Consider the following 55242-nt stretch of genomic DNA (forward strand, 5'->3'; position numbering starts at 1 on the left):
GGCGACGCGGCCGGCGCGGCAACCGGGCGGGCGGGGGCGGTCCCGGCCGCACCGCGGCGCGCCTGGGCGGTCGCCGCCGGGGCAGCGGCGACCGGGGCATTCATCTGACCGATCTGGGCGAGTAACGCCGCCCGCAGCCCGGCATCGCTCTCGGCCATCGTGCCCTGCGCGGGAGCGGCGGCGGGGACGCCGGCGGCGGGGGTGGCAGGCGTCGCGGCAGGGGTGGTGCCGGCTGGCCGGGTGGCCGGCTTGAGCGCCGCCTCCGCCTGCTCGCGCGTCATCAGGCCAAGGCTGACCGCGCGCTCCGCCAGGCGGCGGCGCTCGGCCTCCTGCGCGGTGGCGCGCGGGGCGGCGGGGTGCAGGTCGATCCACAGCATGCCGCCGCCGGTCGCGGGGCGCGCCTCCGCGGTCATCGCGGTGCGCAGCAGCAGGACGGTTTCGCCACCCTCCCGCCGCGCCTCCAGGCCGGCAAGCTCGGTCAGCGGACGGACGGTGCCGAGGTCGAGCGCATAGCCGCCCTGCAGGCGCAGCTCCCAGCCATCCGCGATTTTTCGCATATTATAGAGCGGCAAGGAAGGCAGGTGGAGCACGACGCGGCCATGGCCGACATGCTGGCCGGTGCGGACCAGGACGGCGGGCGCCGCGGCACGGTCCGGGGCAGGCTGGGCCTGGACGGCCGAACCCGGGGCGGGGGCCGGCGCCGGCTGGGCGCGCAGCGGTGCGGCGAGGAGGGCGAGCGGGACGGAGGCGAGGAGGGCGGCGCGGCGCATGGGCATCACTCCCCGGCCTCCCCGCCATCGGCTTTCGCCCGGCCGGCGTCGCGCAGCTGGGTCTCCAGCTCGTCGTAGCTGAGCTGCAGATGGCTCGGGACGACCTGCCGACCGACCTCGACGCAGAGCTGCGGGGCGAGGTTGTCGAGGTAGCTGGTGATGACGGCGCGGGTGACGTCGAGGATGCGGCGCTCTTCCTCCTGGATCGCCTTCATGCGGGCGGCGATCGGCCCGACCAGGCCATAGGAAAGGAAGACGCCGAGGAAGGTGCCGACCAGCGCCGAGCCGATCATGCCGCCCAGCACCGCCGGGCTCTCGCCGATCGCGCCCATGGCCTTGATGACGCCAAGCACCGCGGCGACGATGCCGAGCGCGGGCAGCGCATCCGCCATGTTGGACAGCGCCTTCACCGGCTTCAGGTTCTCGTTGAAGCGCTTCTCGATGGTGCCTTCCATCATCTCGCCGACGCGGTGCGGGTCCTTGTTGTTCAGCGTCACGCAGCGCAGCGTGTCGCAGACCAGGTCGCGCAGCGGCGCATCCCGCAGGACCTTCGGGTAGCGGCTGAAGATCGGCGATTCCTGCGGTTTCTCGATATGCCGCTCCAGCTTCGCCGGGCCTTCCTTCTGGTGCGTGCGCATCAGCAGGAAGGTGAGGCACAGCAGGTCGGCATAGTCGGCGCGCTTCCAGCGCGGGCCGGCGAAGACGGCCCCAAGGCCCTTCATCACCTTGGCCATGCATTTCGCATCATTGGCGATCAGCATGGTCATCAGGCCGGAGCCGCCGATGACGATCATCTCGGCGCCGAGGGCGTGCAGGATGACGCCCATATGCCCGCCGGCCAATATGTAGCCGCCGAACACGGCAACGAAGACTCCGGCTAATCCGGCAATCTGGAGCATCGCGGGGACGATCCTGTGTGGCTGCTTGAAGAGAAACCGGTCTTGGCAAGCGAAATCCGCAACCGACAGTTCCTCATAGCATTTCGCACATTCGCCTGCTAGTTTCATTTTCGCACAACGCGAGGGTGTCCGCTTGCCGCTCCCCATCCCCCTTGGCGAGGCCGCCGGCGCCGCACGGACGGAGCAGCTCGGCCGCTACACCGCCAGCACCCAGGTGATCAGCGCGCTGCGCAGCGCCTCGGCCGCCACCGGCATCGGCTTCCAGACCCTGGCCGCCAAGGCCGCGGTGGAAAGCGGCTTCCGCGCGGACGCCCAGGCCCGCACCTCCTCCGCCCGCGGCCTGTTCCAGTTCATCGACCAGACCTGGCTCAGCATGGTGCAGCGCAAGGGCGCCGAGCACGGCCTGGGCGAGGAGGCAGCGGCGATCATCCGCGGCGCCGGCGGCCGGCTTACCGTCGCCGACCCGGCGCAGCGCAGCCGGATCCTCGCCCTGCGCGACGACCCGGAGATCTCCGCCCGCATGGCCGGCGAGTACCTGCGCGACGTCTCCGACAGCCTGACGCCGACCCTGGGCCGGCGGCCGGATGCAGCGGAGCTCTATCTCGGGCATTTCCTCGGCCCCGGCGGGGCGCGCCAGGCGCTGCAGGCCCTGGCGGCCGACCCGAACCAGCCGGCCAGCGGCGTCCTGCCCGATGCCGCCGCCGCCAATCCCACCCTGTTCCGTGCCGCCGATGGCAGTCCGCTCTCGCTCGCCGGCTTCATGCAGGGCATCCGCAGCCGGCTGGACCGCGCCTATGCCGAGATCGGCGCCACGCCGCCGCAGGGGCCGCTGGCCTTCCAGCCCGGCACGCCGGAGGCCGCGCAGGGCCTCAGCATCGCGCTCGGCGCCGCGACCAGCACGCCGGCGCGGGTGGCGCATGGGGCGGAACAGGCCATGACCGCCACCCTGGCGAAGGTCTTCAACCGGCTCGGCCGCGGCCTCGGGCAGCGCCAGGCGTTGCGCGGCCCGCCGCAGACCCTGCCGCCCGAGGTCCTGGCCGCGCTGCGGACCGATACGCGCACCAACCGGGCCTGAAGCCCGGCGGCGCACGCCGCCGTCGCTTTGGAGACACCGCCGGTCTTCAGCCCGGCAGGTGCACGGTGGCATTCTGCCGCTCTCGATGCCCATCGGAGCGGCTGTTGTTCACCTTGAGCCATGGCTTTGTGCTGCTGCACCCCGACCGCGGCATCTATGTCGGGCGGAGTGCCGACCGGACCTATTGGTCCAAGCTCGGCGCCGCCGGGCGCAATGTCGTCGCCGCCTTCCCGTCGCGGGCGGAGGCGATGGTCCATCTGGATGCCTGGCTGGGTTGCCGGCTCAGCCCGGACGAGCTGTCGCAATTCAGCTGCCACCACGTGATGGTCGACGTGCCCGGCGGCTGGGCGAGCTGCTGGGCGCTGCGCGTCGCCGGTCTCGAGGAGCATATCGGCGAGCTGGCGCATCCCTGCTGGGACAACCCCATGGGCCAGTGCTAGGGCGGGTCGCGGCGCGGATGCGGCGGGGGTGGAGCCCGCTCGACCAGGCCGGGTCCGCATCGGCGCGGCGGCCAGTCCCGAACGCGGATCGCCCAGCATCGGACGGGGCGCCGGCCTGACCCTGCCCAGCCCGCGGCGGCCCGGCACGGCGGGGCCCGCCGGCGGACCTGGGAGCCGCTTCGCCAGATCGTTATTTTTCGCATAAGTGCCGCGGAATTGTGCTACCCAGGGTTGGCCCGGACCCGAGGTTCACCCCATGCCCCGTTCGCCCTCCCGCAGCCGCGGCTTCGCGCTCGGCGCCGCCACGGCGCTGCTGATCAAGGGGCCGCTGCTCGCCGCTGCCTTGGCCTGGACCTCCGGTGCCATGCACGGGCTGGACAGCACCCGCGACTGGGTCGAGCACGCCCAGGCGGTGATCGCCGAGGCGGACGGCGTGCTCTCCGCTTTGTCGGATGCCGAGCGAAGCCAGCGCGACTTCCAGCTCAGCCAGGATCCGCGCAGCCTGGCGCCCTACCGCGCTGCCATCCAGCAGGTCGGCGCCTCGATCAATGCGCTGGAACGGCTGACCGCGGAGGGGAACCCGTCGGCCGCATTGCTCGAACGGTCCTGGGTCGGGACCGACAAGCGTCTGGCCGACCTTGCCAGCAAGGTGCAGCAGCAGGCCGACACCGCGATGGGCCCGCAAGCGGAGGAGGCCGGGCGCGGCCTTGGCCCAATGCAGGACGTCCGCAGCGCCGTGCTCGCGCTGCGGGCCGGCGAGTTGCGGTCCTTGCGGGAGCGGCTGCAGGAAACCGGCCAGGAGGCGCGCCGGGCCCTGGCGGCCCTGTCCCTTGCCACCGGCATCGCCGTCGGGCTCCTGCTGCTCGGGGCTGTCGCCTATCGCCGGCGGGCCCGGGCCAGCATCGACCTCAGCCGAATCCGGCTTGCCCTGGCCGAGCCGGGCGCCTGGGGCCGGTCCTGAGAGGCTGCCCGCATCCGACAGCCTGCCCGACGATGCGGACCCGATGATGCGACCCCAGTGATGCGAAATCCGTTCCGGCGCATTCTCCATCCGTGGTAGAGAGCCGCGCATGATCCTAGAGCGTCACGGCAATGGCGAGGCCAGCCTGGTCCAGGATGGCCGCGAAGTCCTGCGCATCTCCGCCCCGGCGGCGGAGGACCCCGTCTATGATGCCCTGCTCGACGGCATCGAGGCCACGCTGTGCGGCGAGGGGCCGCCGCGGCTGGTGGTGACCTACCGCGAAGGCCTCTTCGCCGGCGCGGTCTGCGAAGTGCCGCTCAGCCTCGTCCTCGTCGAGGAGGACCCGCATGACGACCCGCCGCGGCAGATCCGGCGCCAGCGCCTGGAGGCCGAGCCGGCACGGCTGCCGCCGCTTCTGGCCGGCTTGGCGGACGGCACCGATGCAGGCGGGACGATGCGGCGATGATCGGCGTTCGCGAGGCGCGGCTTGACCTCGATGCCCGGCTCGGCTCGGCCGATCCGGCGCTCGGCGCCCTGTTGCGCGGGGAGGTGCCGCATCCCCTGCCGGCGCACCCGCTGTTCCGGCACCCCGCCGCCATGCTGTTGCTCACGGGCGAAAGCCTCGACCACGCGACCGGCGGATCCCGCCTGGTGGCCGAGCCGGATGGCGGCCTGCGCCTGATCGTTTCCGCCAGCCTGCCGGCCGACGCGGAATTCCTCGCCGCTGCGCTCGACTGGCTGGGTGGCCAGGTGGAGGCGATGCCGGGCGACCTGCTGGGCTTCGTGGTGCCGCCCGGATCGGCCCGGCACGACATGCGCCTGCTGGCCTGGCATGCCGGCAGGCTGCAGCCGCTGCCCCCGATTCCCTCCCCGGGCTTCGCTCCGGCCGGGCCTGGCTGCAGCCTCGCCAGCTTCCTGGCCGCCACCGGCCTGCCGCCGCCAGAGGCGGCGGAGGAGGATCTGCTGCCGGAGATCCGCCGGGTCGCCGCCGCGCTCGCCGCCCGGCGCGCCCTGCCGGTGGCGCAGGCGCGGCTGGACGGACCGCTCATGCATGGCCAGGCGAGCTTCCTGCTCTGGCTGCAGGCGGTCGCCGCGGCCCGGCTCGGCTTCACCACGCTGGTGCCGGCGCTGCTGGTGGCGTGAGGCCGGCTTCCGGCAGCGGGCGCGGCGACTGCGGCGCCGTCGCAAACCATGCCGGGCCAGCCCCACAACCAGGACGCGCAAATCCCGGTGGTTTCCTCTTGCGAAAAATCTCGCTTGTCCGTATTCAATCCGGGTACCCGAATGGTGCCTGCTCTCCGCGGCAATGCGAGGAACGGTGATAACCGGAGCTGCCCGATGACCTACATGGCCGCCCGCCCGCATGCCTGCCCGCCGCTCCGCCTGCGGGCCAGCCCGCACCTGCTGGTGACCCTCGAGATCGGCGATGCGACGCCGGCGGCCTTCGAAGCCGCCCTTGCGGCGCAGGTCGCGGCAACGCCCAGCCTGTTCTGGAAGACGCCGCTGGTACTCGACCTCACCGGCCTGCCGGCCGATGCGGCGGAGGGCATTCCCGACCTTCTCGCCATGCTCGGCCGCTTCGGCCTTGTGCCGGCGGCTGCCCAGGCGCGCCGCGGCCCGGTGCTGGAGGCGGCCGAGGCCGCCGGGATCGCCCCCCTGCTCGGCCATGCCGCACCGGCCGACCCGGCCGAGCGGCGCAGCACCATGGTGGTGCGCCAGCCCGTCCGGTCCGGCCAGCGCCTGCATGCCGATGGCACCGACCTCGTCGTGCTCGGCGCCGTCTCGGCCGGGGCCGAGATCTCGGCAGACGGCTGCATCCATGTCTATGGCGCGCTGCGCGGCGCCGCCTTCGCTGGCGCCGGGGGCGATAGCGACGCCCGCATTTATGCGAAAAACCTTAATCCGAGCCGGGTGTCGATCGCCGGCCTCTGGCTCGGTGCCGAGGAGATCCCGGAGGCCTGGCGGGGCCAGCCCGCCGAGGTCCGGATCGCCGACGGGCTGCTGCGCTTCGAGCCGCTGCCCTGACCTGACACCGCCCACCAGACCGCATCCGCATCAGGGAGAACCCCGCATGCCCGCGACCGTCATCACCATCACGTCCGGCAAGGGCGGGGTCGGCAAGACCACGACCACGGCCGCCTTCGGCGCCGCGCTCGCGCTGCGCGGCCACCGCGTCTGCGCCGTCGACTTCGATGTCGGCCTGCGCAACCTCGACCTCGTTCTCGGCCTGGAGAAGCGGGTGGTCTACGACTTCCTGCATGTCGCGGAGGGCAAGGCCAAGCTCGGCCAGGCGCTGATCAAGCACAAGCAGATCGACAACCTCTACGTCCTCGCCACCTCCCAGACCGCCGAGAAGAATGCCCTGACCAATGAGGGCGTGGGGCGGGTGATGGAGCAGCTGCGCGCCGAGTTCGACTACGTCATCTGCGACAGCCCGGCGGGCATCGAGCACGGCGCCATGGCCGCGCTGTACCATGCCGACCACGCCATCGTCGTCTGCAACCCCGAGGTCAGCTCGATCCGCGACGCCGACCGCATCCTGGGCTTCGTCGGCTCCAAGTCGAAGCGCAGCGAGGACGGCCGCGACCCGGTGCGCGAGCACCTGCTGGTCACCCGCTACGACGAGGACCGGGTGAAGTGCGGCGAGATGCTGCCGGTCAACGAGATCAAGGAGATCCTCTCGGCCGAGCTGATCGGCATCGTGCCGGAAAGCCGCAGCGTGCTGCGCTCCTCCAACTCCGGCGTGCCGGCCAGCATCGACCCGCAGACCGATGCCGGCGCCGCCTATCGCGACGCGGTGGCGCATTTCCTCGGCGAGACCAAGGACCCGATCCGGCTGCCCGGCCAGGCCGTTGGCAACCATCCCCAGCGCGGCTTCCTGATGCGGCTGTTCCGCCGCGGCTGACACCGGAGGACCGAGCATGACCCTTTTCCAGAGATGGCAGGCCCGGCGCGGCTCCGCCCATCTCGCCGCCAGCCGCCTGCGGGAGCAGGTGCAGGCGGACCGCGCCGCAGTCCTCGGCGACAACATCGCCGAACGGCTGCAGGAGGCCTGCCTGCGGGAGATCCGCAAGCTCGCCCGGGGCGGCCAGGTGCGCGTGCGGGTCGGCATGTCGCCGCGGCTGGAGCTGCGGGAGATCGACATCGACCTCGGCGTCCGCCGTCGCCAGCCGGATGCCGCCCAGGCGCGGCGCACCTGGTCATGAGCGCGGCCGACCGGGCCATGCTCTGGCTGCTGCCGCCGCTCGGCCTGCTCGGGCTCGCCGCCTGCGCGGCGCTGGCCCTGGCGCCGGAACCATTCGAGGCCTGGCAGCAGGGCGCGCTGGCCGGCCTGGGCATCCTCGCCTTGCCGGCGATGGGCGCGCTGCGCGCCCGCCTTGCCGGGCCGCGGCGCGGCCAGGCGAGCCGCGTCGTCATCCGGATCAACCGGCGCCGCTGAGGCGACGGCCCCGGCCGCGCACCCGGATTGAGGCACCCGGCCGCTGTCTGACCCGGCCGGGCCTGCCTACACAAGGCCGCGAGGCGCGTCCCCGCCTGACGCCCGAACACTGCAGAGCGAGCCTGGACTTTCCGATGCGAACCCCTGCGCCGGGCGCCATGCGCCCTGCCATCCGCGGCCGGAACCCGGCCGCATTCAGCCTCTCGCTGGCCGTATTGGGCGGGATGGCGCGCCTTGGCCTCGGCCAGCCCGGCTGGGCGTCCGCGATCACCGGCCATGTGCCGATGATGGCCGCCGGGACCGAGGCTGCCCCACGCCGGCCTTGGCGGGCTGTGGACCAGGGCGCCGCCGCTGGCGACAGCCGCGGTGGATGCGAAGGCCTTTCCGCCGCGGCGACGCCGCCCACCGCCCACTGCAGCGTGGCGCTGCGCATCGCTCGCCATGGCGGCCGGGGCGGCGTGGACAGGCTGCCGCGTGTCCCCCGCATTCCGGCGACGGCGCAGGCCACCGCCCATCCCCACGCGGCCTGACCCGCCGCGGCGCCGACACCGAGGCGACCACCGAGCGAGGGGCAAGCGATGCGCGTGGCGCCTGCGACACGAGCCCTTCGGTGGCTGGCCCGGCTGCCGACCGGCATGCCGGACATGCTGGTCGCCCTGGGCTGCGTCGTGCTGCTCTGGGGCGGCACCGCCGTCTATCTCTCCCGCCAGACGGCGGCTGCCATTGCCGCCGCGTTGGATCACACCGAACGCTTCTCCGCTGCCTTCGCCGAAAGCGTGGCGCGGCGGGTGGACCTGATCGACAGCGCGCTGCTGCTGCTGCGGGATGCCCATCTGCTCGGCCGCGACGATGTCGACCTGGCGCTGTTCACCCGCGGCCTCACCACCGGCGGGCCGCTGTTCCAATTCGCCTATATCGGTGCCGACGGCATCCTTATCGCCACCAATCTGCGCCGTACCGACCTTCGCCTGGACCTGTCGGACCGGGCGCATTTCCGCGTCCATGCCGACAATCCCGGCCAGGACGAGCTGTTCGTCAGCCTGCCGCTGATCGGCCGCGCCTCCGGGAAGGCCTCCATTCAGTTCAGCCGCCGCGTCGTCGGGCCGGAAGGCGGCTTCCGCGGCGTGGTGGTCGCCTCGATCAGCCCGGCCTTCCTCACCTCCCTGCATGGCGAGATGGGCGACGGCAAGGGATTGCTGGTGCTGCTGGGCGCGGATGGTGGGCTGCGGGCCCGGTCCCCCGCCGCCGGGCAGGATGCGGCGGTGGCGGCCATGACCGCCGCGGTCGAGGCGACGCCCGCCGGCGACTTCACCCGCGGCGACGGCCAGGACCTGGCGCTGCTCGGCAGCTGGCGGCAGGTCAGCCGCCGGCCGCTGGCCGTCGCGGTGGCGCTGACGGGGGAGGAGGTGCTCGGCGGCCTGCAATCCGGCCGGCGGCAGGTGATCGGCGCGGCGGGGGCGGTGAGCCTCGCTTTGCTGCTCGCCGGCGCGGCGCTGACGGTCCGGCGGCATCGCCTGGCGCGGTCGCGGCGCGACCTCGCCGCCTCGCGCGAGGCGCTGGCGGATGCGGTCGAGGGGGTGAGCCAGGGCATCCTGATGACCGATGGCGATGGCCGGGTGCAGGTCGCCAACCGCCGTGCCGCCGAACTGCTGGGCCTGCCGGAGGCAGCGGTGCGTGACCGGCCGACGCTGCGGGCCCTGTCGCAGATGCAGTTCGCGGCGGGCGAGTTCGGCCCCGCCTTCCCCACCCTGGAAGCCTTCGAGGCCTTCTCCCGCACGGAATGGCAGGATCTCGGCCGCGACCACGCCTATGAGCGGAAGCGGCCCGATGGAACGGTGCTGGAGGTGCGGACGCATGCGCTGCCCAGCGGCGGCGCGGTGCGCACCTATACCGACGTGACCGAGCGGCATCTGGTGGAGGAACAGGCGCGCCACTTCGCGCTGCACGACCCGCTGACCGGGCTGCCGAACCGCGCATTGATGGGGGAAAGGCTGGCCCTGGCGGTGACGCGTGGCGTCTGCGCCGTGCTGTTCCTCGACCTCGACCGCTTCAAGCTGGTGAACGACCTGCACGGCCATGAGGCTGGCGACCGCCTGCTGGTCGAGGTGGCGATACGGCTGCGCGCGGTGCTTCGGGCGGGCGATACGCTCGCCCGGCTCGGTGGCGACGAATTCGCCATCCTCCTGCCGCAGGGGGGCCTGCCCATGGCCGCCACCGTCGCACGCCGCGCCATCGAACTCCTGCAGGATCCCTTCGAGCTCGACGGCCGGCGCTTCAGCATCGGGGTCAGCATCGGCATCGCGCTGCACCCGCGGCACGGCACGACGCCGGCCGCGCTGCTCTGCGCCGCCGACACGGCGATGTACGCCGCCAAGCGGTCGGGCCGGAACACCTTCATGGTGTATGACGAACACATGGAGCGCGACGCGGCGGAGCAGCGCGGCCTGGAGCGCGACCTGCTGGAGGCCCTGGCGAACCGGCAGTTCCACCTGGTGTACCAGCCGGTCTGCGACACCGGCAGCGGCGAGGTGATGAGCTTCGAGGCCTTGATCCGCTGGCATCACCCGGTGCGCGGCGCCGTGCCGCCGTCCCACTTCATCCCGGTGGCGGAGCAGGCCGGGATGATCCTGCCGATCGGCGCCTGGGTGCTGGAGACCGCCTGCGTCGAGGCCGCATCCTGGCCGCGTCCGGTGCGGGTCGCGGTCAACATGTCGCCGCCGCAATTTCTGCAGCTCGACCTTTGCGACCAGGTGCGGCGCGCACTCGACCGCGCCGGCCTGCCGCCGGGCCGCCTGGACATCGAGGTGACGGAAGGGCTGATGCTGGGCGACGAGGAGGTGGTGCTGAACAACATGGTCGGGCTGCGGGCGATGGGCGTTCGCATCTCACTGGACGATTTCGGCACCGGGCATTCCAGCCTGAGCTACCTGCGCCGCTTCCCGTTCGACCGGATCAAGATCGACCGGTCCTTCGTGCAGAACCTTGGCGGCGACGTCGAGGCGCGGGCGATCGTCCACTCCGTGCTCAGCCTCGGCCGCAGCCTGAAGCTCGATATCGTTGCCGAGGGCGTGGAGACGGACCTGCAGCTGCGGGAGCTGCGGATCCTCCGCTGCCGCCTCGTGCAGGGGTATCTGCTGGGCCGCCCGATGCCCCTGGCCGCGGCGCAGTCGCTGCTGCAGGCCACTTCGGAGCCTGCCGGGGCAGCACGCTCCGTCGGGTCGCCCACGGCCGCCTGACCGGCACCGCAGGGCGCTCCTGCTCGCCATGGCCGGACCGCAAGCGACAACACTCAATGAATGTTGACTTGTAACAGGCGTTGTAGCCGTTGCAAAAGATTCATGCTTACGACTTGATTATAATAATGGAATGATTCGACCCGACGGGAATTCTCGCATCATGCTGCCGGTCGATCTGCGTGACCTTCAGGATTACATCCAGCGGGCGGTGGTTTCGGTGGCGCGGGCTCTGGCCGGGGATATGGCCGGCGGGCAGCAACGGCACCTGCTGGACGCCATGCAGGCGCTCGACCACGTGGATGCGGCGATCGACAACGCCTTCGAGATCAGGCCGGACCTGACGCATGGTGGGGTGGTCGTCGCGCTGCCGTCGCCCACCGCGGGCAAGGCCGGCCTCAAGCGCTGAGGCGAGGGCGGCAGCCATCCCGCGCGCATCCGCGTCGCGGATGGAGGCACGCGTCGCCCCACCGGCGTCGTCCCTGCCGCTATCTTCTCCTGACTTCCGCCGGACCGGCCGATCGCGGCTGTCCGGGCCAGCAGTCAGGACGTGGTGGGTACGATGCGTGTGCCATGGGCGAAGGCCGGCTTCACCGTGATCTATTCCGATCGGCAGCGACCGACGGGGTATGAGTACTGTCTGCGCCGGACCTTCGGCGGCTTCTCCCGGGCGGCGGGCTTCGCGCTCTCCCTGTCCGAGGACCTGCACCATCCGCTGGTCATGGTGATCCGGGAGGGCGGGGAGCCGGCACGGGTTCTCGACCTGGCCGCGATCCGCGATCTGGCGGCGCCGGACCAGGCCGTGCCGCGGGCCCTGGCGCACGCCTGAGCGGAGCGCCGCGGTCGTCTCCACCGCGGGGTTGCAACGAAACGGCCTGGCGGGCGCCCGATGCCGCGCCGCCCTGCCGCGTGGCCGTGGCCGCAGGCGCCGCTCCTCGGCGTGGCATGATCGTCTTGGGCGGCAAGGCCAAGCGAGCGCTGCGGGACGCGACCGGCTGTCCTTGACCTGCGTCGCGCGCGGATCGTGCGGCGGATAGGCGGCCTGATCCGCGCCCTGCCCAGGCTGCTTCAGGCCCTGGCCGCCTCTGTTGCGTGGCTCATGGCTGGTTGGTCCTGGCGCGCTGTGTTTTTCGGATGGCGTCTGCGATGGGCTGTTCGAGCCTGAGGGTGCCGCGGTCGGCGAGTGCTTTGCCGAGGGCCTCGTCCATGAAGTTGTCGAAGTCGCGTGCGCCGCTGCCGAGGCTGCCTTCGCGGCGTGGCGGGCGTGCGGCGCGGATCATCTCGGCGGCGAAGGCGGCCTCGAACTGGCGTGCGGCGCGGCGGGCGGGGTCGGCGGCGGTGGCGGCGCGGGCTGGCGTGGTCGGGTCCATGATGAGGCACCGATTTCTGGGATCGTTGCTGGAAGGTGTGTTCGGCTTCGGCTAGAAGTTTCATACCACGCTTTTTCGCAAAGGTGGCGCCCCACCCGGCCTCCAGAAGGACAGCTCCCCTCCTCCAGAAGGAGCCGCCCGGCCGCGCCAAGCGCGGCCCTGGAGAGGTCCCCTGCCATGGGCCCCGTGACAGAGCCGCCCGCCAAGGGGCGCAAGCGCCAGCAGCTGCGCCGCCGCACCCTGCCGCCCGAACGGCGCGAGGAGTTCAACCGCCGCGCCCTCGCCGGAGAGGAGATCCGCCGCCTCGCCCGGCTGTTCAACCTCGAACTCTGCTACGCCCGCCGCCACCTCGCCCGCCTGCTCGCCCGCACCGAGCGCGAGACAGCGCAGAGCCCGGCCCTGCCCACCCGCGAGGCCGCCGTGCCCGAAGGCATGACCCCGCTCGAATACGCCCATGCCCTGCTCGGCCGCCGCGTCCGCATCCTGCGCAACGGCTACTACGAGCTCGACGGCTTCCCCGCAGGCCCGCGCGAAGTCGCACGCGCCGCCAACACCCTCCTGCGCAGCCGCGGACACGACGAAATCCCCTACCCAGGCCTCGTCCCGCCAAGACCCTGACAAACACCACAACCAAACCCTCACAAGGAGGCGGCGCCTGGCTGTCGCCGATCTGGTCAGCGGAACAGCAGGAGGGCGAGGCCGCCAAACACCAGCCAGAGGATCAGGGAGAGCAGCCCGATGACGAGTGCCGCCGCGGGCCAGCCAAGCGGCCCCTCTGCACGGGCGCCCACCAGAGGAGATGCGATGGTCGCGCCTCCTGGCTGCTCATCGCGGTGACGCCCGGCCATCGGTCTCTCCAACCCCGCCTGGAACCTGCCCAGGCACCATGATCCAACGATGGAAATTCCACGGCCTGCTTACTCCTGAGTTGATGGCGTCAGGCAGCGACAACAGTGTTCATGCTCCATCCAGTGTAATCCCGCACGGAGCTTGGCTTGGTTCCTGGTTCGAGTAATGGCGCTTGTCTTGCCATCCGATCTGGCCTTGGCGCCGGCGTCGCCGCGAAGCTGGGCTGGTGCGGCCGCCATGACGCGCAACCGGCCAACGCTGCAGCAGCAGGTTGCGCCACTTGCCCCGAACCTCGGGCTTTTCTGCAGGAAGCGTGGTTCAGGCGGCGAGGAGCACGCGGCGCCGGAGGAGATCGAAGCTGCTACGGCCGAAAGTCTGGCGTTTCAGCATCTTCAGCTTGCCTACCTGTCCTTCGGTTTGTCCGCTGCTCCATGGGATGGTGAGCGCGGCTTTCACCGCGGCGCCGTCCTGCTGCAGTCCAGCCGCGAAGGTGGTGACGGCGGCCACACCGCTCTTCCTGGCATCCGTAAGCCAGCGCTCGAGGGTGGTGATTGGCGCGCCACACCGGGTCGTGGTGCTGACGCTACAGGCACGCAGGAGGTCGGCGAGCCGGCGGACCAATCCTGCGACACTGGCCGCTTCGGCATCCTGCTCCAACCGGGCGACGGCCGCGCCCTCCTCTTCGGTGAGCCGTTCGCGCGGCCGCGTCAGGTACCAGGCGAGTTGTTTTGGCGAGGGGAGCACCGGCGCCTTGTTATGCTCAGGAGAGGGAGCAGGCGACGGCGCTCCTCCTCCGCCGTGTGGCGTATGTTTCGACCGTTCCGTGCGCCGTGGGCCCAGCCAGCGGTGAACCTGTTTGGCTGTCCCGCGGAAGCCGCGCTGCCGCAGTTCGCGCCACAATGCCATCGCGTTCTCGCAGCCAGCCGCGAGCCGCGCCTCCAGGTAGTCGATGTGGGCGTCCAGGATACTGGGACCGGGAGACCGGACGGCACGCTCCGGAAAGCTCTCGGCATCGGCGAACTTCCGCACCGTCCCGCGGGCCAGTCCCATGCGGCGGCTGATGGTCAGCAGCGGCTCGCCGGCGGCGATGCGGCGCCGGACCTCGTCGTAGAGCGCCTTCCAGCGCGCCCGGCTCTCGGTGCTGACTGCCAGTTCACCGGGGCTACGGGGGAAAGCACCTGTCCGCCGCGTCGCGCCGTCCGGCCGCCCCAGGATGGGCGGCAGGCGGCGAAGCCGGCCATGCACCGCGGCGAGCCAGCGCTCGGCCATCTGCCGCAGGTTCAGCAGCAGGTGCCAGCGGTCGGCCACCTGCACGGCCCGCGGCGCCCCGAGCCGGATGCCGCGCGCGTACTCGGTCGAGCGGTCACGGGCGACGGCCCGGATCCCACGATGACGCCGGAGCCAGTCGGCCAGCGTAGAGGCGCTCCGGTCAGGTAGCAGGTCGACCACGCGATGCCGCTCGAGGTCGACCAGGATCGTTCCGTAGGTCTGGCCCTTGCGCCGGGCCCAGTCATCGACGCCGAGCACACGCGGGGCCGGGCGGCGCGGCAGGGGCAAGCGGCGGACCAGGCGCAGCACCGTATCGGCGCTCGTCGGCATCCCGATCTGCTGCAGCATGCGGGCACCCGCATTGCCACCCATGGCAACGCCAACCCGCCCCTGCGCCGTCGCCAGCCGGTCCGTGCGCTGCGCCCGCGGCGCGACCAGGCCGGGCAGACGCTCCACGAAGGTGTGCCGTGAGCATGCCGGATTGCGGCAGTACAGCCGTCGCACTGCCAGTTCGATGCGAACCTGGCCGCCAAGGCAGGGAAGATCTGCCGGACGTCGAACCGTGCGGCTGTGGACAGCATGGCTAGGCTCGCCACAATCCGGGCAGCGGCCGCTCCGCCGCCGAGCCTCAGCGGCGATCCGGATGTTGCTCGCGTCCGGGCGTGTGATCTCCCGGATCCGGCAGCCTGGCAGGAGATGAAGGTCCGTCATCCCAGATCTTACCGCCCTGCCGACGGCGCCGCAGCTACCCGCAGCCTTTCGGACAGCATCAACCACGCTTCCTGCGGAAGAGCCGAACCTCGGGACATCGATGTGCGGATGAGCCCGTTCGAATGTCGCGCCATGCCGAGGTTGCCAAGACCATGGACTGCGCGCTGACCCGCTCGGACGCCGTCAGTCGCCTCCGCCCCGACGACCGCACCTGCCCGGCGAAGCACGCGACGGAACGCGCCCTGCGCGATGCCGGCGAAGACGGCAAGACTTGGCTGGTCGCAAGCAGCGGCGATGGCGGGGAAGGTGCATCGGCGATGAATGCGCTTGATCATCACCAGCAAGCTCAACGGTGCCGGTCTGCGCGCCTGGCTTCACGATTGGCTGGCCAGGATGGCTGGCAACGGCGCCGCGGTCCTGCCCGGCGGATCCACACCGCATTCGCGGACCATGCCTGCAAGATCGAGGACATCGTGCAGGATGCCCCGCGCGTGGCGGCACGGATGCGCCTTTCAGGACGCAATAAGGGAATGCTGGTCGGTGTCGCCGCGCGGGGGGCCGGATCGCCCGGTCCGGCGCCGCGTTCTGCAAGAGCGACGGCAGCAGAGGCAAGACTCTTCGGGTTCTTCGGGATATGGCTTCCGTGAAGCAGCAACTGAGCCTGAGCAATCCCGGCGATGCGCCTGGCCGTTCAGCCTGACGCCGTCCGATGCGTGCGGCCTTCGCCGAACCCAAGCAGCCTGCCATTCCCGGATGCGGCGGCAGCCATGCACGCGCTCACATCCTTCGGGTTGGTCGGGCGCCAGTCAGGCCGCCTGGCGCGCGGCGACGAAGCGGCTGAATTCCTCGGGCGGCATCGGGCGGCCGAACAGGTAGCCCTGCACCTCGCCGCAACCCTCGCGCATCAGCATCCTCGCCTGCTCGGCGCTCTCGACGCCTTCGGCATTGGCTCGCACGCCGAGGCTGCGGCTGATGCCGACGACGGCACGGACGATCGCGTCGGAATTCGGATCCTGGCCGAGGCTGCTGATGAAGCTGCGGTCGATCTTGATCTTGTCGAAGACGAATTTCTGCAGGTAGCCCAGGCTGGAATAGCCGGTGCCGAAGTCGTCCATCGCGATCTTCACGCCAAGCCCGCGGAGACGTTCGAGCACCGCCAGCGTCTCGCCATTGTCCTGCAGCAGGACGCCTTCGGTGATCTCGAGCTCGAGACGCTGCGGCGCCAGGCCGGAATCGGCCAGCGCTGCCGCCACCGTCTCGAACAGGCCAGGGAAGCGGAACTGCACGGCGGAGACGTTGACCGCCACCGTCAGCCCGTCCGGCCAGGTGGACGCTTCCCGGCAGGCTTCCCGCAGCGTCCAGGCGCCGATGCCAGCGACCAGTCCGGTCTCCTCGGCCAACGGGATGAACTGACCCGGCGGGACGTTGCCATGGCCCGGTCGATCCCAGCGCAGCAGAGCTTCGGCGCCGATGACCCGGCTGGACGGGAGGTCAACCTGCGGTTGGTAGTGCAGCCGGAACTGACCTTCGCTCAGGGCAATGCGCAGATCGGTTTCGAGGGCGCGGCGCTCCGTGAGGCGGCGGTTCATCTCGGGCGAGAAGAAGCAGAGATCGCCGCGCCGGCGCCCTTTTGCCTGGAACAGGGCGAGGTCGGCATCCTTCAGCAGTTGCAGCGGGTCGATGGCCTGGCCGGGCTGCGACAGGGCGATCCCGACGCTGACGCCGATGGTCACCCGCTGGCCGTCGATGGCGAACGGCGCCGCGATCGCCGCGATGATGCGCCGCGCCAGCGCTTCCGCATCCTGCGGCCGCGACGCCCGAGGCTGGATGACGGCAAACTCGTTGCCGCCCAGCCGCGCCAGCGTGTCGCTCTCCCGCAGGCAGCCGGAGAGCCGCTGCGTGGCCTCGCACAGCAGGCGGTCGCCACCGGCATGGCCGAGCGCGTCGTTGACCTCCTTGAAGCGGTCGAGATCGAGGCAGAGTACGGCGAGGGGTTGTCCGGCGCGACGGGACTGTGCGACGGCCTGCCGCAGCCGGTCGGCAAAGAGCGTGCGGTTGGGCAGACCCGTCAGCAGGTCATGCGCCGAAAGATAGGCAGCGCGGTCGAGGGCATGGCGTAGCAGCCGGACCGGCAGGATCCGCAGCACGGCGAAGATAGCCGCGCCGAGCAGCCCGGCGCCCAGCGCCACGGCAGCGGCGATGCCGAGTTCAGGCCGGATCGAGCGGGCCGCCTCGACCTCCCCGAGCCGGGCGGCCGGCCCGCGGATGGGCACGCGCCGCACCAGCACCGGCCAGGCCAGCGCTTCGGCGCCACTGGTTTCCATCACCAGCCGCCCGTTCGGGTCGAAGACGCGCCAGCGTTCCACACGGGAGTCCGGCGCCGGCAGCGGCATCGTATCGGCTTGGGGCAGCCGCGCTGCCTGCCGCGCCAACTCGGCCAGTTCGGCCGCCTGCAGCAGGGCGCTGGTCTCGAGGCTGCCCCCCACCCGACCCTGAGCCGTGATCAGATAGGCGGCGGGCAGGAGGACAGCGACAGCCAGCGCGGCTAGGCCGGCCAGGAGGCTGACCAGCCGGGCCGTGTCGGTCCCCTGCGGCCGGGCCGGACGGCCGCGGGGAGCGCCGGCTCGTGCCCGGGTGTCCGGTACAGTCGAGCTTAGGGCGGAGAAGGACAAGGCGGCACCTCGGACGGCGGAGGCCCGCCACTCGCAGTTGAATATGCGAAAAACACCTTTTTCGCATCAACTAAATGCCAGCAGCCTGGAATTTCGGCGTGGCACGACCCTGCGCAGCACGCTGCGTGACCCTATGCAGCTGCCGGGAAGCGAGGAGGGCGGGCGAGGGATCCCATGGCCACGCCATCCGCTTCAACCTGTCGTCTTGTGGCCGCATCCCGCTTTGTCAGGGCACTGACCTGCGGCGGTTGCAGCGATGGCATCACCCCTTCGCAGCGACCACCAGCGCCTGTCCCGGGGGCGAGACTTGCCGTGCGATCGCGGGGCCAATCAGCCGCATGGCCGGAGACTGCCTCGCGGCCCCTGGCGGGGCCGCGTTCCGCCGTGGCGCATGGGAACCCGTGACGGTTCATGGACCGGCAAGCGAAACGCCGCCAGGGTCCCAGCCGAAACGATCCCCGGCAGCGAGGTGACCCATGCCAGCCCCGATCCCCATCACCGAGGCCGAGCGGCTGTCCGAGTTGCGATCCTACGCCATCCTCGACACCACGGCGGAAGCCATGTTCGACCGGGTGGTCGAGTTGGCGGCCGCGCTGACGGACTGTCCCGTGGCGCTGATCTCCCTGGTGGATGCGAAGCGCCAGTGGTTCCTGGCACGGCATGGGCTCGACCTGGCCGAGACGCCGCGCGACCACGCCTTCTGCGCCCATGCCATCCTGAACCCGACCGAACCCCTGCTGGTCGAGGATGCTGCGAAGGACGATCGCTTCGGGGCCAATCCCCTCGTCTGCGGCGAACCTGGCATCCGCTTCTATGCCGGCATGCCGGTGGTCAGCCCGGAAGGCCGGGCGCTCGGGACCCTATGTGTCATCGACCGGAAGCCGCGCGGCCTGGATGACCGCCAGCGAGAGTCGCTCGTGAATCTTGCCCTCCTCGCCGGCACCTTGCTCGATCTGCGGCGCACCGCCCGACGTGGCCGGGTGCGGGTGGCCTGACCGCGGCGGCTCGGATGCGGCGCGGCGCGGCATGAACGCCGCGGAGCCTGGAGCCGCCCTCCCGGCGCCCCCTGCCCCGCCGGTGGCCCATCGTCATGCTGCCGTCAGGCAATCCAACCCATGGCAATCGACCCTGTCTGCGGGCGTTCTGCCGGCGCCTTCCTGCACCAGGCTGCTCGAGGCGACATCCTCGTCGGACCCTTGGCACGCCGCCTCTGCGCACGGCCCCGGTCCCAGGTCATCCCGTAAGGCCCTTCGAACTAAACCGACAGCGGCAGAGCGTCCCGCGGGACGATGCAGCGACGGCTGCTGACGCTTTCGAGGATCAGGCCACGCGTGCGCTCGCGCTCCGCCTCATCCGCCGGCAGGGCGCCGCCCAACTCGGCAATCCAAACCCCGATGAGCGCAGCGCGGTCCAGGCATTCCTGGAAGGCCGTCTCGCTGGTGATGCGGGATGCGGCGAAGTCGTAGGGGTCGCGGGCATGCGCCCGAAGGCGCCGCAGCAAGGTCGCCATCTCCTGCTCTGCCGCATCGATCGTCGGAGGCAGGTGGTAGGGGCGCCGCGGCGGGCAGCAGGCTGCGACATGGGCCTCCAGCGCGGCCTGCCAGCGTCGCCGCCGCACGAGGGTGATGACCAAGGCGAGGAGGAAGAGCGCGGCAGCGGCGGCGAAGGCGGCCTCCAACCACTGCGGGTCGACCAGGGCGATTTCGGCGAAACTCCGCTCCAGCACCGTGTCACGCCCTCCCGCAAAGGTTGAAGCTATCGACAGGCTTCGCAGCCGCGCTTCCTGGGGCGAGTAGGGCGGCGACCTATTGCCACCCCCTTATCGGCCAGGCGCCGTTACGGCAGGCCCACCAAAGGGCGAAAATTGGAAAGGCAATGTTAGTCTTTCAGTAGATGGAATTTCGCAGACCAAGCCATCTAACCGCCTTGCTCGACCTCGGAGAGACACAGCCTTGAAGACAGCCCTCGGCGCCCTGCTGCTCGGCCTCGCCACCTTCGCCGTGGAGCCAGCGCAAGCGCACCAGCAGGGGGTTGCCTCCTGGTATGGCAGCCGGCTGGAGGGCCGACGCATGGCCAATGGCGAGCGGTTCCGACGCCGAGCGCCGTTCTGCGCCCACCGCTCCCTGCCATTCGGTACCCGCATCCAGGTCCGCAACCTCGACACGCGGAAGGTCGCAACCTGCCGCGTCACCGATCGTGGACCCTACCGGGCCGGCCGCATCGTGGATGTCAGCGAGGCGATCGCCCGCCGCATCGGCCTGTTCACCATCGGGATCGCGCCGGCCCGCGTCGTGGTGCTGGCGCGCCGCTGAGGCCTGCGCCGGCCCGCCTGGAGATCGAGGCACCGCGCCGCCGCAACCGGCGGCGCAACTCCCCTAGAAGCCGTCCCGTGGCCGCGGCGCGGCCATCGCTGGCCTCCGGCCTCTCCAGGGGACGCTCCTCGTGTCGCTGCCGCCCGATCCGCGCTGGCTCCCGGCATCCGCCGGACGCCATGCGCACCCGCCGCGCCGTCCGGGCAGGGCCCGGGCATGAGCGCGGCGAGCCTGTTGCCTGCTGACGGGTGGTCGGCCCGGCTGCGCCGCTGGCGCGGCCTTGGCATCGTGGTCCGACTCTATGCCGTATGCCTGCTTTCGCTGGCGGCGTCGGCCGGGCTGGCGATGGCGACGCATCACTTCGCTCAGCGGACCCGTGACGCCACGCTGCTGCTCTACGAGGATGGGCTGGTCGGCGCCAGGATCGCCGCCCGCCTGCAGTTGCTGCTGGAGCAGCATCGGGGGTTGGTGGAGGCGGCGCCGGCCGATCTCGACCACGGCCGGCTCTCCGTCATCCGAGGCCGACTTGAGGCGCTCGACGCCGAGCTGGTGCGGGCGGCGGCGGAGGTCGCCCTGGCTGGCCGGGGCGACGCCCCGCTGGCCTTGTGGGAGCTGCGGGTGCGGCTGCTGCAGGACCTGCCGGCACTCGCCGAGGCTGGGCGGCAGGTGTTCCGCAGCGCCGAGGCCTTCCGCAAGGACGCCGCGCTGGCCGCCCTGCAGGGCGAGTATGCTGCCGCCTTCGTCCGGGTCGGCGGCGATGTGCATGGCTGGCGCGACGACCGGCTACGGGCGATGGATGCGCAGGTCGCGGCGCTGCATGCCAGCGCCGACGGCCTGACGCGCCGAACGTCCTGGGCGGCGTTCGCATCGCTGGTCATGGCGCTGGTCGGCATCGCCGTCACGCATTCCGTCGTCGCCCGGCTTGCCCGCATCACCCGGGCGATGCGGCGGCTGGCGGCGCATGAGGAAGGCGTCGAGGTTCCGGCCACCCATGATGGCGACGAGATCGGCGCGATGGCCCGCGCGCTCGAGGTCTTTAAGGCGGATGCGGCGGAGATGCGCTGGCGCGGCCTGGCGCTGGAGCGGACGAACCGGCATTTCGCCGCCGCCCTGGGCAACATCGCCCAGGGCCTGGCGATGTTCGATGCGGAAGAACGGCTGGTCGTGCTGAACGACCGCTTCCGCGCCCTGCTGCAAGCCGGACCAGGGGACCTGGAGGCAGGCGCCAGCCTGGACGAGGTGGCCACCGCCGCGGCGGCGGCCGGCAGCTTCCCCGGCCGGGATCCCGCCACCCTGCGCCGCCTGCTGCGCACGCCGCCGGCCCCGGCGCGGTCGCTGCGGCAGGTCGAGGAGGTGCGACCCGGACATTTCCTCGCCATCCGGCATGAACCGATGGCGGGCGGCGGTTGGGTCACCACGCTGGAAGACATCACCGAGATCAGGCTGGCCGAGGCGAGGATCGCGCATCTCGCGCATCATGATGCGCTGACCGGCCTGCCGAACCGCGTCCTGCTGCGCGAGCAGATGGAAGCCGCGATCGCCCGCGCCCGTCGGGGTGAAGGCTTCACCGTCTTCTGCCTCGACCTCGACCGCTTCAAGGAGGTGAACGACACGCTCGGCCATCCCGTGGGCGACGCCCTGCTGCAGGCAGTGGCGGCGCGGCTGATCGCCGAGCTGCGGGAGACCGATACGCTCGCCCGCCTCGGTGGCGACGAGTTCGCCATCATCCAGTCTGGCGTGACGCAGCCGCGCGATGCGACGGACCTCGCCCGCCGGCTCGTGGCCGTCCTGGCGGAACCCTTCGAGGTGGCCGGCCATCAGGTGGTGATAGGCACCAGCGTCGGCATCGCCGTCGCGCCGGTGGACGGGCTGGACGCCGACATACTGCTGAAAAGCGCCGACATGGCGCTGTACCGGGCAAAGGCCGAAGGGCGTGGGCGCTGGCGCTTCTTCGAGCCGGAGATGGACACCCGCATGCAGCTTCGCCGCGCGCTCGAGCTCGACCTGCGCCGGGCCCTGGCGGCGGAGGAATTCGAGCTCTTCTATCAGCCGATCGTCGAGACCGAGTCGCGTCGCGTGCTGGGGCTGGAGGCGCTGCTGCGCTGGCGGCATCCGGAGCGCGGCCTGCTTTCGCCCGACCGCTTCATCCCATTGGCGGAGGAAACCGGCCTGTCGGTTCCGATCGGCGAATGGGTGCTGACGCAGGCCTGTGCGGCCGCGGCCGCCTGGCCGGGTGCGCCACGGCTTGCCGTCAATCTCTCGCCCGGGCAGTTCGCCAATCGCGGCTTGTGCGAGGCGGTGTCCGCGGCGCTGCGGGCCGCCGGACTTCCCCCCGGGCGGCTGGAGTTGGAGATCACCGAGGCGGCGGTGGTGCAGGATGCCGAGGCGACGCTCGACACGCTGCACCGGCTCAAGGCGCTTGGCGTGCGCATCGCCATGGACGATTTCGGGACGGGCTATTCCTCGCTGGGCTATCTCAAGCGCTTCCCCTTCGACAAGGTGAAGATCGACCGCAGCTTCACCCGCGACCTCGACCAGTCGCAGCAGAGCGATGCCATCGTCGGCGCCGTCACCTCGCTCTGCCTCGGCCTCGACATGGCGACCACGGCCGAAGGCGTGGAGACCGAGGCGCAGCTTCGTGTGCTGCACCGGAAGGGCTGCGCCGAGGCGCAGGGATTCCTGTTCAGCCATCCCTGCCCGGCCGGCGAGGTCCCGGCGCTGCTGCGCCGGCTGGACACCGCGCTGCTGGAACAGGCCGTGCTGTCCTGACCGCGGCCGGCCGCCGCCGGCACCGCGTATGCTGTCGGGGGTCGCTGCTTACGATGGGCGACACGCCTGGGTCCGCCAGACGGACAAGCGGCGCGACGGTAGGCGCCGCGAAGGGCAGGCCGGAGCCAGGACGCCGCCCGCCCCGGCACACCCTGCGGTCGCCTGGCTGGGAACGCTCGGGAAGCAGGACGCCTGACCGCCGCATCGCATGCGGTCCATGGCCGGGCGGCCCTCGTCACCCCGGGGCGTTTGGGGCCCGGTACGAAGCCCCGGGTGGATGCCTTCGCTTGGCAGGCCGGGGGATGGGGCGGTGGTGTGTTCAGCGAAATGCGCGATCCATCGCGGCGCGCTAACCCACGTCGCCCGGAACCGCCGGCAGCGCGGTCTTCAGGGCGCCTCCGGCGGTGACGGCGTCGCGCATCGCCTCATTGGTCAACGGCTTCCACAAGAAGCGTGGCAAAGTCGTCCGGATCCTCGCCTGCGCTGCCTTCACCCTGCGCGTCGTGCAGCGCCTGCCGCCAGCGCAGCGTTTCCGCCACCTGGGCCGGACGGACGGCCAGCCCTGCCTTGCCATCCCACCGGGGCACGCCGACGGCATCAATCTCCCATAGCGCGGCGCCGAGACCGGCCAGCAGGGTTTCGGCCTCGGCCAGCGTGTCGGCGGCGAAGACCAGAACGGCCCGATCCTCGATCAGCACCGTGTAGAGCGGCATGATTTCCTGGCTCCTTCCACGCCTGGCTCCGGCCCAGGGCCCGGCCGAGGCCAGGTCGCGTCATGGTCGCGTCCCGCCATCCCTTGCCGCGCCCGATCCGGGTCGCGCCCGCATCCTCCAAGCCGCCCAGACCGGGCATCGCCTGTCGAAGGTGCGGCCGTGCAAGCTGGCGCGCGGGGGTCGGAGCGCTTTTCCCCTGGGACCGTGCGGCGCTGTAGCAGCAGGGGCGAAGCGGCCGCCGCGTCGGGGTGCCTCATTGCATCCAGGACCCGCAGGCGGTCTCCGGAACCGTGCGTTTCATGCGATGCGACGACGGTGAGGATTTCCGCGACCGATGTTGCACAGCCGACCAGAGCCCTCTGCGCCGACCCGGATGCTTCGACCTGGGCGCCCATGCCGAGCGCATCGCCGATACCGAGGACTGCACGGATGGTCCCGGCGGTGCCTATGGCAATCCGCAGCGCGCCGATCCGCATTGACCCGGTATCGCGGGTGCGAACCCTTCGGCCGCGACAGGTCACTGATCGGAGCCGGCAGGAGGTGTGCCCATCGGCTGCGGCCCATGTCCGGTGGCGCCTGACCGCGCTGGCCCGGCCCGACGGGATGGTAGGACGGGCAAGGCGCCCGGGTCGGCCGCGGTTGACCGGGGCACGGCACAGAAAAACGGGGGAGTTGAATGGGTTAAAACCCTGGCAATCGCGTCGGGCTTTCTGGTGGCAGGCAGCGAACCAGGTCTTTGCCATGATTATGGATCAGCAGCGGGCGGATCGGCGCGACCCCGTGACCGGCACCGCGACGGCCGAGGCTATGCTGCATTTCGTCGAGGCGGCGCTCGACGTCTCGGACTTCGAAGGTCCCTTGGTGGCCGTCATCGTATTGGGGCTCGATGGTTTGGACGCGATCGCGGCGACCGACCAGGACGGCATTCTGCTGGGTGTGGCCGACCGGCTGCGGGCCGGGGTGCGAGCACATGATCTGGTCGGCCGCCTGCCACGCGGCTTCGTCATCTGCCTGCCGGAAGTGTTCAGCAGCGGGGCCCAGAAAGCGGCGCAGCGGCTCCAACGGCTGGTCGCCGGCGCGCCGCTGCCGAGCACCACCGGTCCGGTCAGCCTCGGCTGCAGCATCGGCCTGGCATTCGGCCGCGGTCCCGGCAGCTCGGCCCGGGACCTGATCGCCTGCGCCACGACGGCCCTTGCCGATGCGCAGGCGGCCGGGGGTGGTACGATCATGATGGGATCCTGATCCAGCGCCGTCATCCGGTGCGAAAGCGGTCACGCCCATCACGCCCGGACCGCCGCGGCCAAAGGGCGTCCCTGCGGCGGGATGGACTGTTCCGGGCGATCGCCATGGCGCACCGGATGACGACCCGCACGCAATCGAGCCCCGGCGGCACCAAGTCACAGCCGGCTACCGGCGAAGCGTGCGGCCCGACAAGGTTCGGAGTCAGCCTCAGAAAAGCTCGATCGAGCCTTCCGCTGGCGTTCCGGCCATGCCGCCGGCATGGGCCATGCGCTGCGCCTGCATGACATAGGCCTGCTCCATCGGCCGCAGCAGGACATCCTCCACCGACTCCAGCACGCCGGTCCCATGCAGCGCCGCTGCCAGCCCGCCGGCATGTCGGCCGATGCTCCCCAATCCATCGCGCACCTGGTCGAGGCGCTGGCGCGCGATGTCCTGCGACTGGGCGGCGCTCATCGCCTCCAATGCCCGCCTGGCGATCGCCTGGCCGGCATCCCGGGCGATCCCGAGTGTGCCCGAGGCCTCGGCCGCCAGACGCGAGAACCCCTGCTCCGCGGCAAGCGCCTGGGCTTCGGTGGTCTCCAGCAAAGCATCCTCAGCGGTGGTGTCCTGGGCATCGGACATGCGCCGGCGCATGATGTCGCGGAGGCGTTGGATGCCGCCATTCACCTCGGCGGAAACGCGGGCAGCCTCGTCGGCAAGGCCGCGGACCTCGTTGGCGACGACCGAGAAGCCGCGACCGGCCTCGCCGGCCCGTGCCGCCTCGATCGTCGCGTTGAGCGACAGCAACCGGGTCTGAGCTGCGATCTGAGCGATGGCGGCGATGGCCGAGGCGAAGCGCTGTGTCTCCTCCGTGATGCTGGCATAGATGTCGCGGTCGGCCTTGGCCTCGGCCGCACGGCTCTGGATCCGGTCGCGCAGCGCGTGCACCGCGCTGCGCATGGTGGTCGCTTTGTCCGCGCCATCGGCTGTCAGCTGCAGCGACCGCTGTTCCGCCTCCGTCAGGCGGGCGAGCAGGTCCCTCACATCCTCCTCCAGCAAGCCAAGGCGCCGGATGCTGTCGAGCGCCGCCGTCTCCGACTCATCCACCGCGCCCTGGACCTGCCGCTGCAGGATGCCGGTCACCTCGCCGTAGCGATCCAGCGCCGCCGCGACATCGGTTGAGGTCGAGACTGTCACTGGATCGGCCGGTGCCATCGCCGGCGTGGCCATGCCGACCGCCGGGCGTGTCGCCTGCGGGACGTTTGGCACGGTGAACCGGACATGGAGGGTGCAGGCGAGACAGGCCATGGCAGCAATCGTCGGACCGGGATCCGCCAGGCCCATGGCGCGCAACAGATGCGCGACGACCAAGCCGAGCGCGACGCCGACGAGCAGATGAAGCATGGCGCCGGGCAGCCGGACCGGCGGCGAAAGCGCTGGACGAATAGCAATGCTCAAGGATGGGACCCCGCAGCCGATGCAGCCTTCCGCACCCGGGTCTGGGTCACTAGGCGTCGGCACGCCGACAACCGGCGGATGCGCCAAGCACGGGCCCGGGGCAGGGCCGTGACACGGAGTGCCATAGGCAGGTTAAGGGAACACTGCCTCACAATACGGGGCTCTGAACACATTTTTGGACGTCTTTAAGCCGCCTGAAACGGTCCCCGCCCATCAATGCGCCCCATGACGCAACCGCATTCAGGCAGCGAAGGGGGCGCCGTGACCGTGCAAGGGACAGCCACCGCTGTGATCCCATTGGCGGGGACATTGACCATCGCCACCGCCGCGCAGACCCGCGCGACGCTGCTGGCGGCGATCCCTGCCGATGGCGATGTCATGATCGACTGCCGGGAAGCAAGCGGGTTCGACGCCAGCTTCCTGCAACTGCTCGAATCCACCCGGCTGCTTGTCATGGCGCGCGGCGGAATACTGCGCTTGGCCGAGGCGGTACCCGATGCGCTGCGGCAGGCGCTGACCGAGGCTGGCCTCACCGGCTGGGCCGAGCCGGCAGGAGCGCCGTCATGAGAACGGTTCTGACCGTCGATGACAGCGCCAGCATCCGTCAGGTCGTCGCCAACCTCCTTACCAACGCCGGCTACCGGGTGGTCGAAGCGGCGAATGGCGCCGAGGGCCTGAAGCAACTCCAGGCCGGCGGCGTGAACTTGGTCGTCACCGACCTGAACATGCCGGTCATGGACGGGCTGACCTTCATCCGGGAGGCGCGGAAGCTGCCGACGGGGAAGGGCATCCCGATCTTGTTCCTGTCGACGGAATCCGATGCTGTGAAGAAGCAGCAGGCGAAGGAAGCGGGCGCCACCGGCTGGATCGTCAAGCCCTTCCAGAACGACCAGTTCCTTGCCGTCGTCGGGAAGGTCCTGCGGTGAGCGGCAGCCTGCCGGACCCGGCCGAGACCTATCGCCAGGAAGCCGCCGAACTGCTCGACATGCTCGAGCAGAGCCTGCTCGACCTCGACCATCGGCCCGATGACCGGGATCTGGTGGACACTGCCTTCCGCGCCCTGCACACCATCAAGGGCTCGGGGGCCATGTTCGGCTTCGATTCCGTCGCGGCCTTCACCCATGAATTCGAGACGGCCTTCGACCGGGTGCGCGCCGGGCTCGCGCCCTGCAGCCGGGCATTGGTCGCCGCCGCGCTGCGCGCGCGGGACCATATCCGTGGTCTGATCGAGGCGCCGGACGCGACCGACCCGGCCGTCGGCGACACCATCCTGTCGGCGCTGCATGCGGCGGTGTCGGATGACGCCGCCGCACCGGCGCCGGCCTTGCCGCCGACTGCACCGGAGAGCGCTTCTGCGAGCCCCCGCACCTGGCGGATATGCTTCCGGCCGGGACCGGACGCGCTGGTCAACGGCACCAATCCCCTGCTGATGCTGGAGGAGTTGCGCGGCCTGGGCCGCGCCAGGGTCACGGCCCTTCTGGACCGAGTACCCCCGCTCGACGCCATCGATCCGGAGAGCTGCTACCTCGGCTGGGAGGTGATGCTGGAGACGGCCGCACCGCGCTCGGCGATCGAGGAAGTGTTCCTCTTCATCCTCGACGACGCGGCCGTCCGGATCGAGCCGCCGTCCGACGACACTGCCGCCCAGGCGGAGCCCGGACCCGCTGCGGCCATCGCCGCCACCCCCGATCTGGCCGAGGCCGAGCCTCCCTCCGTCGTGCCGCCGCTTCGGCCCGGGCGGTCGGATCCGGACATCGGCCGTGTCGGCGGCAGCCTGCGCGTCCAGGCCGAACGGCTGGATGCCTTGATGGACCGGGTCGGCGAGCTGGTCATCTGCCAGGCCAGGCTGCACCAGCTGGCCGGCGCGGGCGCCGACCCGGGCCTGACGGCCGTGGCAGAGGAGATCGGCCGCCTGGTGTCGGAACTGCGCGATACGACCATGGGCATCCGCATGGTGCCCATCGGATCGCTGTTCACCCGCTTCCGCCGTCTGCTGCACGATCTCTCGCGCGACCTCGGCAAGCCGGTGGAGCTGGTGACCAGCGGCGAGGAGACCGAGCTCGACAAGACCATGATCGAGCGCATGGCCGATCCGCTGGTCCACCTGATCCGCAACGCCGTGGATCATGGGCTGGAGGCACCGGACGCACGCGAGGCCGCGGGAAAGCCCCGTGCCGGTGGCATCCGCCTGGTTGCCCGCCATGCCGGGGCCGAAGTTCTCGTGACCGTGGCCGATGATGGGCGCGGGCTGGACGCCGAACGGATCCGCGCAAAGGCGGTCGAGAATGGCCTGATCGCCGCCGATGCCCGGCTGACCGAACCGGAGATCCACCAGCTTATCTTCCATCCTGGCTTCTCCACCGCGCGCGAGATCTCCGCGATCTCCGGCCGTGGCGTCGGCATGGACGTGGTCAAGCGCACGATCGAAGCCCTGCGAGGCAGCATCGAGGTGACCTCGCGCCCCGGTCACGGCACGGAGGTCACGCTCCGCCTGCCGCTGACCCTGGCGATCATCGAAGGGCTGCTGGTGCGGGTCGGCCGCGGCATCTATGCCATCCCGCTGTCGGCGGTCGAGGAATGTGTCGAGCTACCGCCGGATGAGGCTTCGCGTGGTGGCTTCAGCCTGCTCTCCATCCGCGGCGCGCTGGTCCCCTTCCTGCGGCTGCGGGAGCTGCTGCGCACGGGGACGGCGCCGGACCCCTACCAGAAGGTGGTGATCATCGCCGCGGGCGAGCATCGTGTCGGCCTGGTCGTCGACCAGATCCTCGGCAGCCATCAGACGGTCATCAAGTCGCTGTCGCGGTTGCATGCCGACGTGAAGACCTTCTCAGGCGCGACCATCCTTGGCGACGGCACGGTCGCCCTGATCCTGGACGTGGCCCAGCTGCTGGAGATCGGCCAGGCGGAGGAGGAACGAGGACGGGCAAAGCTGCGGGAGGCGGCATGATGGCCCCGGCAGCCACGCCAGACCAAGCGGTGGACGTGCTCACCCTTGAGATCGGCACCGAGGTCTTTGCGATCGAGGCCACGGCGGTGCGCGAGATCCTCGATCTTGTGCCGGTGACGGAGGTGCCCGGTGCACGCCCCTTCGTCGGGGGCGTCATCAATGTGCGCGGCCGCATCGTGCCGCTGGTGGACATGCGCCTCCGCCTGGCCATGCCGCCAGCCGCGCCGACTGCGGATACGCGCATCATCGTGCTCGACATCGCGCTTGAGGGCGAACCGACCGCTGTCGGCATCCTCGCCGACCGGGTGAACGAGGTGGTGCAGCTTGACCTCGGGATGCTCGAGGAAGCGCCCCGCCTCGGCCTTCGCTGGCAGCCGGAATTCATCCGAAGCGTCGGCATGCGGTCCGGGCGGCTAGTCGTCCTGCCCGACCTCGAACGCATCCTCACCTGAAGCCGACAGCGCCCATCCCATCCCCATCGATCCACCCAGGGACCACGACCGTGCGGATCACCATCAAGACGAAGCTCTTCGCCGCCTTCGGCGCCATCATCCTGCTGCTGGCCGGCATGGCCGCACTTGGCATCTCAAGCCTCGCCAACCTCGACGGCAAGCTGGAATACATCCTCGACAGTCCGGTGCCGCGGGTCGAGCGGTCGCTGATCGCCACCACGGACATGGTGCTCCTGGTACGCGCCGAGAAGAACACGATCCTTTCTCAAGGCGACAGGAGTTCCGTCGAGCGTTTCGAGCAGGAGATGCTGCAGCGGCGAGATGCGCTCCTGGCCGCGATGGACACCGGCATCGCAAGGGCGTCGGAACAGGGCCGGCCGCGATGGCAGGCTGCGAAGGCCGCATTCCAGCAATACGTCCAGGTGCAGGAGCGCATCCGGGAGGCCTTGCGTGCCGGTGACCAGATCCAGGCGGTCACGCTCTCCATGGGGCCGGCACGGCAGCGGGTTGCCGAGGTGATGGAGCGGCTGGCGGAGATCGTGTCGCTGAACCAGGCGGCGATGAAGGAAGCACGGGCAGCCGCAGCGGCGACCTATGCGGACACCCGCAGCCTCCTGCTTGGCCTCACCGCTGGCGCCCTGCTGCTGGCCATCGGCGCCGCACTCTGGATCGCGCTGTCCATCAGCCGTGGGTTGTCGAGGGCGGCCGCGCTGGCCCAGGCCGTGGCAGAGGGCGACCTGACCCAGACGGTGACGGTCAGCACGCGGGACGAGGTGCGTGACCTCGTGGACGCCATGGGCCGGATGACCGAGAACCTGCGCAAGACCGCGGACATTGCCGAGCGGATCGCCGCCGGCGATCTGTCGGTCCAGGCCAAGCGCCTCTCAGACAAGGACGCGATGGGGATCGCGCTGGAGAAGATGCTCGAACGCCTTCAGGCCGTGGTCACGGAAGCGATGGCGGCCGCGAACAACGTCGCCTCCGGTAGCCAGCAGCTCTCCTCCAGCTCCGAGCAGCTCGCCCAGGGCGCGAGCGAGCAGGCCAGTTCCACCGAGGAAGCCTCCTCCTCCATGGAACAGATGGCGGCGAACATCCGCCAGAACGCGGAGAATGCCGGTCAGACCGAGAAGATCGCCCGGCAATCCTCCGCGGATGCGCAGGCCTCTGGGCAGGCGGTCGGGGAAGCCGTCGCAGCGATGCAGACCATCGCCGAGAAAATCAACATCGTGCAGGAAATCGCTCGGCAAACCGATCTCCTGGCCCTCAACGCCGCGGTTGAGGCCGCGCGCGCCGGCGAGCATGGCAAGGGCTTCGCAGTGGTGGCCAGCGAAGTGCGCAAACTGGCCGAACGGAGTCAGGCGGCCGCGGGGGAAATCAGCACGCTATCGGCCAATACGCTGCGTACCGCGCGCGACGCAGGCGAGATGCTGCAGCGACTGGTCCCGGACATCAAGCGTACCGCAGAGCTGGTCGAGGAGATCACCGCCGCCTGCCGCGAGCAGGATATCGGCGCCAGCCAGATCAACCAGGCGATCCAGGAGCTCGACAAGGTGACGCAGCAGAATGCCGCGGCGTCGGAGGAGGTCTCGGCAACTTCGGAAGAGCTGTCGGCCCAGGCCGAACTCCTGCAGAGCACCATCTCCTATTTCCGGCTGGCGGAGCAGCCGGGCCCGGCCGCCGCCGCGCCGGCATCGCGGCCGTTCACCACCGCCCGTCCGCGCCCGACACCTGCCGCAATCCGGACGACGGCCCCGCGGCCGCCACAGCCGCCCCGCAAGCCCAGCCCGACAGCGAATGGCAAGGCGAATGGCCATGGCGGCTTCAACTTCGATCTCTCGCCGGCTGGCGACGCCCTGGATGCCGAGTTCCAGCGACACTGACGGGGACGCTGCCATGTCCGGCCAGACGCAGTTCATCACACTCGGGATTGGCGAGGAGGTCTTCGCCATTCCCATCGCCGAGGTGCAGGAGATCCTCGATCTGCGCCCGGTGTCGCGGCTGCCGCACGCGCCGGCCAGCCTTGTCGGACTCATCGATGTGCGCGGGGGGAGCGTACCGGTGATGGACCTGCGCGCGCTGCTTGGTCTCTCACCGATCGATCCCGGTCCAGGTACCCGCATCCTGGTGCTGGAAGTCGCCCTGCCGACCCAGCGCCTACGTCTTGGCCTGATCGTCGACCAGGTCTTCGAGGTTACGGGTCTCGACGATGCCCCGGTCGATGCCAGGCCGGAGATCGGGCGGCGCTGGCGGTCTGACTGCATCACCGGAATTGGCCGCCGCCGCGGCAGCTTCGTGATCCTGCTCGATGTCGCGCGGCTGATACTGGCCGATTCGGCCGTGCTATCGGCTGCCGATGGCCTGACCTTGGCGGCCTGACGCGGTGCAGGGACGGTTCGTCCGACGCCATGCCGCATCATCATGGGCGGTCGACACGTCCGCCACGACCGATGGCGCTGAGGGGATGAGTGATCACCGGTTCCGGCAGGTTGCACAGTTGGTGCAGCAGGCTGTCGGCATCCAACTTCCGCCGGCGAAGCGGGTCATGGTCGAGGGCCGGCTGCGCAAGCGCGCCCAGTCTCTTGGCTACCAGGGGGTCGACCCCTATTGCGCTGCGCTGTTCGACGAAGGGTTGCTTGAGGCGGAGTACCAGGAACTGGTCAATCTGATCACGACCAACAAGACGGACTTCTTCCGGGAGGCGGAGCATTTCGAGCTCCTGAGGTCAACGCTGGTTCCTAACCTGCTGGCGGGGCATGGCCATCCGCAAGGCGGGCCCCGGCTGAAGGTCTGGAGCGCCGCCTGCTCGATCGGCGCGGAAGCCTATACGATCGCCATGGTCCTGGACGACATGACGCGGGCGACGCGCCCACCCTTCCGCTTTGCTGTCCTGGGCACCGATATTGCCACCCATGTGCTGGAGCATGCAGAGCGGGCGATCTATCCGGCCGCCATGCTGGATCCCGTACCGGGGGAATTGCGGCTGCGCTACACGCTCCGGTCACGCGACCCGACGCAGCCATTGCTCCGCATCGTGCCAGAGCTGCGGCGGCATGTCCGCTTCGCGCAGCTGAACCTGATGAATGCGCGGTATCCCTGCGACCGCGACGTGGACATCATCTTTTGCCGAAACGTCCTGATCTATTTCGACCGTCCAACACAGGTGGCGATCGTATCGCGCCTGGCAGGGCATCTGCGTCCCGGCGGCTACCTGATTCTGGGCCATTCGGAGACGGCGGCCGCCAGCGGCGCAGTCGGGCTGCTGCCGGTTGCCTCCACCGTATGGCGCCGTAGCGAGGATGAGGCGGCATGACCACCGCACGGCCGATCCGCGTTCTGATCGTCGATGACAGCGCGTCGGTGCGCCAGGCTCTGACGCGCGTCATCAGCCACGCGTCGGATCTTGAGGTGATGGCAACCGCTCCGGACCCCTTCGTCGCCGTGCAGCGAATGCAGCAGGAGCTGCCGGATGTCGTCATTCTCGATATCGAGATGCCGCGGATGGACGGGATCACCTTTCTTCGTCGGATCATGGCGCAGCGGCCGATACCCGTGGTGATCTGCTCTACTCTGACAGAAGCCGGATCGGACACCTTGCTTCAGGCGCTGGAGGCAGGGGCGGTGGAGGTCATCCCGAAGCCACGCGTCGACACCGCACAGGCTTTGCTGGAATCCGAGGTCCGCATCTGCGACGTGATCCGAGCCGCCGCGAAGGTTCGGGTGAAGGCCCGTCAGGACCGTATGCCCAGGCAGCCGGTCGCGGAGAAGCTGAGCGCCGATGTGATACTGCCGCCGCCGTCTGGCACCCGGGTGCTTCGCACGACCGAGCGGGTGGTCTGCATCGGTGCCTCGACCGGTGGTACCGAGGCGCTGGCCGCAGTGCTGACGCGGCTGCCGGTGGAGTGCCCCGGCGTTGTCATCGTCCAGCATATGCCTGAGCGCTTCACGTCCGCCTTCGCCCGGCGACTCGACACGCTGTGCCATATCGAGGTGCGGGAAGCGGAGGACGGCGATGCCGTGCTGCCAGGGCGGGCCCTGATTGCACCCGGCAACAAGCATCTGCTGCTGCAGCGGAGCGGGGCGCGCTACGCGGTGCGGATCAAGGATGGCCCGCTGGTTTCACGCCACCGGCCATCGGTGGATGTGCTGTTCCGCTCGGCGGCGCAGCATGCCGGTCCGAATGCCGCCGGCATCATCATGACGGGCATGGGTGATGATGGCGCCAAGGGCCTGCTGGAGATGCGGCGAGCGGGCGCGATGACCATCGCGCAGGATGAGCAAAGCTGCGTGGTATTCGGCATGCCGCGGGAGGCGATAGAGCTGGGCGCGGCAGAGCGAGTTCTGCCGCTGTCACTCATCCCGGCTGAGATCGTGGCTCTCGGCAGCCGCCATGGTTACGCGGAGCGGGGCGGCCCGGCCTCCCGGACGTAAGTTGGGCATGTCAGGCTGTAGTCCGGCGCAGTCGCGCCAAGCCGCGACAGGCGATTGAACCTGCATGCCTCACCACGGAGTTGCTCACGCCCGCCAATCGATCATCCGTCGCGCAGCATGGCCATCATCGTTGTTGCTGCGGGCAGCAAGGTAGCGACAACGATGCCGTTAGCGGCCGGCCCTTGCGTGAGCCTCGGCGAGGTCAGGATCGGGAAGCCCGGCACGACGCTGGGCACCGCGAGCGCTCGCTGCCGCCAGTCGGACCTCAGGCGCATGCGCGGTACCGCGCCTGCGCAGATAGGCTGCCGCAAGCACTGCAGCGACCTCCGCACGACCGTCACCGATCGTGAGTCTGTCGAACCCACCCGTCGCCGCCAGCCGCATAACCGGGATTGAGAACGAAGAGGCCGGGACACCGGGCCCGCCCCACGCCAGCCTCGACGCCAATCTCGTCCTGTCCGTCGGCGAATTGGTGCGCGCAGCAACCGGCAAGTCTGGGCCGTCTTGGTGGCACGGGCGCCTGGCGACGCGGCCCGGCCCCGTCAGGCCGCGTACTGGACAATCGCTTCCACATGGATCTCCGCGCAGTGGATGTAGGGGAAGGGCGGTGGGCGTGACCTGTAGACAAGGGAGAGATCAGTGCCGCCGAGCATGACGGCCTCGCAGCCATGGTCGGCAACCAGGCGCTGGCCTACCTCATCGAACAGCGCGCGTTGCTCCGGACCGGCCTCGCCGGTCAGTGCGATGTCGATATAGGCGTCGTGGACGAGGTCGAGCCCGGCGCCGGGCGGGGGAACGATCTCGACTGCGGGCAGGCGTCCGTAGAAGCGGGACGCCATGACGGTGCGCGTGCCGATCACGCCGATACGGCGGTATCCCTGCGTGGCAACACGAGCCGCAACTGCATCGAGGAGGTTCACGGGAGGCAGCGGCGAGAGCGGCTCAAACTCCTTGATGCAGAAATGCCCGGCGACCGAGGGGATGACCACGCATTCAGCCCCGGCACCGGCTAGTTGCCGTGCATGCCCCGCGAAGATCGCCGCCTGAGCGGCGCGGTCGTCGCGGAGGAGATTGGCGGTCTCCTGTCCGACATCGGCATGCGCGATCGTCAAATGGAGAGGGGTGTGTCGCGCGGCAAAGCCGGCGACCAGGCGACGATGGTAGAACTGCGTGGCGCCTAGTCCTATTCCGCCGATGAGGCCGATATGCACGGATCCAATCTCCATGGACTGATGTGCGGCAGATGGTAAGGCGCCGCTATGCGGCGGGCGTAGTTGTCCAGGCGGGGCCGCGCCCCACCGATCCAACTCGTTCGCCTGGAGATGGGCGAGCGCAACGCGCAGGAGCGGCGTCGGCACCCCTGCTGCATTTTCGCGGGCCAGCATGTCACCGAGGATGTGTTCGTGCTCCGTCCGCGCGCCCGCGTGGAGGTCGCGTAGCATGGAAGCGGTACCGGGTGAGCCTGGCTCAGTCAGCATCGCCTCCGTCTCGGCCAGGAAGGCCGCGGCGGGGGGATGGCCGGCGGCCCCTGCCACGCCGGCACATTCGGCCAAGGCTTCGCGCATCAGGGCCGCGCCCTCCGGCGTTGCCACGATCGCGCCGACCGAAGCGCGCATCAGGCAGGTCATGCCGGCATAGGCGGCAAGCAGGACGAACTTGTCCCACATCGCCTGCAGGATATCGTCCTGCAGGACCGGCGCGAAGCCGCCGCGGGCGAGCGTCTCGTGCAGTGCCCGGGCCGTGGGCAGCTGGGCGGAAGTGCGCGCACCGAGAGCGAGATGACGCAGTCGGTTGAGATGCAGGACCGTCCCGTCCGGCGTCAGTGTCGCCCCGATATGGCAGAGCCCGCCCAGCACCGCGTCGCGGCCGAAGCGCATATCCAGCACGTCCAGGTGCCGTAGCCCGTTCAGCAGCGGCAGCAGAACGGTGCCGGGCCGTATGGCTGGGTTGATGGTCTCGATGGCGGATGACAGGTCGTAGGCCTTGCAGGTCAGCATCACCGCGTCGAAGCCGGGTCTAGCTTCGAATGTCACCGCTACCTTCCTGATGAGGTTGCCGAGCGGGCTCCGCAGCACCAGGCCGTCCCGCGCCAGCGTCGCCGCGCGGGCGGGTCGGACGAGAAAGGTGACGTCCACCCCTGCCTCCGCGAGCCAGGCACCGAAGCTGCCGCCGATTGCGCCGGCCCCCAGGATCAGCAAGCGCATGGCTCAGCCGATCCCCCAGCGGCGGGCCCATCCGAGGCCCTCGCGCGTGCCGGCGCGGGGCCGGTACTCGCAGCCAACCCAGCCGGCGTAGCCGAGCGCATCGATGAGATCGAACAGCCAGGGATAGTTCAGCTCGCCCTCACCATCCGGCTCATTGCGGCCAGGCACGCCGGCGATCTGCAGGTGCCTGGCGTTGCCGATAACGGCGCGCAGCGTGTCGGCCACGCGGCCTTCGGTCAGTTGCAGGTGATACAGATCCAGGTGGAGGTGCAGGTTCGGGTGGCCGATCGTGGCGATCGCCTCCTGCGCCTGCGCGGTGCTGGTCAGGTAGAAATTCCGCATCCCGAGCGTCGTGTACCGTTCCCCGTCCGCGACCACGCCATGCAGGGGGTTGATCGGTTCGATGACCGCTGCCACGCCGTGCGGCGCAAAGACCTCCGCCGCGTATTCCAGGTTCCGCAGCCAGGTGGCCTGCATGGCGTTACGGTCCGCACTAGGAGGGACGGTGCCAGCAATGACGTGCACGCATTCACATCCGAGGGCCATTGCGTAGTCGAGCGCCAGCGCGACGCCCTTGCGGAACTCCGCTTCGCGACCCGGGATGGCGGCGAGGCCACGCTCCCCCGCATCCCAGTCACCGGGCGGCGTGTCGATCAGCGCCATGGCCAGGCCGTTCTCTCGCAGCAGGGAGGCGAGGCGCGCGGCGGGCCAGGCAAAGGGCACCTGCGCCTCGACCGCGCGGAAACCGGATCCGGCCGCGGCCGCGAAACGCGCCTCGAAGGGATGTTCGTTGAAGAGGTAGTGCAGGTTGGCAGCGAAGCGCGGCATGCGGCCTCCAAATCCACTATAGTAGATCTACTATGATAGAATTCGGTTTGGCAACACATTTCCTACTCCCCAGCGAACCGGGCATCATCAGGCGCATGCCGAGCCGATCATGGTGAATGTCCCGGAACGGCCGCCGACGCCCGGACAGGGCGCGACGCTGGCGGCCAACCTGCGCGCGCTGCGGCGCGATCGCGAACTGACGCTGGAAGGGCTTGCTGCCGCGAGCGGAGTGAGCCGGGCGATGATCTCGAAGATCGAGCGCGGCGCCGCGGTGCCGACGGCGACCGTCCTGGGGCGCCTGGCTCATGGGCTGGAGGTGGGACTATCGCGGCTGCTGGGTGCGGCGCAGGCGCGCGGGCCTGTGCTGCTGCACCCGGCGGAGCAGCCCGTCTATGCCGATGCCGCGAATGGGTTCGAGCGCCGGTCCATCTCGCCGGTGTTCCCGGACCGCTTCTTGGACCTTGCGTTGAACCGGCTGGCGCCTGGCGGCCAGGCCGTCTTCCCGCCGCATCACCGCGGCGTCGAGGAATACCTGCACGTCTCCCGGGGCACGCTGGAGGTGATCGTGGACGGCACCGCATTCACGGTGCCGGCCGGCGCAACCCTCTTCTACGAGGGCGACCGTCAACACGAGTTCCACAATCGGACGGCGGAGCCCGTTGAGTTTCTCGTCGCGGTGGACAGCAGCGGCGCGCGGTAGCACCGCTGCAGCGTCTCAGGCGACAAGGCGATGCCCGTGCCGGGCATGACGGCAACGGAGCGGCCGCACGGGTCGGCCCCCTTGAGGGTCATGCCGGCCTCTCGCCTGCAGCGTGCTCCACACGCCCAGGAACAACTGCTCGGCGTGCCTTGGACCGCGACCAGCATGATGCGGAGCCGCCCGGTCCGTCTTCTTCGCGACTCAATTGCACTTTGTCTGACCGTTTGTATGGGTTGACTCAACACTCTTCATGGTCGTTAAATCCGAGCGCTCCCGACGCATATCGCGATGGGATAGCGGGAATTGATCCATGCGGCTCGCACCGCGTCATCAGGCACTGAAGCGCCGCCTTCAGGCGCAGGGGACCGCCCCGGATCCCTGTCCGGGAATGCGCTGTCGGCGCTGAGCGCCTCGAGCGCGCCGCGCTCGCCAAGCCCCTTCACCGCAGCCCGTCCGAGACCGGCGCCGCCACGCGCGCGCCCGGAGCCCCACGCATGCACACCTCTCGCCCCATCGACGTCCAGGGCCGCTTCCTCGGCGTCGCCGTCACCCATGTCGCCGACCACGGCGGCCTGGCCTGGCGCTTCGTCGCCACCGACCCGCTGCTCGAGGACCTCGACGGCGCCACCTTCCCAAGTCCGGCCGAAGCGCAGCGCGTCGCCGGCCTCGTTCTCGCCCGCAGCACCGGCCGGCCCGCCGGGGGCACGGCGCGATGAAGGCCGCGACCGCCCCACTCGCCCGGCTCGTCGCCCTGCTGCCGGACATCGCCGCGGCCGCGGCGCGGCACGACCGCGCCGCCAGCGTCCCATATGACAGCCTGGCGCTGCTCCGCGACGCCGGTCTGCCCGGGCTGACCGTGCCCGCCGCGCTGGGCGGCGGCGGCGCCGGGCTGCGGCAGGCGGCCGATGCCATCGCGCTGCTCGGCAGCGCCTGCCCGGCCAGCGCCCTCATTCTCGTCATGCAGTACATCAAGCATGCAGCGCTCGCCCGTAGCCCGGCCTGGCCAACGGCCCTGCGGCAGAGGGTGCAGCGCGAGGCGGTGGCCGAGGGTGCGCTGATCAATGCGCTGCGGGTGGAGCCAGAACTCGGCTCCCCCACCCGCGGCGGCCTGCCAGCAACGGTGGCGCGCCGCACCGCTGATGGCTGGGTTTTGTCCGGCCACAAGCGCTACAGCACCGGCGTGCCGGCGCTGCGCTGGCTGGAGGTGCATGGTCGCACCGACGAGGCGGAGCCGCGCATCGGCAGCTTCCTGGTGCCGGCCGATGCTCCGGGCATCGAGATCCGCGAGACCTGGGACCATCTCGGCCTGCGCGCCTCCGGCAGCCATGACGTGCTGTTCCACGCCGTGCCGATCCCGGCGGACCACGCGATCGGCCTTGCCCTGCCAGGGCCGACCAGCGGGCCGGATGCGGTGCAGATGGCCTGGAACGCGGTGCTGGTCACCGCGGTCTATACCGGTGTCGCCCGCGCGGCACGGGACTGGACGCTGGAGTTCCTGCGCCGTCGCGCGCCGGGCAGCCTGGGCGCGCCGCTCGCCATCCTGCCGCGGGTGCAGGAGGCGGTGGGGCAGGTCGAGGGGCTGATCGCCGCCAATACGCGCATGGCCGAGGCGCTGGCCCTGGCCACCGATGCCGGCCAGCCGCCATCTGCCGCCGAAGCCGGCGTCCTGAAGGTAATCCTGGCGGAGAATGCCGTGCGTGCGGTGGAGTGCTGCACGCTGCTCGCCGGCAACCATGCGCTTGACCGCGCCAACCCGCTGGAACGGCACTGGCGCGACGTGCAATGCGCACGCATGCATGCGCCGGCCGCCGATGCGGCGCAGGCTGCGGCCGGCCGCGCTGCACTGGCCGTGGGTGCCGCATGATCGGGCGCCGTGGACTGCTCGGCGCCAGCCTCGCCGCGCCGCTTCTCGCCCGGTCTGGAACCGCCAGGGCCCACGCCTTCCCGGACCGGCCGATCCGCTATGTCTGCCCCTTCCCGCCCGGCGCCACCAACGACAACGTCTCCCGCAGCATGGCGCGGGCGCTGGCGCCGCGGCTCGGCGTCGCCGTGGTGGTGGAGAACAAGGCCGGCGCCGGCGGCGCCGTCGGCACGCGGCTGGTCGCGGAGTCCAGGCCGGACGGCCACACGCTGCTGAACGCCTCGGCCGGCAACCTTACCATCGCGCCGCATTTGTCGAATGTCGGCTATGACCCGCTGCGCGACCTGGCGCCCATTGCCTCGGCTGGTGAGGCCTACAGCCTGATCGCCGTGCATCCCGCCGTGCCGGCACGGTCGATGGCGGAGCTTGTCGCCTTCGCGCGACGGAATCCGGGAGTCCTGAACTACGGCTCCGCCGGCATCGGCTCGGCCGGGCATCTGCGCGGCGCGCTGCTGGCCGATGAAGGCGGGTTCGAGGCCGTGCATGTCCCCTTCCCCGGCAGCGCCCCGGCGGTCAACAGCGTCGCCGCCGGCGACTGCCACCTGATCATCGACCCGATCGCCGCGCCGCTGGTGCGGGACGGCCGGCTGCGGGCCTTGGCGACGCTGGGCCCGGACCGCTGGGATGCCTTCCCCGACCTGCCCACCCTGGCCGAGCTCGGCATCGGCCGCGACTGGCCGGGCAGTGGCTGGTTCGGCCTCTTCGCGCCAGCCGGCACGCCGGCAGCGGTGATCCAACGGCTGAACCGTGATTTCAACGACAGCCTGGCAGAGCCGGAGGTGGCCGCCGCGCTGCGCCGCTTCGGCCTGCGCCCCGAAGCCATCACGCCGCAGGAGCTGGGCCGGCGCGTCGCGGCCGACCACGCCGCGGTCGGCGCCGCCCTGCACCGCCTGCGCATCGCCTGACATCCGAGGAGAACGCCCATGCCCCATCCGCTGCAGTTCATCGGCATGATCGCGCATCGCGCGCAGTCCGAGATCCACCCGCCGCAGGATCCCGTGGTGGACCCGGACTATGTCCAGCGCTTCGCCCGCGCGCATGAGGAAGGCGGCTTCGACCGCATCCTGGTCGCCTGGGGCAGCACCTCCCCGGACGCATTGCTGGTGGCGTCGCACGCCGCCGCAGCGACCAGCCGCATCGGCTTCATGGTGGCGCACCGGCCTGGCTTCGTGGCGCCGACCCTGGCGGCCCGGCAATTCGCCACCTTCGACCAGCTTTCGGGCGGCCGCGCCGCCGTGCACATCATCAGCGGCGGCAGCAGCACCGAGCAGCGCAAGGATGGCGACTACCTCGACCACGAGGAACGCTATGCCCGCAGCGAGGAGTATGTCGCGCTGCTGAAGCGGCTCTGGACCGAGGACCGGCCCTTCGACCATGACGGCCGCTTCTACCGCTTCGAGCAGGGCTTCGCCGAGGTGAAGCCGCGGCAGCAACCGCACATCCCGGTCTTCTTCGGCGGATCCTCCGACGTCGCGCTCGACATCGCCGGCCGCGTCGCCGATGTCTACGCCTTCTGGGGCGAGACGCTGGACCAGGCGCGGGAGACCATCGCGCGGGTGCGGGCCAGCGTGGCGAGGGCCGGGCGCGACCCGAAGGCCATCCGGTTCAGCATGTCCTTCCGCCCGGTGCTGGCGGCGACCGAGGAGGAAGCCTGGGCGCGCGCCGACCGCATCATCGCCCGCATCCGCGCGTTGCGGGCGGAGGCGGTCGGCAGCGGCGGCCGCAAGCCGGAAAGCATCGGGTCGAAGCGCCTGCTGGAGGCGGCGGCGGGCGGCCGCGTGCGCGACGCGCGCCTGTGGACCGAGGTGGCGGCCGCCGTCGGCGCCGGCGCCAACACCACCGCGCTGGTCGGCACCGCCGAGCAGGTGGCGGAGAGCCTGGCCCACTACCACGCGCTGGGCGTCGACACCTTCCTGATCCGCGGCTTCGACCCGCTGGAGGATGCGGTCGAGTATGGCCGGCACCTGCTGCCGGCCACCCGCGCCGCCATCGCCGCCAACGGCGCCGTCCGGGTGGCCGCGGAATGAACACGCTCGATGACTACCTCGCTCTCAAGCGCCCGGCCTACCAGGCCATCAAGGCCAGGGCGCGTGCCCCAGGCTACGAGCCCGGCACGCTCCGCGCCGTGGTGACGGTGGAAGGCCGCAGCGGCATTCGCCGCATCCGGCTGCGCGACCATCAGGTCATCACCGACAGCCCGCCGGATTTCGTCGGCTACGACCTCGGCCCCTCCTCACCCGAGATCGCACTCGGCGCGCTCGGCTCCTGCCTTGCCCATAGCTGGCTGATCCAGGCGGCCGTGCATGGCCTGCCGCTGCAATCGGTGGAGGTCGAGGTCACCGGCCGGATCGATGCCCGGGCCGGCGAGCCGGGGCATGAGGACATCCGGCCGGAGCCGCAGGGCATCGGCTTCACCGTCCGCCTGACCACCGCCGCGAGCGGCGCCGAGATCACCGTCGTGGAGGCCGCGGTGGATCGGGCCAGCCCCATTCTCAACCTCCTGCGCCGACCGCAGGCCATCGCGGCCCGCGTCGAGGGCGTCCTGCCCGGCGGAGATCCGCGCAATGCCTGACACAACCGCCTCCCGGCGCGCCCTGATGCGCGCCACCGGCCTGGCTGCGCTGGCGGTGCCAGTCGGCGGCATGGCTCCCCGCACGCTTCTCCCGACCCCTTCCTTGCCCGCGCCGCCCATCTGCCGCGTGGCCGATCTGGCGCTTGCCGCGGCCGCCGCGCCCGGCCCACGCCGCAGCCTGAAGCTGACCTGGAATGCCAATGCCATCTGCACGGTCGGCGTGCCGGTGGCGGCGACGCAGGGCATCTTCGCGCGCCACAACCTGGATGTGGAGCTGATCAATTTCGGCGGCTCGACCGACCAGCTGCTGGAGGCGATCGCCACCGGCAAGGCCGATGCCGGCGTCGGCATGGCGCTGCGCTGGCTGAAGCCGCTGGAACAGGGCTTCGACGTGAAGATCACCGCCGCCATCCATGGCGGCTGCATGCGGCTGTTCGCCCTGCCGGGCAGCGGCATCCATACGCTGGCGCAGTTCCGCGGCAAGACCCTTGGCGCTTCCGACATGGCGGCGCCGGACAAGAATTTCTTCTCCATCATCGCGGCCAGGCAGGGGTTGGACCCGGAAAAGGACCTGACCTGGCGGCAGTTTCCTGCCGACCTGCTCGCGGAGGCGCTGAAGCGCGGCGAGATCCAGGGCTTCGCGCTGGGCGATCCGCTCGCCTCCCTCATCCGCGACCGCGACGGGCTGCTGGAGGTGGCGAACAACCTGGACGGCGAATACGCCCAGCGCTCCTGCTGCATCCTGGGCGTCCGCGGCAGCCTGATCCGGCAGGACCGCGCCGCCGCCCGCGCCATCACCGCCGCCCTGCTGGAAGCGCAGCACTGGGTGCATGAGCGGCCGGATGCCGCGGCAGAGATCTTCGCGCCCTATGCCAAGGCGCCGGTGCCGGCGCTGGCGGCCATGCTGCGCAGCCACACCCACAACCACCACCCGACCGGATCGGCGCTGCGCTTCGAGCTCGCGGCCTACATCGAGGAACTGAAGCTGGTGCGCGTCATGCGGCCGAACACCGACCCGCTGCGCCTGTCCGAGCGGATCTTCGCCGATGTCCTGAGCGGCGCGCCGGCATGAGCGCGACGACCCTAGGCGCCCGGCTAGCCGCGCCGGCGCGGCCGGCGCCGCTCTGGCCCAGCGGCTGGGCGGCCGGCCTCGCCTGGCTGGGCGCGGCGGCGGTGATCCTGCTGCTGCCGGATGCCGACGATCTCGGCCGCACGGCGGAGCTCGGCTTCCTCGCCGCCACGCTGGGCGGGCTGCTGCTGCTGGCGGCCATCGCCGCCGCGGTGCCGGCGCTCGGCGCCCGCCTGGCGCCGCTGCGCGCGGCCGGGCCCTGGCTGCTGGTGCTGGCGCTCGCGCTGCTGGCCTGGGAATTGGCGACGGCGAAGCTGGACTGGCTGCCGCGGCCCTTCTTCGCCGCGCCGCAATCGATCCTCGAAGTCTTCACCGACGACTATGCCCGGCTGGGCGAGAGCGTCGGTCGCAGCCTGCTGCTGGTGCTGCCGGGCTACCTGCTGGGCGCCGCCATCGGCTTCCTGTTCGGCGTCGCCATGGGCTGGTCAAGGCTGGTCGGCTACTGGGCGCATCCGGTGGTGCGGCTGATCGGGCCGCTGCCCGCCACGGCCTGGCTGCCCATCGCCTTCTTCGCCTTCGCCTCCTCGCGTGGCGCCTCCACCTTCCTGGTCGCGCTGGCCAGCTTCTTCCCGGTCACGGTGCTGACCTGGTCGGGCGTCTCCGCCGTCTCGAAATCCTATTACGACGTGGCGCGGACCATGGGCGCCTCGCCCTGGTTCCTGGTCCGCAAGGTGGCGGTGCCGGCGGCCATGCCCTCGGTCTTCGTCGGGCTGTTCATGGGGCTCGGCGCATCCTTCAGCGTCCTCGTCGTCGCGGAGATGATGGGCGTGAAGGCCGGGCTCGGCTGGTACATGCAATGGGCCCAGGGCTGGGCGGCCTATGCCAACATGTACGCCGCGCTGCTGGTCATGGCGGTGATGTGCTCCTCCGCCGTCACCCTGCTGTTCCGGGTCCGCGACCGCCTGCTCTCCTGGCAGAAGGGGCTGGTGCGGTGGTGAGCGGCGCGCGGCTGGAGGTGCGCGGCGTCAGCCACGCCTTCGCCCTGGAGAAGCGGGCGCTGCCCGTGCTGCAGGACATCGACTTCGTCGCGCAGCCTGGCGAGTTCGTCGCCCTCCTCGGCCCCTCCGGCTGCGGCAAGTCGACCCTGCTGCGGCTGGTGGCGGGGCTGGAGGCGCCGAGCGAGGGGCGGCTGCTGGTGGACGGCGCGCCGGTGACCGGCACCGACCCGTCCCGCACCATCATGTTCCAGGACCCGACGCTGTTCCCCTGGCGCACGGTGCGCGGCAATGCGCAGTTGGGGCCGGAGGCGCGCGGCACGCTGGCGGCGGATGCGCCGCGGATCGAGCAGGCGCTGTCCCTGGTCGGCCTGGCCAGCTTCGCCGAGGCCTTTCCGCACCAGCTGTCCGGCGGCATGGCGCAGCGCGCCGCGCTGGCCCGGGCGCTGGTGAACCAGCCGCGCCTGCTGATGCTGGACGAGCCGCTGGGCAAGCTGGACAGCCTGACGCGGCTGGCCATGCAGCGCGAGCTGGCGGCGCTGTGGGAGCGGGAGCGCTTCACCGCCCTGCTGGTCACCCATGACGTGGAGGAAGCGGTGCTGCTGGCCGACCGCGTCCTGGTGCTGAGCGACCGGCCGGCGCGCATCTGCGCCGATATCCGGGTGGACCGGCCGCGGCCGCGCCGGCGCGACGATGCCGGCCTGGTGGCGCTGCGGGAGGAGATCCTGGCGCTGCTCGGCCTCGCGGAGGCGGCATGACCATGGCCGCGCCGCCGCTCTCCCATCCCAGCATCCCGGCCCCCGGCGGTCGAAGCCCCTGGAGTTTCCGCATGTCGGGACAATCCCTCGCCGGCGCCGCGCCCCTGGGCGACGCGCCGTCCCGGTTCCGCCTCTTCCCCCGCCGCCTCGGGGCGGCGCGGCGCTTCGTGGCGCCAGTGGTGCTCGTGCTGCTCTGGCAGCTCGCGGCGCAGGCCGGGCTGGTCTCCACCCGGCTGCTCGCCTCGCCGGCGGCAATCGCCACGGCGGCTTGGCAGCTCATCGCATCGGGGGAGCTTGCCTACCACCTCGCCGTCTCGCTGCGCCGCGTGGCGATCGGGTTGGCCATCGCGCTCGGCTTCGCCGTGCCGCTCGGCCTGCTCGCGGGCCTCTCGCGGCTCGGGGAGGATCTGGTGGACGCCACGCTGCAGATGCTGCGGGCGCTGCCCTTCCTCGCCCTGGTGCCGCTGCTCATCCTCTGGCTCGGCATTGGGGAGGCGACGAAGATCGCCCTGGTCGCGCTCGGCGCCGCCTTCCCGATCTACCTCACGCTGTTCGGCGGCATCCGCGGCGTCGATCCGAAGTTGCTGGAGGCTGGGCGGGTCTTCGGCCTCTCCCGCGCTGGGCTGATCCGCCACATCGTCCTGCCCGGCGCGCTGCCGCAGGCGCTGGTCGGGCTCCGCTACGCGCTCGGCACCGCCTGGCTCAGCCTGGTGGTCGGAGAGCAGATCAACGCCACCGCCGGCATCGGCTACCTGGTGATGGATGCGCGGGAATTCCTGCGCACCGACATCATCCTGGTCGGGCTGCTGGTCTATGCGCTGCTCGGCCTCGGCGCCGACCAGCTGGTGCGGTTCATCGAGAAGGCGGCGCTCGCCTGGCGTCCCTCCGTGCTCGGGGAGCGCTGAGCGATGCCGGATCCCGTGCTCCACCTCAGCCGCTTCTCCCGCCGCTTCCACGGGCCGGGCTCGCCGCCGGTGCTGGATGCGCTCGACCTGATCGTGCCGGCAGGCGAGTTCGTCGCCCTGCTCGGGCGCAGCGGCTCCGGCAAGACCACCCTGCTCCGGACCCTCGCCGGGCTGGACCCGGTGACCGATGGCAAGGCCGTGCTGCCGGAACGCCGCGCCGTGGTCTTCCAGGAACCGCGCCTGCTGCCCTGGAAGCCGGTCTGGCGAAATGTCGCGCTCGGCCTGCCCGGGCCGTCGGCGGCGGCGCGTGACCGCGCCCTGGCCGCGCTGGCCGAGGTCGAGCTGTCGCACCGCGCGGAAGCCTGGCCGCTGACGCTCTCGGGCGGGGAGGCGCAGCGCGCCGGCCTCGCCCGCGCCCTGGTGCGGGAGCCCGACCTGCTGCTGCTGGACGAGCCCTTCGCCTCGCTCGACGCGCTGACGCGGCTGCGCATGCAGTCTCTCGTCGGCGAGTTGTGGCAGGCGCACCGGCCCGCCGTGCTGCTGGTGACGCATGACGTGGAGGAGGCGCTGCTGCTGGCCGACCGCGTGCTGGTGCTCGCGGAAGGCCGGCTGGCGGAGGATCTGGCGGTCGGCGTGCCACGCCCGCGCCGCCGGGCGGCGCCGGGCTTCGACGCGCTGCGGCTGCGGCTGCTCGCCACCCTCGGCGTCGACGAGGACGGCCATGACGCGACCGCGCGGGCAGCCTGAGATGCCGCGGCCCCGCCCCCTCCCGGCCCGATGTCGCGGCGCGAATGATCGCCTCTGCCGCCTTCACGCCCCTCTCGCTCTGATGGACCACGCCGCATGACCGATGCCACCCGCCGCGCCCTGCTCGGCGCCGCCCCCCTGGTCGTTCCCCTGGCCGTTCCCCGGGCCTCCCGCGCCCAATCGGCGGCGCGCACGCTGCGCGTCGGCAACCAGCGCGGCGGCCTGCGCTCGCTGCTCGAAGCCTCCGGCGTCGCGCAGGACCTGCCCTACCGCATCGAATGGAGCGAATTTCCCGCGGCGCAGCCGCTGCTCGAGGCGCTGAACGCGCATGCCGTCGATCTCGGCACCATGGGCGACCTGAATTTCTTCAGCGTCTATTCCTCCGGCGCGCCGATCACCGCCATCGCCGCCTCGCGCTCGGACGGCGCATCGCAGGCGATCGTGGTGCGCGGCGACAGTCCGATCCGCGGCGTCGCCGACCTGCGCGGCAAGCGTGTCGCCGCGGCGCGCGGCGGCTGGACGCACTACTCCCTGCTGTCGATCCTGCACCAGGCCGGCATCCCCTTCGGCGATGTCCGCTTCGCCTGGCTGCTGCCGGCCGAGGCCGCGCTCGCCTTCCGCACCGGCGAGGTGGATGCCTGGTCGATCTGGGAGCCGTACACATCGCTCGAGGTGCTGAATTTCGGCGCCCGCGTGCTGGCCGATGCGCGCGGCCTGACGCCCTCGGCCAGCGTGCTGGCGGTGAACAACCGTTCCCTCGCCGAGCGGCGGGAGCAGCTGCTGGACTTCGTCCGGCGGGACGCGCGGGCCTGGGCCTGGGCGCAGGAGAACCGCGCCGCCTATGCCCGCGTCACCGCCCAGGCGATCCGCCAGCCGGAGCCCGTGCTGCTCCGCGCCTATGAGGTGAACCGCACCCGCGCCGTGCCGATCGATGCCGCGCTGGTCCGCGAATTCCAGCAGGCGGTGGACCGCGCGCATGCCTGGGGCGTGATCCCCGGCAAGGTCAGCGTGGCCGATGCCGTGGACCAGAGCTTCACCCGTGACCTGGGGACCTGACCGATGACCGCATCCCTGTCCCGCCGCGCGCTCGGCGCCGCCGCCGCCGGCCTGCTCGCCGCCCCCTCCCTCGCGCAGGCCCTGCCGGTGCTGCGCATCGGCAACCAGAAGGGCGGGCTGCGTTCCCTGATCGAGGCTTCCGGCGCCGGCCGCGACCTGCCCTACCGCATCGAATGGAGCGAGTTCCCCGCCGCGGCGCCACTGCTGGAGGCGCTGAATGCCGGCGCGCTCGATCTCGGCTACCAGGGCGACCTCGCCTTCCTCACCGTCTTCGCCGCCGGCGCGCCGCTGCGTGGCATCGGCGTGGCGCGGCCCTCGCCGGCCGGCCAGGGCATCCTGGTGCGCGACGACCGCATCCGCAGCCTGGCGGACCTGCGCGGCAGGCGCATCGCCGGCAACCGCGGCGGCTGGGGCCACTACCTGATCCGCGCCGCCCTGAAACGGGAGGGGATCGGGCCCGAGGAAGTGCAGGTCACCTTCCTGCCGCCGACCGATGCGCTGCTCGCCTTCCGATCCGGGGCCGTGGATGCCTGGGCGGTGTGGGAACCCTACATCTCCGTCGAGATCCAGCAATTCGGCGCCCGCACGCTGATCGACGGGCGCGGCCTGACGCCGTCCATCATGATCGTCTCGGCGCATGAGCAGGCGATCCGGACCAGGCGGCCGCAGCTGGCCGATTTCCTGCGCCGCTTCGCGGCCGGCTGGGATTGGGCGCGCGACAACATCGCCGAGTATGCCCGCTACAATTCGGCCCTGACCCGCATCCCGGAAGCCGCCCTGGTCCGCGCCTATGGCATCGAGGCGACGGCGGCCGCGCCGCTGGACGATGCGCTGGTGCGGGAGTTCCAGCTCGCCGCCGACCAGGCGGTGGAATTCGGCCTGCTGCGGGACCTGGTGGATGTGCGCCGCGCGCTGCATCCCATCGCTCCGGCGGTGGCCGGCTGATGCCGCGCCGCCGCACCCTGCTGGGCGCCGCGCCGCTGGCCGGCATGGCCCGGGCACAACCCGCCTGGCCGGACCGGCCGGTCCGGCTGGTGGTGCCCTGGCCAGCTGGAGGGCCGACCGACAATTTCGCCCGGGCCCTGGCGCGGGAACTCGCCCCGCTTCTCGGCCAGACGGTGGTGGTGGACAACCGCACCGGTGCCACCGGCACGGTCGGCATCGGCCATGTCGCACGCGGGCCGGCGGATGGCCACACGCTGCTGGTCGCCAACACAACGGCCTATGTGGGTAGCGTCGTCGCGCTGGGCGACACGGTGCCCTTCGACCCCCTGCGCGACTTCGTGCCCATCGGCCTCTTCGTCGAATCCTACAGCGTGCTCTGGGCGCATCCCGCGCTCGGCGTGCGGGATCTCGACGCGCTGCTGGCGCGGGCGCGCGACCCGGCGAAGTCGCGGCTCGCCTTCGGCACCACCGGCAGCGGCTCGGTGTCCGAGCAGTCGGTGGAGCAGCTGGCACGGCACTTCCGCCTGGACCTGACCAAGGTGCCCTATCGCGGCACCGCCCCCCAGGTCACCGACCTGGTCGCCGGCCATGTGCAGATCGGCACCGCGGACTACGCCACCGCCGCGCCGCATGCGCGCGAGGGCCGGCTGCTGCCGCTGCTGGTCATCGGCCGCCAGCGCCTGCCGGAGCTGCCGGGCACGCCAGCCAGCGCGGAACTCGGCCTGACCGAGCCGGACTTCACCATCTGGAACGGGCTCTTCGCCCCGGCGGCGACGCCGGCGCCGGTGGTGGCGCGGCTGGAGGCGGCGCTGGCCGCGGCGCTGCGGACCGAGGCGATGCGGGCCGTGACGGAGGGCAACGGCAACCGCCCGATCCTGCAATCCGGCGCCGAGGGGCTGCGCCGCATCGCCACAGACCTGGAGAGCCGCCGCGCCTTCGCCCGCAGCATCCCGGGCGAGGGCAGCTGACCGGACCGCATCGAGGAGGATCGCCATGAGCCTGCATCCCGAAACCCTGGCGCTGCATGCCGGCTGGCGCCGCGACCCCGGCACCAAGGCCGTCGCTGTGCCGATCTGGCAGACCACCAGCTTCCAGTTCGACGACACCGCCCATGCCTCCCGCCTCTTCGCGCTGGAGGAGCTGGGCAATGTCTATACCCGCATCATGAACCCGACGGTGGATGTGCTGGAACAGCGCATCGCCGCGCTGGAGGGCGGCAGCGCCGCGCTCGGCGTTGGGTCGGGCCAGGCAGCCTCCGCCTTCGCGGTACAGAACCTGGCGCATGCCGGCGACAACATCGTCTCCTCCACCGACCTCTATGGCGGCACCTGGAACCTCTTCGCCAATACGCTGAAGGACCAGGGGATCGAGGTACGCTTCGTCGATCCCGCCGATCCCGCGGCCTTCCTGCGCGCCAGCGACGACCGCACCCGCGCCTGGTATGCCGAGACGCTGCCCAACCCGAAGCTCGAGCCCTTCCCGATCGCCGAGGTGGCGACGCTCGGGCGGCCGCTCGGCATCCCGCTGATCGTGGACAACACCGCGGCGCCGCTGCTGGTGCGGCCCTTCGAGCATGGCGCCGCGGTAGTGGTGCATTCGCTGACCAAGTATATCGGCGGTCACGGCACCAGCATCGGCGGCATCATCGTCGATGGCGGCAATTTCGACTGGGCGGCGCATCCGGCGCGGCAGCCGGCGCTGAACCGGCCTGACCCCAGCTACCACGGTGCGGTCTGGGTGGAGGCGGCGAAGCCGCTCGGCCCCATCGCCTATGTGCTGAAGGCTCGCACCACGCTGCTGCGCGACCTCGGCGCCTCGCTGTCGCCCTTCAACGCGTTCCTCTTCCTGCAGGGGCTGGAAACGCTGCCGCTGCGCATCCGCGAGCACAGCCGCAATGCACTGGCAGTCGCCGACTGGCTGGCCGAACGGCCTGAGGTGACCCGGGTGATCCACCCGGCACACCTGACGGGCGAGGCAGCCGCCCGGGCGCGCAGATACCTGCCGCATGACCGCGGCGGGCTGGTCGGGTTCGAGCTGGCAGGCGGCGCCGAGGCGGGGCGGCGCTTCATCGACGCGCTGACGCTGTTCTACCACGTCGCCAATATCGGCGATGCGCGCAGCCTGGCGATCCACCCGGCCAGCACGACGCACAGCCAGCTTTCGGCCGAGGACCAGCGCGCCACCGGCGTCTCCCCCGGCTATGTCCGGCTCTCGGTCGGGCTCGAGCATATCGAGGATATCCTCGCCGATCTCGATCAGGCGCTGCGGGCCGCGGGCGAGGGCCTGCGCAGCGCGGCGGAATAGCGGGCGGCGCATGGTCCGGTCGCGGCCCGTCTCGGTGGGGGAGCGCCATCTCGGCTCGGTCGTCGCCGGCGCCGAGGGCTGGAACTTCATCGCCGCCGATCCGGTGGTCGCCGACCTGCACGGGCAGCGCTTCCCGAGCCCGGAGGAGGCGGTGCGGATCGCGGCGCTGGTGCTGGGGCGCGCCAGCCGGCCGCCAGCCGCGCCGCCGGTGCTGCGGCGGCCGCCCGTGCTTCGCCTGGTGCGGCGGAACGGCGAGCCGGACCCGGCATGATCCCGGGTGCGGACACAATCCTTCTGGAGGAGGTCACGGGATGTCTCGTGGTGGGACGAGAAGGTCGGCAGCGTGGTGCCCCAAGGGCGGCGCAGCGCGATATGGCCGCGATGCCGATCCCGGGCGGCGGCCGGTGCCGGAGGACGAGGAGACCGGCCCGGCCGGCAACGAGCGGGCCGAGCTGGACGAAGGCGGGCTTGGCGTGGTGCTGCAACGGTCCTGGGTGCCGGGCCGCGAAGCGGAGGCCGACATCCTCGAGATCACCTTCCCCGATGGCACGCGGCAATTCCGCCCGGCGTTCGGCGCCGTGGCGGCACCGCAGGGCAGTCACCGATGCGTCCGGGCCTGATGCTGATGCGTGAATCCCGTGCCTTCGAGGAATGGCTGACGGCGCCGCCGCCTGCCGATCCCCACCCGCCGGCGATCCGCCCGGTAGCGGCCACGCCGCGAGGGTGGCCTTTGTCGCCCCGCGTCGCACAGCTGCTGGCCATTGCGCTGGGAATTACCGCGGCCTGGCTTGCCTGACCCAAGGTGTGGCGGTGTCACCGTTCTCGACCATGAGGCCAAGGCGGCCTCGTGGACGATCCCGCAGGCGGCGGCAGCGCAGCCACCCCTGTTCTGGACCAACAGCTTGAATTGGCAACCCTGCGCGCGGCAAGGCCCATGCCTGGCTCTTCCAGCCCTAGCCTGCCCGTCTGCACCGGACGAACGGCATGACGGGTGATGGCCATATCCTCTGGCACACCCGTTCGGGCCGGTCCTGCTGCGTCCATTGCCGGGAAGGCGACGCCAAGGCGGAGCGAAAGCATCCAGCATTGGATTTGAGCGGTTTGCCTGCGGCAGGCCGTCCGGCGCTTGCCATTCGGCACAATCGCTGATGAACCCCGCGTCTACGACTACGGCTGCGCGCGCGAAGGCCACATGCTTCCACGGCAAGCCTTATGTCAGCAGGACGCGCAACAGGACCGCCTTTGCGATACGAAGTCCCGCAGACCGGTCCTGCTGTCCCCCGGGCAGCAGGACGGTGCGGGCTTGGCGAAAGACCCTCCACCTTCAGCGCCGGGCCGCCATGCGCCGCGTCCTGTCCCCAAGCGCAGCAAGCCTTCTGATCGTTTCGCACGCTGGTCTTGCCCGACTTGGGCAGGAGTTTATCAGGCTCTGGAAAGGCTCTTATAGAGTAAGATATAGCCTCACCTGGGTCAGAGGCCGTCGGTGCCGGTACCTGAGCAACGGCCGCCTTAGCGGCCTGCCTGTCAGGCTGATCGACGGTCGTCTTGCCCTCCTCCCGCCCGGCGGCGCAGCCCACCCATCGCCAATGCCCCCGAAGGCGAGTGACACTTCTCGCCGCCAGCCCACCATGAAAGCTGCCGCACCGGCGTCGGCCTCGATGTCGAAGCCGGACAGCACGCCAGCATAGGAGGAGGCCATACCATCAGGGGGCCAGTGCCAGCCGCCAGTTTTGTCGCAGCACGCCCTGCGGCAACATCTTGTCGAGGCTGCAGTCGGCGATCAGGCGCTTGAACTTGGCGTTCTCGTCTTCGAGTTACTTCAGTCGCCCGATCTGCACCATCCCTACGCAGGCGAACTGCTTCTTCCAGCGGTAGCCTGTCGGCTCAGTCGCGCCGGGTGTGCGGCATATCTCGGCCACCGCGGTGCCGCTCTTCGCCTGCCTCAAGCCGAAGGCGATCTGTCCGACCGTGCATCGCTTCTGCCCATGGTATGCCCCCTGCCGGAGGTCCAACCTGCCCGAAAAGCCTGCGCTCACGCCGGATCGGTTTCGAGGATCGGGACCAAGGACCAAGTCCGGCTCGGGCTCGCTGCTGGATGAACCCACTCAGCTTGATCGCTTGGTTCGCATCCGTTCCTGAAACAAAGCATGTTATGTCACATCAAGAACAAACTGAGGCCGGTCAGCGCCAGTGCTGAGAGCCCAGCAATTTGGCGCATCGGGCCGTGAGCAATCATGCCGCAGGCTGCGACGGGAACCGCGGCGAACGCCGCGACGAGGCCGAGATAGGTCATGCGACCGGGTTCCGCCGGATCAAGGTGAGACGCTTGCTAGGCGCAGGAGAGTCGAAGCGGGCCTAGGCAATCCAAGAACGTCGCGGCTGCAAAGGCGGAGCGTGCCTCAGAACACAGCGGATCGGCCTTCCATGCCCCTGTAGCCTTTGGTGCGATCCGGACCATCTGCCTGCCGCGGACGCGCTGGTCGCCATCCTGCTCGGCCCAGTTGGCCATCCCGTTCGTCTGTGTTGGGGATTTCGAAGCGGTCGGGAGGGCGTGCCGTGACCGATGCGAAAATTGTCCCTGCAGGACGATGCCGCCGCACAGTGCCGTCAGGATCGCCGCCGATATGCTTCGTCCTGGAGGAGAGGATCATTGAGATCCTCCCTGACCCCGTCGCCGGCGCGGTGATGGTCGAGGTCGCCTCGCCCCGCGTCTGTCCCAGGCGAACGGACCTTCGGCGGGGAGCGCTGCCATCTCCACGGCTTGCCAGGGATGCCGTGCGCCGTCGGTCGGACAAGCGAACCTGCGACATGCTCATGGCAAAGCCTCGCTCAGGCATCTGGTCGTCGCCGATCGTGGCGATGACCTGCCGGCCAATGGCAGGCTGAGAAGAAGGCGGCTTGCGGCACGCGCATCAGTTGGGGGCGGCGGAAGGCTCCGAACATCCCCTCGCCCGGCATCATGACCGCGGCCGGGCCTGCCGCGTTCCCTTCGGCAACTGCCGCCGAGGCTCAGGTGACCCGCAACCCCACCCTGGTCGACAAGTCCGCCTCGACTGCAACGATGAACGCCCATTCGCGTGCCCGGCTGGAAGCCATCGCCGACCTCCTCGACAGCCGCTGGCGCATCCCCGGGACCGGCGTCCGCTTCGGCGCGGATGCGCTCCTGAGCCTGCTGCCCGGCCTTGGGCCGGTCGTGTCCACCGCGATCTCGACCTATCTGATCTGGGCGTCGCGCCGCCTGGGTGTCTCGACGGGAACGGTGCTGCGCATGATCGGCAATGTGGGGCTGGATGCCGTGATCAGTTCGGTCCCATTGGCAGGACCGGTGGGCGATGTCTTCTTTCGGGCCAACCGCCGGAACATGGCATTGCTCAGGACGCATCTCGCATCTGGATCCGCATAGTGCCGCGGCAACGCCTCGCCCACCCGAGAGAATACGGGGACGCTTGCCTGGCGGCCGCCTCAGCCGCCAGGCATGTCGGACCGCGTCAACGTCTCGAGCGGCGGCCTGCTTTGCGCTTCGCCGGTGCTTTGGCTGGCTTCGCCCGTGCAGCGACGCGAATGGGCTCCGGTGCGGGAATGCCGTCCGGCCCAGAATACCGCTGAAGCGTCGCGCCAGCCGCAATGTGCGGGTAGGTCTGGGCACCCTTCGGCCATGTCCGCGCAAAGGAGGCCACCTCGGCTTGGTCGTATCTGCGGATGGTCTGCACAAGGAAGGACGCCGCCTGGGCCGGCCGCAGCCGCTGCTCATGCAGCAGGCGCAGGTGCCACTCGCGCGCACGTAAGGGGCACCAGTCCACCAAGGCCTCCTGCAAGGCCCGGCGCACCTCGACCGGCAGCTCCTCATAGGCTCGATAGGGATCGCCCTTCAGCCGGCTGTAGGGGCGCGTCGCCATGCTGTTGTCCATGGCCGGCTTCTACCGGGCGCAGGACCGCGACGAAACCGCTGCCAATATCCCCCGCCTGCTCTCTCCATCCGCTGAAGCGGGCACATGCCGCCAGGCCGGCGCCGTCCAGCCGCGCCGTCCGAGGAGATCCGGCCTGGCCACATGTCGGGCCGACGAGGCGCTGCACGAAACAGGCCGGATCGCGAAGGAGGTCGCTAGGCGGCCCGCAGCGGCGTTTCTCGGCATCGAGGTCCCTCCGTGGGCTTTCGCCACCCGCACCCAAGCGGCTATCGCCATCGTCCACGCCTTGGCCGATGCCGAGAAACTCCGTTGCGGGTTGGACATCGTCGTGGCACGGCGCGC

At 70.9% G+C, this 55242-nt stretch carries 57 protein-coding genes and 2 pseudogenes (1 of these 59 only partly in view); 46 read left to right on the forward strand and 13 right to left on the reverse strand.

Annotation, left to right across the window (positions count from 1 at the left end; genetic code table 11):
* Both E2C05_RS32745 and motA read right to left on the reverse strand, forming a co-directional pair.
* Positions 1–776: pseudogene (locus E2C05_RS32745) on the reverse strand (hypothetical protein); the annotation flags it as partial.
* Positions 776–1669 carry a flagellar motor stator protein MotA gene (motA, locus tag E2C05_RS02380; RefSeq protein WP_133218000.1) on the reverse strand — a complete coding sequence of 298 codons (894 nt, stop codon included), beginning with the start codon at positions 1667–1669 and terminating at the stop codon, positions 776–778. The pseudogene E2C05_RS32745 and the gene motA, both read right to left, overlap by 1 nt.
* 133 nt (positions 1670–1802) lie before the next feature.
* On the opposite strand from motA, the gene E2C05_RS02385 reads away from it, so the two are divergent.
* From E2C05_RS02385 to E2C05_RS02440, 12 genes are all read left to right on the forward strand, one after another.
* Positions 1803–2744: a lysozyme family protein gene (locus E2C05_RS02385; RefSeq protein ID WP_133218001.1), complete on the forward strand. Its 942-nt coding sequence runs from the start codon at positions 1803–1805 to the stop codon at positions 2742–2744.
* A gap of 113 nt (positions 2745–2857) precedes the next feature.
* Complete coding sequence (locus E2C05_RS02390; protein WP_240046523.1) at positions 2858–3184, forward strand: hypothetical protein; 327 nt, start codon at positions 2858–2860, stop codon at positions 3182–3184.
* Positions 3185–3440: 256 nt separating this feature from the next.
* Positions 3441–4145 carry a CHASE3 domain-containing protein gene (locus tag E2C05_RS02395; RefSeq protein WP_133218002.1) on the forward strand — a complete coding sequence of 235 codons (705 nt, stop codon included), beginning with the start codon at positions 3441–3443 and terminating at the stop codon, positions 4143–4145.
* A gap of 109 nt (positions 4146–4254) precedes the next feature.
* On the forward strand, positions 4255–4611 hold the full coding sequence (locus tag E2C05_RS02400) for a hypothetical protein (protein ID WP_133218003.1): 357 nt from the start codon (positions 4255–4257) through the stop codon (positions 4609–4611).
* On the forward strand, positions 4608–5288 hold the full coding sequence (locus E2C05_RS02405) for a hypothetical protein (protein ID WP_133218004.1): 681 nt from the start codon (positions 4608–4610) through the stop codon (positions 5286–5288). The genes E2C05_RS02400 and E2C05_RS02405 overlap by 4 nt, the downstream gene beginning before the upstream one ends.
* A 195-nt stretch (positions 5289–5483) precedes the next feature.
* A complete protein-coding gene (minC, locus tag E2C05_RS02410; RefSeq protein WP_158291898.1) occupies positions 5484–6170 on the forward strand; it encodes a septum site-determining protein MinC in 687 nt (228 codons plus the stop codon).
* 46 nt (positions 6171–6216) lie between these two features.
* Positions 6217–7050 (forward strand): septum site-determining protein MinD, encoded by an 834-nt coding sequence (gene minD, locus E2C05_RS02415; RefSeq protein WP_133218006.1) that lies wholly within the window; start codon positions 6217–6219, stop codon positions 7048–7050.
* A gap of 16 nt (positions 7051–7066) precedes the next feature.
* Entirely contained in the window at positions 7067–7351 is a 285-nt protein-coding gene (locus E2C05_RS02420) for a hypothetical protein (RefSeq protein WP_133218007.1), read from the forward strand.
* Positions 7348–7584, forward strand: a complete 237-nt coding sequence (locus tag E2C05_RS32750; protein ID WP_158291899.1) for a hypothetical protein — start codon at positions 7348–7350, stop codon at positions 7582–7584. Before E2C05_RS02420 ends, E2C05_RS32750 begins: the two co-directional genes overlap by 4 nt.
* A 635-nt stretch (positions 7585–8219) precedes the next feature.
* Positions 8220–10820: a bifunctional diguanylate cyclase/phosphodiesterase gene (locus tag E2C05_RS02430; protein ID WP_158291900.1), complete on the forward strand. Its 2601-nt coding sequence runs from the start codon at positions 8220–8222 to the stop codon at positions 10818–10820.
* A gap of 160 nt (positions 10821–10980) precedes the next feature.
* Positions 10981–11226 carry a hypothetical protein gene (locus tag E2C05_RS02435; RefSeq protein ID WP_133218009.1) on the forward strand — a complete coding sequence of 82 codons (246 nt, stop codon included), beginning with the start codon at positions 10981–10983 and terminating at the stop codon, positions 11224–11226.
* Between the two features lie 153 nt (positions 11227–11379).
* Entirely contained in the window at positions 11380–11646 is a 267-nt protein-coding gene (locus E2C05_RS02440) for a hypothetical protein (protein WP_133218010.1), read from the forward strand.
* Between the two features lie 268 nt (positions 11647–11914).
* Here the strand turns inward: E2C05_RS02440 and E2C05_RS02445 are convergent, their stop codons facing one another.
* Positions 11915–12187 (reverse strand): hypothetical protein, encoded by a 273-nt coding sequence (locus tag E2C05_RS02445; protein ID WP_133218011.1) that lies wholly within the window; start codon positions 12185–12187, stop codon positions 11915–11917.
* 177 nt (positions 12188–12364) lie between these two features.
* On the opposite strand from E2C05_RS02445, the gene E2C05_RS02450 reads away from it, so the two are divergent.
* Entirely contained in the window at positions 12365–12805 is a 441-nt protein-coding gene (locus E2C05_RS02450; protein WP_133218012.1) for a hypothetical protein, read from the forward strand.
* A 549-nt stretch (positions 12806–13354) separates the two neighbouring features.
* On the opposite strand, the gene E2C05_RS02455 is transcribed toward E2C05_RS02450, so the two are convergent.
* On the reverse strand, positions 13355–15016 hold the full coding sequence (locus E2C05_RS02455) for an ISL3 family transposase (RefSeq protein ID WP_133218013.1): 1662 nt from the start codon (positions 15014–15016) through the stop codon (positions 13355–13357).
* Between the two features lie 122 nt (positions 15017–15138).
* Between E2C05_RS02455 and E2C05_RS02460 the strand changes: the two genes are divergently transcribed.
* Positions 15139–15663, forward strand: coding sequence for an ester cyclase (locus tag E2C05_RS02460; protein ID WP_133218014.1), 525 nt, complete (start codon positions 15139–15141; stop codon positions 15661–15663).
* Positions 15664–15822: 159 nt separating this feature from the next.
* Here E2C05_RS02460 and E2C05_RS02465 read toward each other — a convergent pair whose 3' ends face one another.
* Positions 15823–17502 (reverse strand): putative bifunctional diguanylate cyclase/phosphodiesterase, encoded by a 1680-nt coding sequence (locus E2C05_RS02465; RefSeq protein ID WP_133218015.1) that lies wholly within the window; start codon positions 17500–17502, stop codon positions 15823–15825.
* A 662-nt stretch (positions 17503–18164) separates the two neighbouring features.
* Between E2C05_RS02465 and E2C05_RS02470 the strand changes: the two genes are divergently transcribed.
* Complete coding sequence (locus E2C05_RS02470; protein ID WP_133218016.1) at positions 18165–18683, forward strand: GAF domain-containing protein; 519 nt, start codon at positions 18165–18167, stop codon at positions 18681–18683.
* A gap of 260 nt (positions 18684–18943) precedes the next feature.
* Here E2C05_RS02470 and E2C05_RS02475 read toward each other — a convergent pair whose 3' ends face one another.
* Complete coding sequence (locus tag E2C05_RS02475; protein ID WP_133218017.1) at positions 18944–19414, reverse strand: hypothetical protein; 471 nt, start codon at positions 19412–19414, stop codon at positions 18944–18946.
* A gap of 226 nt (positions 19415–19640) precedes the next feature.
* Between E2C05_RS02475 and E2C05_RS02480 the strand changes: the two genes are divergently transcribed.
* Together E2C05_RS02480 and E2C05_RS02485 are read left to right on the forward strand one after the other, a co-directional pair.
* Complete coding sequence (locus E2C05_RS02480) at positions 19641–20000, forward strand: septal ring lytic transglycosylase RlpA family protein (protein WP_158291901.1); 360 nt, start codon at positions 19641–19643, stop codon at positions 19998–20000.
* Positions 20001–20216: 216 nt separating this feature from the next.
* The gene (locus E2C05_RS02485; RefSeq protein WP_133218019.1) at positions 20217–22769 is read left to right on the forward strand and encodes an EAL domain-containing protein; all 2553 of its coding nucleotides are present in this window, start codon (positions 20217–20219) and stop codon (positions 22767–22769) included.
* 425 nt (positions 22770–23194) lie between these two features.
* Here the strand turns inward: E2C05_RS02485 and E2C05_RS02490 are convergent, their stop codons facing one another.
* A complete protein-coding gene (locus E2C05_RS02490; RefSeq protein WP_133218020.1) occupies positions 23195–23482 on the reverse strand; it encodes a hypothetical protein in 288 nt (95 codons plus the stop codon).
* A 299-nt stretch (positions 23483–23781) separates the two neighbouring features.
* Between E2C05_RS02490 and E2C05_RS32755 the strand changes: the two genes are divergently transcribed.
* Complete coding sequence (locus tag E2C05_RS32755) at positions 23782–23961, forward strand: hypothetical protein (protein ID WP_158291902.1); 180 nt, start codon at positions 23782–23784, stop codon at positions 23959–23961.
* 262 nt (positions 23962–24223) lie between these two features.
* Positions 24224–24724, forward strand: coding sequence for a GGDEF domain-containing protein (locus tag E2C05_RS32760; RefSeq protein WP_158291903.1), 501 nt, complete (start codon positions 24224–24226; stop codon positions 24722–24724).
* A gap of 207 nt (positions 24725–24931) precedes the next feature.
* Here E2C05_RS32760 and E2C05_RS02500 read toward each other — a convergent pair whose 3' ends face one another.
* Positions 24932–26224, reverse strand: a complete 1293-nt coding sequence (locus tag E2C05_RS02500; RefSeq protein ID WP_205082694.1) for a methyl-accepting chemotaxis protein — start codon at positions 26222–26224, stop codon at positions 24932–24934.
* 162 nt (positions 26225–26386) lie between these two features.
* On the opposite strand from E2C05_RS02500, the gene E2C05_RS02505 reads away from it, so the two are divergent.
* The 8 genes and pseudogenes from E2C05_RS02505 (at position 26387) to E2C05_RS02540 (ending at position 33988) form a co-directional block, all read left to right on the forward strand.
* Positions 26387–26728 carry an STAS domain-containing protein gene (locus E2C05_RS02505; RefSeq protein ID WP_205082696.1) on the forward strand — a complete coding sequence of 114 codons (342 nt, stop codon included), beginning with the start codon at positions 26387–26389 and terminating at the stop codon, positions 26726–26728.
* Complete coding sequence (locus E2C05_RS02510; RefSeq protein WP_133218023.1) at positions 26725–27087, forward strand: response regulator; 363 nt, start codon at positions 26725–26727, stop codon at positions 27085–27087. The genes E2C05_RS02505 and E2C05_RS02510 overlap by 4 nt, the downstream gene beginning before the upstream one ends.
* Entirely contained in the window at positions 27084–29108 is a 2025-nt protein-coding gene (locus E2C05_RS02515) for a chemotaxis protein CheA (RefSeq protein WP_200305159.1), read from the forward strand. The genes E2C05_RS02510 and E2C05_RS02515 overlap by 4 nt, the downstream gene beginning before the upstream one ends.
* Positions 29109–29137: 29 nt before the next feature.
* Positions 29138–29560 carry a chemotaxis protein CheW gene (locus E2C05_RS02520; protein WP_240046524.1) on the forward strand — a complete coding sequence of 141 codons (423 nt, stop codon included), beginning with the start codon at positions 29138–29140 and terminating at the stop codon, positions 29558–29560.
* A 50-nt stretch (positions 29561–29610) separates the two neighbouring features.
* Positions 29611–31158: pseudogene (locus tag E2C05_RS02525) on the forward strand (methyl-accepting chemotaxis protein); the annotation flags it as partial.
* Between the two features lie 295 nt (positions 31159–31453).
* Positions 31454–31936: a chemotaxis protein CheW gene (locus tag E2C05_RS02530; RefSeq protein ID WP_133218026.1), complete on the forward strand. Its 483-nt coding sequence runs from the start codon at positions 31454–31456 to the stop codon at positions 31934–31936.
* Between the two features lie 4 nt (positions 31937–31940).
* Positions 31941–32870: a CheR family methyltransferase gene (locus tag E2C05_RS02535; protein ID WP_240046525.1), complete on the forward strand. Its 930-nt coding sequence runs from the start codon at positions 31941–31943 to the stop codon at positions 32868–32870.
* Positions 32867–33988, forward strand: a complete 1122-nt coding sequence (locus E2C05_RS02540) for a protein-glutamate methylesterase/protein-glutamine glutaminase (RefSeq protein WP_133218027.1) — start codon at positions 32867–32869, stop codon at positions 33986–33988. The genes E2C05_RS02535 and E2C05_RS02540 overlap by 4 nt, the downstream gene beginning before the upstream one ends.
* Before the next feature lie 101 nt (positions 33989–34089).
* Here the strand turns inward: E2C05_RS02540 and E2C05_RS32765 are convergent, their stop codons facing one another.
* The 3 genes from E2C05_RS32765 to E2C05_RS02550 form a co-directional block, all read right to left on the reverse strand.
* The gene (locus E2C05_RS32765; protein ID WP_158291906.1) at positions 34090–34263 is read right to left on the reverse strand and encodes a hypothetical protein; all 174 of its coding nucleotides are present in this window, start codon (positions 34261–34263) and stop codon (positions 34090–34092) included.
* Between the two features lie 267 nt (positions 34264–34530).
* Positions 34531–36192 carry a 2-dehydropantoate 2-reductase gene (locus E2C05_RS02545; RefSeq protein ID WP_133218028.1) on the reverse strand — a complete coding sequence of 554 codons (1662 nt, stop codon included), beginning with the start codon at positions 36190–36192 and terminating at the stop codon, positions 34531–34533.
* Between the two features lie 3 nt (positions 36193–36195).
* Positions 36196–37020 carry a hydroxypyruvate isomerase family protein gene (locus tag E2C05_RS02550; RefSeq protein WP_133218029.1) on the reverse strand — a complete coding sequence of 275 codons (825 nt, stop codon included), beginning with the start codon at positions 37018–37020 and terminating at the stop codon, positions 36196–36198.
* Between the two features lie 109 nt (positions 37021–37129).
* Here E2C05_RS02550 and E2C05_RS02555 point away from each other — a divergent pair, with 109 nt between their 5' ends.
* The 17 genes from E2C05_RS02555 (at position 37130) to E2C05_RS02635 (ending at position 51612) form a co-directional block, all read left to right on the forward strand.
* Positions 37130–37720, forward strand: a complete 591-nt coding sequence (locus E2C05_RS02555) for a helix-turn-helix domain-containing protein (protein ID WP_133218030.1) — start codon at positions 37130–37132, stop codon at positions 37718–37720.
* 494 nt (positions 37721–38214) lie between these two features.
* Positions 38215–38436, forward strand: coding sequence for a hypothetical protein (locus tag E2C05_RS02560; RefSeq protein ID WP_133218031.1), 222 nt, complete (start codon positions 38215–38217; stop codon positions 38434–38436).
* Positions 38433–39584 (forward strand): acyl-CoA dehydrogenase family protein, encoded by a 1152-nt coding sequence (locus tag E2C05_RS02565; RefSeq protein ID WP_133218032.1) that lies wholly within the window; start codon positions 38433–38435, stop codon positions 39582–39584. The genes E2C05_RS02560 and E2C05_RS02565 overlap by 4 nt, the downstream gene beginning before the upstream one ends.
* Positions 39581–40546 carry a Bug family tripartite tricarboxylate transporter substrate binding protein gene (locus E2C05_RS02570; protein ID WP_158291907.1) on the forward strand — a complete coding sequence of 322 codons (966 nt, stop codon included), beginning with the start codon at positions 39581–39583 and terminating at the stop codon, positions 40544–40546. The genes E2C05_RS02565 and E2C05_RS02570 overlap by 4 nt, the downstream gene beginning before the upstream one ends.
* 18 nt (positions 40547–40564) lie before the next feature.
* The gene (locus E2C05_RS02575; RefSeq protein WP_133218034.1) at positions 40565–41668 is read left to right on the forward strand and encodes an LLM class flavin-dependent oxidoreductase; all 1104 of its coding nucleotides are present in this window, start codon (positions 40565–40567) and stop codon (positions 41666–41668) included.
* Positions 41665–42213 (forward strand): OsmC family protein, encoded by a 549-nt coding sequence (locus E2C05_RS02580; protein WP_133218035.1) that lies wholly within the window; start codon positions 41665–41667, stop codon positions 42211–42213. The genes E2C05_RS02575 and E2C05_RS02580 overlap by 4 nt, the downstream gene beginning before the upstream one ends.
* 127 nt (positions 42214–42340) lie before the next feature.
* The gene (locus E2C05_RS02585) at positions 42341–43285 is read left to right on the forward strand and encodes an ABC transporter substrate-binding protein (protein ID WP_240046526.1); all 945 of its coding nucleotides are present in this window, start codon (positions 42341–42343) and stop codon (positions 43283–43285) included.
* Positions 43282–44280 carry an ABC transporter permease gene (locus E2C05_RS34495; protein ID WP_133218036.1) on the forward strand — a complete coding sequence of 333 codons (999 nt, stop codon included), beginning with the start codon at positions 43282–43284 and terminating at the stop codon, positions 44278–44280. The genes E2C05_RS02585 and E2C05_RS34495 overlap by 4 nt, the downstream gene beginning before the upstream one ends.
* Entirely contained in the window at positions 44277–45035 is a 759-nt protein-coding gene (locus tag E2C05_RS02595) for an ABC transporter ATP-binding protein (protein ID WP_240046527.1), read from the forward strand. The genes E2C05_RS34495 and E2C05_RS02595 overlap by 4 nt, the downstream gene beginning before the upstream one ends.
* Positions 45036–45106: 71 nt before the next feature.
* The gene (locus E2C05_RS02600) at positions 45107–45940 is read left to right on the forward strand and encodes an ABC transporter permease subunit (RefSeq protein WP_200305155.1); all 834 of its coding nucleotides are present in this window, start codon (positions 45107–45109) and stop codon (positions 45938–45940) included.
* 3 nt (positions 45941–45943) lie between these two features.
* The gene (locus tag E2C05_RS02605) at positions 45944–46687 is read left to right on the forward strand and encodes an ABC transporter ATP-binding protein (protein WP_133218038.1); all 744 of its coding nucleotides are present in this window, start codon (positions 45944–45946) and stop codon (positions 46685–46687) included.
* Between the two features lie 96 nt (positions 46688–46783).
* Entirely contained in the window at positions 46784–47743 is a 960-nt protein-coding gene (locus E2C05_RS02610; RefSeq protein ID WP_133218039.1) for an ABC transporter substrate-binding protein, read from the forward strand.
* A gap of 3 nt (positions 47744–47746) precedes the next feature.
* Positions 47747–48688 carry an ABC transporter substrate-binding protein gene (locus E2C05_RS02615; RefSeq protein ID WP_133218040.1) on the forward strand — a complete coding sequence of 314 codons (942 nt, stop codon included), beginning with the start codon at positions 47747–47749 and terminating at the stop codon, positions 48686–48688.
* Positions 48688–49656, forward strand: coding sequence for a Bug family tripartite tricarboxylate transporter substrate binding protein (locus tag E2C05_RS02620; protein ID WP_133218041.1), 969 nt, complete (start codon positions 48688–48690; stop codon positions 49654–49656). The genes E2C05_RS02615 and E2C05_RS02620 overlap by 1 nt, the downstream gene beginning before the upstream one ends.
* Before the next feature lie 25 nt (positions 49657–49681).
* The gene (locus tag E2C05_RS02625) at positions 49682–50992 is read left to right on the forward strand and encodes an O-acetylhomoserine aminocarboxypropyltransferase/cysteine synthase family protein (RefSeq protein ID WP_133218042.1); all 1311 of its coding nucleotides are present in this window, start codon (positions 49682–49684) and stop codon (positions 50990–50992) included.
* 10 nt (positions 50993–51002) lie between these two features.
* Positions 51003–51263: a hypothetical protein gene (locus E2C05_RS02630; RefSeq protein WP_133218043.1), complete on the forward strand. Its 261-nt coding sequence runs from the start codon at positions 51003–51005 to the stop codon at positions 51261–51263.
* Positions 51264–51396: 133 nt separating this feature from the next.
* Positions 51397–51612: a hypothetical protein gene (locus E2C05_RS02635; RefSeq protein ID WP_133218044.1), complete on the forward strand. Its 216-nt coding sequence runs from the start codon at positions 51397–51399 to the stop codon at positions 51610–51612.
* A gap of 1535 nt (positions 51613–53147) precedes the next feature.
* On the opposite strand, the gene E2C05_RS32770 is transcribed toward E2C05_RS02635, so the two are convergent.
* Positions 53148–53285 carry a hypothetical protein gene (locus tag E2C05_RS32770; protein ID WP_158291908.1) on the reverse strand — a complete coding sequence of 46 codons (138 nt, stop codon included), beginning with the start codon at positions 53283–53285 and terminating at the stop codon, positions 53148–53150.
* A gap of 666 nt (positions 53286–53951) precedes the next feature.
* On the opposite strand from E2C05_RS32770, the gene E2C05_RS02640 reads away from it, so the two are divergent.
* Entirely contained in the window at positions 53952–54395 is a 444-nt protein-coding gene (locus tag E2C05_RS02640) for a DUF4112 domain-containing protein (RefSeq protein ID WP_240046528.1), read from the forward strand.
* An 85-nt stretch (positions 54396–54480) separates the two neighbouring features.
* On the opposite strand, the gene E2C05_RS02645 is transcribed toward E2C05_RS02640, so the two are convergent.
* On the reverse strand, positions 54481–54900 hold the full coding sequence (locus E2C05_RS02645; RefSeq protein WP_133218045.1) for a DUF6525 family protein: 420 nt from the start codon (positions 54898–54900) through the stop codon (positions 54481–54483).
* Between E2C05_RS02645 and E2C05_RS02650 the strand changes: the two genes are divergently transcribed.
* Positions 54899–55242, forward strand: partial view of a hypothetical protein gene (locus E2C05_RS02650; protein WP_133218046.1) — the 5' portion only. 91 nt of this gene lie beyond the right edge of the window; only the first 344 of its 435 coding nucleotides appear in the window; its start codon is at positions 54899–54901; its stop codon lies beyond the right edge, outside the window. The genes E2C05_RS02645 and E2C05_RS02650 overlap by 2 nt on opposite strands.

Origin of the sequence: Paracraurococcus ruber, assembly GCF_004353985.1 — a bacterium.
GTDB classification, from domain to species: domain Bacteria; phylum Pseudomonadota; class Alphaproteobacteria; order Acetobacterales; family Acetobacteraceae; genus Paracraurococcus; species Paracraurococcus ruber.

Coding starts and splice junctions, on each gene's coding strand:
- motA (WP_133218000.1), bottom strand. CDS start 1,669: ATGCTCCAGATTGCCGGATTAGCCGGAGTCTTCGTTGCCGTGTTCGGC.
- E2C05_RS02395 (WP_133218002.1), top strand. CDS start 3,441: ATGCCCCGTTCGCCCTCCCGCAGCCGCGGCTTCGCGCTCGGCGCCGCC.
- E2C05_RS02400 (WP_133218003.1), top strand. CDS start 4,255: ATGATCCTAGAGCGTCACGGCAATGGCGAGGCCAGCCTGGTCCAGGAT.
- E2C05_RS02405 (WP_133218004.1), top strand. CDS start 4,608: ATGATCGGCGTTCGCGAGGCGCGGCTTGACCTCGATGCCCGGCTCGGC.
- minC (WP_158291898.1), top strand. CDS start 5,484: ATGACCTACATGGCCGCCCGCCCGCATGCCTGCCCGCCGCTCCGCCTG.
- minD (WP_133218006.1), top strand. CDS start 6,217: ATGCCCGCGACCGTCATCACCATCACGTCCGGCAAGGGCGGGGTCGGC.
- E2C05_RS02420 (WP_133218007.1), top strand. CDS start 7,067: ATGACCCTTTTCCAGAGATGGCAGGCCCGGCGCGGCTCCGCCCATCTC.
- E2C05_RS32750 (WP_158291899.1), top strand. CDS start 7,348: ATGAGCGCGGCCGACCGGGCCATGCTCTGGCTGCTGCCGCCGCTCGGC.
- E2C05_RS02430 (WP_158291900.1), top strand. CDS start 8,220: ATGCCGGACATGCTGGTCGCCCTGGGCTGCGTCGTGCTGCTCTGGGGC.
- E2C05_RS02435 (WP_133218009.1), top strand. CDS start 10,981: ATGCTGCCGGTCGATCTGCGTGACCTTCAGGATTACATCCAGCGGGCG.
- E2C05_RS02440 (WP_133218010.1), top strand. CDS start 11,380: ATGCGTGTGCCATGGGCGAAGGCCGGCTTCACCGTGATCTATTCCGAT.
- E2C05_RS02445 (WP_133218011.1), bottom strand. CDS start 12,187: ATGGACCCGACCACGCCAGCCCGCGCCGCCACCGCCGCCGACCCCGCC.
- E2C05_RS02450 (WP_133218012.1), top strand. CDS start 12,365: ATGGGCCCCGTGACAGAGCCGCCCGCCAAGGGGCGCAAGCGCCAGCAG.
- E2C05_RS02455 (WP_133218013.1), bottom strand. CDS start 15,016: ATGACGGACCTTCATCTCCTGCCAGGCTGCCGGATCCGGGAGATCACA.
- E2C05_RS02460 (WP_133218014.1), top strand. CDS start 15,139: ATGTCGCGCCATGCCGAGGTTGCCAAGACCATGGACTGCGCGCTGACC.
- E2C05_RS02470 (WP_133218016.1), top strand. CDS start 18,165: ATGCCAGCCCCGATCCCCATCACCGAGGCCGAGCGGCTGTCCGAGTTG.
- E2C05_RS02485 (WP_133218019.1), top strand. CDS start 20,217: ATGAGCGCGGCGAGCCTGTTGCCTGCTGACGGGTGGTCGGCCCGGCTG.
- E2C05_RS02490 (WP_133218020.1), bottom strand. CDS start 23,482: ATGCCGCTCTACACGGTGCTGATCGAGGATCGGGCCGTTCTGGTCTTC.
- E2C05_RS32755 (WP_158291902.1), top strand. CDS start 23,782: ATGCGATGCGACGACGGTGAGGATTTCCGCGACCGATGTTGCACAGCC.
- E2C05_RS32760 (WP_158291903.1), top strand. CDS start 24,224: ATGATTATGGATCAGCAGCGGGCGGATCGGCGCGACCCCGTGACCGGC.
- E2C05_RS02505 (WP_205082696.1), top strand. CDS start 26,387: ATGACGCAACCGCATTCAGGCAGCGAAGGGGGCGCCGTGACCGTGCAA.
- E2C05_RS02510 (WP_133218023.1), top strand. CDS start 26,725: ATGAGAACGGTTCTGACCGTCGATGACAGCGCCAGCATCCGTCAGGTC.
- E2C05_RS02530 (WP_133218026.1), top strand. CDS start 31,454: ATGTCCGGCCAGACGCAGTTCATCACACTCGGGATTGGCGAGGAGGTC.
- E2C05_RS02540 (WP_133218027.1), top strand. CDS start 32,867: ATGACCACCGCACGGCCGATCCGCGTTCTGATCGTCGATGACAGCGCG.
- E2C05_RS32765 (WP_158291906.1), bottom strand. CDS start 34,263: ATGCGCCTGAGGTCCGACTGGCGGCAGCGAGCGCTCGCGGTGCCCAGC.
- E2C05_RS02545 (WP_133218028.1), bottom strand. CDS start 36,192: ATGCGCTTGCTGATCCTGGGGGCCGGCGCAATCGGCGGCAGCTTCGGT.
- E2C05_RS02550 (WP_133218029.1), bottom strand. CDS start 37,020: ATGCCGCGCTTCGCTGCCAACCTGCACTACCTCTTCAACGAACATCCC.
- E2C05_RS02555 (WP_133218030.1), top strand. CDS start 37,130: ATGGTGAATGTCCCGGAACGGCCGCCGACGCCCGGACAGGGCGCGACG.
- E2C05_RS02560 (WP_133218031.1), top strand. CDS start 38,215: ATGCACACCTCTCGCCCCATCGACGTCCAGGGCCGCTTCCTCGGCGTC.
- E2C05_RS02565 (WP_133218032.1), top strand. CDS start 38,433: ATGAAGGCCGCGACCGCCCCACTCGCCCGGCTCGTCGCCCTGCTGCCG.
- E2C05_RS02570 (WP_158291907.1), top strand. CDS start 39,581: ATGATCGGGCGCCGTGGACTGCTCGGCGCCAGCCTCGCCGCGCCGCTT.
- E2C05_RS02575 (WP_133218034.1), top strand. CDS start 40,565: ATGCCCCATCCGCTGCAGTTCATCGGCATGATCGCGCATCGCGCGCAG.
- E2C05_RS02580 (WP_133218035.1), top strand. CDS start 41,665: ATGAACACGCTCGATGACTACCTCGCTCTCAAGCGCCCGGCCTACCAG.
- E2C05_RS34495 (WP_133218036.1), top strand. CDS start 43,282: ATGAGCGCGACGACCCTAGGCGCCCGGCTAGCCGCGCCGGCGCGGCCG.
- E2C05_RS02600 (WP_200305155.1), top strand. CDS start 45,107: ATGTCGGGACAATCCCTCGCCGGCGCCGCGCCCCTGGGCGACGCGCCG.
- E2C05_RS02605 (WP_133218038.1), top strand. CDS start 45,944: ATGCCGGATCCCGTGCTCCACCTCAGCCGCTTCTCCCGCCGCTTCCAC.
- E2C05_RS02610 (WP_133218039.1), top strand. CDS start 46,784: ATGACCGATGCCACCCGCCGCGCCCTGCTCGGCGCCGCCCCCCTGGTC.
- E2C05_RS02615 (WP_133218040.1), top strand. CDS start 47,747: ATGACCGCATCCCTGTCCCGCCGCGCGCTCGGCGCCGCCGCCGCCGGC.
- E2C05_RS02620 (WP_133218041.1), top strand. CDS start 48,688: ATGCCGCGCCGCCGCACCCTGCTGGGCGCCGCGCCGCTGGCCGGCATG.
- E2C05_RS02625 (WP_133218042.1), top strand. CDS start 49,682: ATGAGCCTGCATCCCGAAACCCTGGCGCTGCATGCCGGCTGGCGCCGC.
- E2C05_RS02630 (WP_133218043.1), top strand. CDS start 51,003: ATGGTCCGGTCGCGGCCCGTCTCGGTGGGGGAGCGCCATCTCGGCTCG.
- E2C05_RS32770 (WP_158291908.1), bottom strand. CDS start 53,285: ATGACCTATCTCGGCCTCGTCGCGGCGTTCGCCGCGGTTCCCGTCGCA.
- E2C05_RS02640 (WP_240046528.1), top strand. CDS start 53,952: ATGACCGCGGCCGGGCCTGCCGCGTTCCCTTCGGCAACTGCCGCCGAG.
- E2C05_RS02645 (WP_133218045.1), bottom strand. CDS start 54,900: ATGGACAACAGCATGGCGACGCGCCCCTACAGCCGGCTGAAGGGCGAT.